The following is a 57,671-nucleotide window of genomic DNA, read 5'->3' on the forward strand; positions in this document are numbered from 1 at the left end:
GTAAAGGTGGTACCGACACCATCACCGTGAATATCAAAGTTAATCCAATCAATGATGCGCCAGTATTGGTTGATGACAACAATAATCCACTGGGCAGTGACATTACCGTTACGACCGATGAAGAAGTCGCAGTGAGCGGTCAACTGTCTGCGGCAGATGCAGATGGTGATAGCTTAACCTTCACTTCATCGACGAATCCAACGAACGGTACAGTTACCGTCAACACTGATGGCACATGGACTTACACACCTAAGACTAATTTCCACGGTGATGATAGCTTTAAGGTTGAAGTCAGTGATGGTAAAGGTGGTACCGACACCATCACCGTGAATATCAAAGTTAATCCAATCAATGATGCGCCAGTATTGGTTGATGACAACAATAATCCACTGGGCAGTGACATTACCGTTACGACCGATGAAGAAGTGGCAGTGAGCGGCAAACTGACCGCGACCGATGTTGATGGTGATAGCTTAACCTTCACGCAAAGTTCTAATCCAACCAATGGCACAGTGACCGTCAATACGGATGGCACATGGACTTACACACCAAACAGTGACTTTAATGGTGATGATAGCTTTAAGGTTGAAGTCAGTGACGGCAACGGCGGCACTGACACCATCACAGTTAATGTGACCGTGAAGCCAATCAATGATGCGCCAGTACTGGTTGATGATAACAATGATCCACTGGGCAGTGACATTACTGTCACGACCGATGAAGAAGTCGCAGTGAGCGGTCAACTGTCTGCGACAGATGCGGATGGTGATAACTTAACGTTTACTTCATCGACGAATCCAACGAACGGTACAGTGACCGTCAACACTGATGGCACATGGACTTACACACCAAACAGTGACTTTAATGGTAGCGACAAATTTGATGTTATCGTCAGTGACGGCAACGGCGGCACCGACACCATCACTGTTAATGTGACCGTGAATCCAATCAATGATGCACCAGTATTGGTTGATTATAACAATGATCCATTAGGTAGTGATATTACCGTTACGACCGATGAAGAAGTGGCAGTGAGCGGTCAACTGTCCGCGACAGATGTTGATGGCGATAGCTTAACCTTCACGCAAAGTTCTAATCCGACCAATGGTCAAGTGACGGTCAACACTGATGGATCGTGGACTTACACTCCTAAAACTAATTTCCACGGTGAAGATAGCTTTAACGTTGAAGTCAGTGACGGCAACGGCGGCACCGACACCATCACCGTGAATATAAAAGTTAATCCAATCAATGATGCACCAGTATTGGTTGATGACAACAATGATCCATTAGGCAATGACATTACCGTTACGACTGATGAAGAAGTCGCAGTGAGCGGTCAACTGTCTGCGACAGATGTTGATGGTGATAGCTTAGCCTTCACGCAAAGTTCTAACCCGACCAATGGTCAAGTGACGGTTAACACTGACGGCACATGGACTTACACACCAAACAGCGACTTTAATGGTAAAGATAGCTTTAACGTTGAAGTCAGTGACGGCAAAGGTGGTACAGATACTATTACTGTTAATGTGACCGTGAATCCAATCAATGATGCACCAGTATTGGTTGATGATAACAATGATCCACTGGGCAGTGACATTACCGTTACGACAGATGAAGAAGTCGCCGTGAGCGGTCAACTGTCCGCGACCGATGCGGATGGTGATAGCTTAACCTTCACGCAAAGTTCTAACCCGACCAATGGTCAAGTGACGGTTAACACTGACGGTACGTGGACTTACACACCAAACAGTGACTTTAATGGTAGCGACAAATTTGATGTTATCGTCAGTGACGGCAACGGTGGTACCGACACCATCACTGTTAATGTGACCGTGAATCCAATCAATGATGCGCCAGTATTGGTTGACGGTAACAATGATCCATTAGGCAGTGACATTACCGTTACGACAGATGAAGAAGTCGCCGTGAGCGGTCAACTGTCTGCGACAGATGTTGACGGTGATAACTTAACCTTCACGCAAAGTTCTAACCCGACCAATGGTCAAGTGACGGTTAACACTGATGGATCGTGGACTTACACTCCTAAAACTAATTTCCACGGTGAAGATAGCTTTAACGTTGAAGTCAGTGACGGCAACGGCGGTACAGATACTATTACTGTTAATGTGACTGTGAATCCAGTCAATGATGCACCAGTATTGGTTGACGATAACAATGATCCTCTGGGTAGTGACATTACTGTCACGACTGATGAAGAAGTCGCCGTGAGCGGCAAACTGTCCGCGACCGATGCGGATGGTGATAGCTTAACCTTCACGCAAAGTTCTAACCCGACCAATGGTCAAGTGACGGTTAACACTGACGGTACGTGGACTTACACACCAAACAATGACTTTAACGGTGATGATAGCTTTAAGGTTGAAGTCAGTGACGGTAAAGGTGGTACTGACACCATCACCGTTAATGTCAAAGTTAATCCAATCAATGATGCACCAGTATTGGTTGACAGTAACAATAATCCACTGGGCAGTGACATTACCGTTACGACCGATGAAGAAGTATCTGTAAGCGGTAAACTGTCCGCGACAGATGTTGATGGTGATAGCTTAACCTTCACGCAAAGTTCTAACCCGACAAATGGTCAAGTGACGGTTAACACTGATGGCACGTGGACTTACACACCAAACAATGATTTTAATGGTAGCGACAAATTTGATGTTATCGTCAGTGATGGCAAAGGTGGCACCGATACGATCACTGTTAATGTGACCGTGAAGCCAATCAATGATGCACCAGTGATTGTTGATGATAACAATAATCCATTGGGCACAGATATTACCGTCACGACCGATGAAGAAGTAGCAGTGAGTGGTCAACTGTCAGCAACCGATGTTGATGGCGATAGCTTTACCTTCACGCAAAGTTCTAACCCGACCAATGGTCAAGTGACGGTTAACACTGATGGCACATGGACTTACACACCAAACAATGATTTTAATGGTAGCGACAAATTTGATGTTATCGTCAGTGACGGTAACGGTGGTACAGATACTATTACTGTAAATGTAACCGTGAATCCAGTCAATGATGCACCAGTATTGGTTGATGACAACAATGATCCATTAGGCAGTGACATTACCGTCACGACCGATGAAGAAGTCGCAGTGAGCGGTCAACTGTCAGCAACAGATGTTGATGGTGATAGCTTAACGTTCACTTCATCGACGAATCCAACGAACGGTACAGTTACCGTCAATACGGATGGTACGTGGACTTACACACCAAACAATGATTTTAACGGTGATGATAGCTTTAACGTTGAAGTCAGTGACGGCCAAGGTGGCACCGATACCATAACCGTGATTATCAAAGTTAATCCAATCAATGATGCGCCAGTATTGGTTGACGATAACAATGATCCTCTGGGCAGTGACATTACCGTCACTACCGATGAAGAAGTGGCAGTGAGCGGTCAACTGTCTGCGACAGATGCTGATGGTGATAGTTTAACGTTCACATCACTGACAAATCCAACGAACGGCACAGTTACCGTCAATACGGATGGTTCATGGGAATACACACCTAATACTAATTTTCATGGTGAAGATAGCTTTGACGTTGAAGTCAGTGACGGCAAAGGTGGCACTGATACCATCACTGTTAAACTAGACGTTGTTGCTATTGCAGATCCAATTCTTGTCACCGTGAATTTATTAGGTACTCCTGTTTACAATACTGGCGGTAAATATGAAGGTGGAAAGAACTATGTCGATTGGGAAACAGTTGTTAAAGAGTACGGTGATAAAGCAAGAACGTTAACACAGAAGGTTGATACTCCATATGAAAATACATTATCGACTGAAAGTTTAGCTTATAGAGGAATGGAGCTCAGCGATCATATTGTTATTCAATCAACTGGCGATAACATTTTGGTCGGTGAAGATGGGATTATAGGTAATTCAACGATTGATGGTAGCCCAATAACAGGTCTAGTTAACGACACATTAACTGCTGGTGCCGGTAATGATATTTTAATGGGTGAGCAAGGGGATGATTCACTATATGGTGCCGCAGGAGTTGATACAGCAGTATATGCTGGAAATTTCTCTGATTACGATATTACTAAACCTGTCGAAACCTCAGGATCATCGATATTTTTTGAAGTAACAGATAAACGAGTAACAAGTGGCGAAAATGTATATGCACGAGAAGGCTCAGATGATCTCTACGACATTGAACGCCTTCAATTTGCTGATGGCACATACTACTGGGATGGTGATAGCTGGATCAAAGAGCAACCAACTTACACGTATACGTTAGATATTAACGTTATGCTAACGGATACAGATGGTAGCGAGTCAATTAGCCAAATATTATTGTCAGGATTACCTAAAGATACCAAAGTAATTAGCGCGGATGGTACAACCGTTCTCGGTATTGCCAATGCTGCTGGTGAGATTGAACTAACGGGATTATGGCAAAACACGGATACGCAAGTTTCACTTCCTGGTTTACAAATTACCGTACCAGCAGAATCAGCAGATTCAATTGAGTTAACGGTAACGGCTACTGGTAAAGAAAATAGTAGTAGCAGTGAAAATTCTGGCTCTGATAGCGTGTTATTTGATAATAACATTGTCAATGGCTCGGATGTTGATAATGACCTTGTCGGTAGTACCGGTATCGATATTCTTAATGGCTTGCTAGGTAATGATAAACTTTCGAGTGGTGAGGGTAACGATACATTAAATGGCGGTGAGGGCGATGATCTTCTAATTGGTGGTCAAGGCAATGATCTTCTTAATGGCGGGATCGGTGCTGATACATTTACTTGGAGTAAAAGTGAGTCTATTAGCGATATAGATACCATTCGAGATTTTGATTTAGCGGAAGATAAATTAAACCTCAGCGATTTATTAAAAGATGCAACCGCAGAAACGTTAGATGACTTCTTATCGATTAGTCAAAATAATGATGATAGCGTTATTACTATCAAAACTGGGAATGATAAGTCAGTAAACATTATTCTTGAAGATATCGATTCAAACAGCTTGAAAGATAAGCTTGGTGTTATCACCAATAACTTATTAAGTAATGATAATGGTGAAATCATTTTAAATACTCAGATGCTTGATAGTATTTCGATTGATAAGCCAATGACATTACCACCACAGCAAGATGATAATTAAATATGAATAGAGAAAATGGATATTCCTGTTCGTAGTAATAAAAAGTAACAAGGACGTATAATTCATGATATCCACAGCTGAAAATAAGCAGGAATATTGGAGTATTCCTGCTTCATTAAAAACAACGGATGATCCATTATTGGATAGTCTTGTTATTTTGTCTGAATATTATGGAAACCCTTGTTCTGGAGATGCGTTAATTGCAGGGCTTCCTCTTGAAAGTGCTTTAGTCACGCCTGATATATTTCCTCAGGCAGCAGCAAGAGCAGGTTTAACCGCAAAATTATTACGTAAATTGTTGTCAGATATAACGCCGCTTGTTTTGCCTTGTGTTTTACTTTTAAAAGATAAGCAAGCATGTATTTTAAGGGAAATAGATCAAGTAAATAACCTTGCTGTGATTCAGTTTTCTGATAATGGCGGTGAATCTGAAATTTCATTAGAAGAGTTAGAAAGTTGCTATACGGGGTATTGCTTCTTTATTAAGAAGCAATACCGAGGTGACCAGAGTGTTGATGTTCATCAACATGTTAGTTACGGTCACTGGTTATGGAATATGATTAAAGAAGCCAGTCCTATTTATCGAGACGTATTAATTGCTTCGATATTAGTGAATGTTTTTGCTTTAATCTCTCCCTTATTTATGATGAATGTGTACGATAAAATTGTACCTAATTTAGCATTTGAATCATTATGGGTTTTAGCCAGCGGTGCTGTCGTTGCTTTTATATTTGATTTTTTAATGCGTCATATTAGAGGGTATTTAATCGATTTAGCTGGGAAGAAAATTGATATTGTTGTTTCATCTCGTTTATTTGAAAAAGTGATTGGAATTCCATTATCAAAACGTCCATCTTCAGTTGGTGGAATGGCAAAACAATTAGGTGAATTTGATAATATTCGTGACATGTTGACGTCAGCAACGATAACGACATTAATTGATTTACCTTTTGCTTTATTATTTTTATTAGTTATTTATTTTGTTGCTGGCGACCTTGCTGTTATTCCATTAATTGCAGGCTTATTAATTATTGGTTATACATTACTGGTTCAACCTAAATTAAAAATAGCCGTTGAGGAGTCTAATAAGTTTTCAGCGTTAAAACATGGACATTTAATTGAAAGTTTAACGGCGATAGAGGCGATTAAATCAAATAGTGCAGAAGGGATGATACAACGGCACTGGCAACAGATGATCGCACATACTGCTAATTGGCAGTTAAAAGTTAAAAAAATCTCTAACTCTGTTTCGTATTTTGCCACCTTTATTACTCAGTTAACGGCTATTGGTGTTGTGGTTTTAGGCGTTTATCGTGTATCAACGGTCAATATATCCATGGGTGGGATTATCGCTGCTGTCATGCTATCAAGCCGTGTTGTTTCTCCTATGGCTCAGTTAGCAAATTTATTAACAAGAGCCAATCAAACGTCAAGTTCTCTGCGTCAATTAGATCAACTGATGCAAGAAGAAAGTGAATTTGAAGACAAAGCACATTTGATCAGTCGCCATAGAATGAAAGGAGCTATTAAGGCAGAAAATGTCCAATTTTCGTATCCGAATCAGAAAAAATGCACGATTGACTCTGCGAACTTTTCAATTAAACCGGGTGAGAAAATCGCGATTCTTGGTAAAAATGGTTCAGGTAAAACGTCATTAGCGAAGTTATTAGCGGGGCTATATTGCCCAACAGAAGGAAGTTTACGCTTTGATGGCATTGATCGTGAACAAATTCACCCCGCAGATTTGCGAAGAAATATTGGTTACATGCCACAAGATATCACGCTTATTCATGGCACTATTCGTGACAATATTATGTTTGGAACGAGACAAGTCACTGAACATCAGTTGTTGCGTGCAATTCAACTCTCAGGTGTTAGCAGCTTTACGGATAGCGATTCAGAAGGTTTAGATAAACAAGTTGGAGAGTTAGGAAACGCATTATCGAGAGGGCAGCGTCAAGCAGTCGCACTAGCTCAGGCGATATTAAATGATCCTCCAATTTTATTAATGGATGAGCCAACAGCAAGTATGGATGCACATGCAGAGAAGCGTTTTATGCATTCAATGAAGCATGTTGCCATAAATCGAACCTTGCTAATTATCACCCATAAAATGTCATTACTACCGCTTGTGGATCGCATTATCGTCGTTGATAACGGTAAGATCGTTTTAGATGATCAACGTGAAAAAGTATTGAAACAGTTACAGCAAGGTGTATCGGGAGGCCGGAATGAATAAGCCTTTTTCCGACCAAGATCAAGAGATGATGGATGATGTCTACAACGCGATGATGATTGATTCGCCAAGGAAGCATCGCTATATGGTATGGGCACTGTTTTTTATGTTGATATGTTTCTTTATTTGGGCTTTTTTTGCTCAATTGGAACTTGTCACTAGAGGCTCTGGTAAGGTTATTCCATCATCACAAGTACAAGTAATTCAAAGCTACGATGGCGGTCTGTTGCAAGCGCTATACGTGGAAGAAGGAATGACAGTTAAAAAAGGTCAACCCCTTGTACGTATTGATGATACTCGTTTTCGTTCTGATTTAGCTCAGCAAGAAGACGAAGAAGATAGCTTAAACACGAATATTGCCCGTTTTCGGCAAGAACTGAAAAGCATTGTAATTGATGACGATATTAAAGACTGGAAAGAACGGATTAAGATCAATATCGAGCCGCTTGTTTTCTCTCAAGAACTAGCACAAAAAGAGCCTGAACTCATCGCTCGCCAGCAGGATGAATATCAAGGGCGGTTAGAAGAACTTCAAAATCAATTAGCGATCCTTGCTCGTCAAATTGTTCAACAGCAACAGGAAAGTTACGCATTATCATCTCGAATTCGTACCCTGAAAAGTAGCTTAAAACTGATTAATAAAGAATTAGTAATGACAAAGCCTTTAGCGAAAAAGGGCATTGTCTCGGAAGTTGAACTGTTACAGTTAGAGCGCAAAGTCAATGAAACCAAAGGTGAACTTTCGGCACTTTATGCTGAACAACCGAAGGTAAAAGCCGCTTTAGATGAATCTATTTTAAAGCGACGTGAAGCCGTGTTGAATTATCAAAAAGATGTACGAGCTCAACTTAATGAAATGACAGCCAAACTTTCACGTTTAACCGAAGCGCAGGTTGGCTCGCAGGATAAAGTAGATAAAGCGATATTACATTCACCCGTAAATGGCACAATTAAAAGTATCAATATAACAACCATTGGTGGCGTGGTTAAACCTGGTGAAGCCATATTAGATATCGTACCAACGGAAGATAACTTATTAATTGAAGCAAAGATCCAGCCTAAAGATATTGCATTTTTACATCCTGGGTTACCGGCTGTTGTAAAAGTAACAGCGTATGACTTTACTCGTTATGGCGGGCTTGAAGGCTCTGTTGTGAATATTAGTGCAGATACCTCGCAAGATGAAGAGGGCAATAGTTATTACTTAGTAAAGGTTCGCACAACACACTCACATTTAATGAAATCAGATCAGACACCTTTGCCAATTATTCCCGGTATGTTGACATCTGTTGATGTAATTACAGGAAAAAGAACAGTTTTAGAATACATACTTAACCCGATTTTAAGAGCTAAGGAAATGGCGCTTAGAGAGCGCTAAACCATAAAAATAAGAGAAGGATATTCATTTATGCGTTATGGAATACGCGATTGTATTAAGAAGAGTTTGATTACAACAGCCATTGTTTCATCGTTATATCCAGTGTCAGCCATGAGCCAAACATTAGAGCAAGCTGTTGCGGTTACTTTAGATACTAACCCTCAGTTACAGCAGGCTTTAAGTCAATTTAAAGCACGAGAGGAGCAAGGTAATCAAGTGTTTGGTGACTATTTACCGACTGTTGATTTGACGGCGAGTTATGGTTTTAAGCAAAGCTCAACTCCTCAGAGTCGATTACAAACAGAAGATATGGTTGATTCAGAATCACCAGAAGTTGGAATTAGTATCCGACAAGTATTATTTAATGGCTTTTTAACAGGACATGAATTATCACGTTTAGATTTTGAAGCTAAAGCGGATCAACTAAAACTTTTTGCTACAGCGGAAGATATCGCGCTTTCGGTGGTAAAAGTCTACATCAATTACTTAGTAGAAGAGCAGATTGTTAAGTTAGCAGAAAACAATGTTGAAAAGCATCAGCTTTTGTTTGACCAAATAAAAGAGAAAACAGAATCTGGCTTAGGTTCAAGCGCTGATTTATCTCAAAGTAAAGGGCGTTTAGCACGTGCTAATTCTAATTTAATGTCAGCACAAAATAATCTCGCTGATGCACGAAGTGAATTTATTCGAGTGGTTAATGAATCGCCAGAGAATGTAATTGTGCCAATGGCCGATCAAGACAAACTTCCGTCATCATTAGAACAAGCGATTGAAATAGCACAAAAAAATAATCCTATATTGAAATCATCTAACAGTGATATTAATGCCGCGCGTTCAGAGAGAGAGGCTTTAAAATCTAACTATTATCCTGAAGTCACTTTGGAGCTTGGTGGTAAATGGTCAGATGAAAAGTTTGATTATGAAAATGCGCTTGAAGGGGAAGATAAAGAGTTACAGGCAGGGATTCAGTTACGTTATAACCTCTTTAATGGTGGCAAAGACACGTATCGAGTTCGTGAAGCCGCATATAGAATTGATGAAGCAAAAAGTGTTCATCAAAATACATCACGCGATGTAAGAGATGGAACAACACTCGCTTGGAATGCTAATACCTTTTTGGCTAAGCAACGAGACTTTATCCGTACACATGTTGAGGCTTCGAAAGAAACCCAATCAGCGTATGAGCAGCAATTTAAATTAGGCCAACGTTCATTATTAGACTTGTTAGATTCTGAAAACGAATTGTTTGAAGCGCGAAAAAGTTATTTACGTGCTGAGTTTGATGAGCTTGTTTCACAATACCGCATATTACATGCAACAGGGCAGCTAATCTCATCACTACGTGTAACAACGCCTGAGAACTGGAACAGTGAAGCAACTCGTCAAGGAGAGAGTGAATAATGAAAAAAAACATACTATTAAGTTCGTTAGTCATTATGTCTACAATGATTAGCGGTTGTGCTTCATCCGACGGTTCTGAATCACAAACAACGACACAGCAATACGATCTACGTGACTTAGATGGTGATGGCGTGATTGAAGCACGCGATCAATGCCCAAACAGTGTGCCAGGCTCATTTGTTAATAATGTTGGCTGTGGAAAAGAGAAAGAAATTTCTGAGCGTGTAGAGCTTAAATTAAATTTTGCTAATAATTCAGCCGTTATTAAACCCGTGTATCAGCGTGAAATAGAGGCCATTGCTAATTTTATGCATCAGTACCCTGACTCGTCTGTGACGATTGAAGGGCATTGTAGCAAGAGCGGTAGCTATGAGTTGAATATGGCACTGTCTCAGGCTCGTGCTGAAGCTGTGGTTGATATGTTGAAAGATACATTCTTTATTGACCCTAATCGTCTACAAGCAATAGGTTATGGTTACACCAAGCCTATTGATGATAGTGAAACAGAGATTGCTGCAGAGCGAAATAGACGTGTTATCGCAGCGGTATCAGGCACAGATAAAACAATTGATATGAAGTGGAATATTTATTCGGTAGATGATGAATAAGTGCCACAGATAAACAATTAACGAGCTACAGTAAAAGCCGACAGTGTGAAAGCACTGTCGGCTTTTTTATATTCATCACTTACGAATAGATTTACTCGAAGAGCTTAGTAATATCTGAGTTCGCACGAAGATACCAGTCCGTATTAGTACTACCGCCAGATACAGAGAAACTTTGAAGATCAGGGTAGGCTTCAAGTATGTTTATCCCTTCGCTAGGGTGATCCCATGTTCCATCAACTACGATAGCCCATGGAATACCGTTTGAAGTATGATAGGTATCACAGTTAATACCAGGGCAGTCGCTATCAACATAGGCAGAATCATCATGTTCAGTTGCAAAATAAGCAGTATTTGCCTTACTTGAAACGTCTGTATTTTTCAGATGAATCTCAATTGCACGGCCATCAGTTGCACGCGTACCTTCGCCATGATCAATACCTGGCGTACCAAATAGAAATGGGTTCAAAGGCATGCTGGGAACAGTCGATGATGCTAATGGCGTGATGAAAGGAATGCTTGCTTCAAATTGGAATAAATCAGCGGCATCGGAATTACACCCCGTCCATACTCTGTAAAAAGTTCCTAAGAATCCTGAACAGGTTGGGGTCGGTATTTCTGTAAGGAGATTATTTGAAATAATCGCAACCGCATCAGTTGTGCCCGATTCTAATATCTGTTTAGGGTGTAAGGTTGATCCATTAATCACTAACTTAGTTCTGTCCGCATCTACGGCAGAAACGGGAATACCATCAAATTTCACAGCGAAACCATTCGCAAAGTCTGCACCGTATGCTCTTAAATTTCCATATATATCATAGCGGAGAACATCACCCGCAGAGTTCGTTACTTTATCAACGCGGTAATATATAACGACATCATTAAAGTCGAAATCGCCTTCTTGCGGCCAGTCATCCTCATATGCCAATGTTACCCAAGAGCCTGAGGATGGGTACCAGTTATGGGTAACGGGTTGGGAATCAATCGTTACTTGGTGATCTTCTACTTCACCGTAAGAGGTCCCCCCATAAGATAATAAACCTGCATTTTTGGAAATACGAAAACGAGCCCATATTTGTCCAGTGGCTGCATCGTCAGGCACTCTAATTTTCAGAACATGACTTGCTGGTGTTGTTCCATCTCCAGCGGTTAATAACTCATCATCAATCGCATGTTCTGTTGCCTCATCAAATACACCATTATTATTCCAATCAAACCATGCATTGATAAAACCATTTGCTGAGCCACCAACAGTCACGTTAACTAAACCGTCAGAACCTTGTCTAAAGTTTGCCGGAAACGAAATACCGTCTTCATCAGCAACACTATTGGCATCATCTGAATTCGGTGAAACAAAAGCATCGCCTTCTGTATCAATGTTGGAACCAAAATAATAATTGACGCCTGAAATATTGTAGTGACGAGCGCCGTTAGTAGAAAGGGATGTTTTGTATGTATCAGGAGCATCACCAAAATCTGTATTTTCAGCCACTATGGCAGACGTTGAACACCTAGCGCCATCGTTCAACGTTGAAGTCGGACCATCAGAATAAAAAACGGCATTTGATGTAAAACTCGATAAATCACTTAAATCAATTCTATAAATGGCGCCATCATCGTTACGGCTTAGGTAGAGGAAACCATTTGAATCGAAATACTGCGCACCAAAACCACCGTTTTCTGGAACATTGATCCCACCAATTTCAACAAACGATGCACTATTGGGTGTAGTAAAGTTAGTTATTTCATAAAGCTTTTTATTGTCGCTATCAACAGTAAATAGTCGTCCAGAAGAATCGGGATGAAAAGCCATATCATGAAGGTTTAATGTGGCACTACTGGGTGTCATGACGAGAGTAACAGACAAAGTCGTTAGATCTATCTCGTACATACCTACACCCTGTCTGTAGATGTAATATTTATTGTTATAAACGTCACCAGTTGGATAGGGCATGGTGGTATCAATACCTGTGACAGGAATAGTTTCGAAGTCAAAAAGCTGATTTATACGGACAATTTCTTCATTATTTACGTCGTATCCATAAATATAACTGTCTGTGGCGTTAAATCCAACAGCATTGACTTGAGATGCCATCGTTTTCGATGGGCGATAAAAACCAGAAGATAAATCCATTTGGTACACTACAGTTGGATTACCTTGAAACAAAAAAGCATTACTAGGGCAGCCACCATTGTCAGTGAATGCATGCGGTATGATGCTGTAGGCCGAGGTTGAAACTAAGGCTAACGAGCATGCTAGTAAAGAGTGTTTTAAACACTTCATATCTTTGCCTCACTCAGTTAAAAATATTAATGGAAGTAATTGAGCCTTTCATCATTGAAAAATTTACAAGTATCAAGCCAATAAATATTTAAAAAAGCAGTCGGGTAATTATATGATTTATCTGTTAATTAAATTTTCGAATAATCTAGTTATGATCTAATAGGGTAAAGAAATCATAATGATTCTAATATTGAAAATATAAATTAGACATTAATGTATTCATATATATACTTCTAAGTACAAATGAAATATAAGAATTGTTTCATATTTAAATCATGTTCTCTATCATAAACGATTGCTTTGTTTGTCTAGTAAAAATACAGGAATGCACATTTAATAATTATATGATTTAAATTGCACTCTAATATAAAGTTTAGAATTGGTTAATAGAAGTATCAAGAAAGTAAGATAAAAAGAACGTAGAAAATTGTCGTATAACAGCTTCTTTTTCTAAACAATAACATCATCATCGTATGTGACTTTCAACTAATTGAAAGCATTCAGACTGTTCTGAAGAAAAAACGTTGTTGTAACATCATAAAAAGAAACTAAATATTATTTTTCTGTTGCGCGATCATTCATAGGCTTTCATCATTTATTAAATGGTTTCAATTGGTTGATTGGTTGATTGGTTGATTGGTTGATTGGTCGATTGATTGGTGTTTTTTATTTTTCCTCTCTTATTTATGTTGAACGAGCGCAATGTAAATAACAAACAAGCTATGGCGAGCTAAAGTTTAGGCATATCTACGCATCATCAATATTGGAATTGGCAAAGTTTTTAAAATAGTATTCGTAATTAATTTAAATTATTACCCCTAATATTTTGTTATCTCGGTTATAAAGGCTAAGTTTTTTATTAAATAAAACATTAAAATATAACTTTGATTACCAGTAGTAAAAAAGTTATATAAAATGTTAAAAAATTAGAAAATTTTTCATATGAAAGCACTGGTTAATATATTACTACTTAAAGTGATTAAATACAGGAAAGAAAAATCACCTGTGTTTATCTAGTTAAAGACGTTTTCTTAATTTTAAATAAAATAACGTGAAGTTCTATTAATTTTTCTACTGTCGGAACGCCATATCCAGTGTCTGATAAGCGTATATGTAATGCGATTTATAAGGGTTTATTAGCATTTATTAAAAATAGATGAAAGCAAATAGTATTGAAGCACTATTAAAATGCTTTCTTTGCCGCAAGCTTACTAGAAACCGAAGTGTTTGTATTAACAACATCGTTTACGACTTATTTAACTCGATTGATTTCAGAAGGGACAATGCGGTCAGTGGGGAAGCTGGTAAACCAAAATAAATCTCAGTTGATTGTTGAAGCGGCGGTTTATGATGCCGAAAATAGAGAAATAGGGCGAGGTAGTGGCGTCTTTGTGCATAGTAAACAGCAACTTGTTGATGTCAATGGTTATGGTCTATACGTGGCAAGCCGTTCCTAATGGTTAGGAACGGCTTGTTGTAATTAAAAAATTAATTACGACGTCTGAAGAGCAATAGTGCAAGGCCAAATAGACTCAATAGACCTGTGCTACCGCCGCCACCGCCGTCATTTCCATTATCTGGTGCTGGTGTCGGTGTTGGTTCTGGCTCTTTGTCTTTCGCACAACTAGCTAGCGTGTCTTCAGGCGTTTTAACGGTTAAATCGAGTTGGTTAGATGAGCCAAGTTTCTCTCCCCATCGTGTACCAAGTTTTAACGTTCTTTCACCATCATCACAAATCGCATCAGTAGGTGCTGGATTGACAAGTTGTAGAGATACCGTTTTTGTGGTTTCGTTCGGTGCAAACTCAACACGTTTTGCCAGCTCTTGATAATCGGTTGCTGGCACAGCGGTGACCGCATCGGAGTAAACTTCAATCGAAGCAGCTTGAGACAAGTCACCATCACGTGTCACCGTGATAACTTTCTCAAATTCTGACGATTGGTTTTCATCCAGAGCAATAGTGACGTTACCAATTTTTTCTAAAGGTGGTACTTGCGCCCATCTTGCGTATTCAATATCACTAATTGTTTCGAGTAATACTTTCGCATTGTTCGCGGTTACTGTACCACACGCTTCGCCACCTCTTGTTACGTTGGGGTCCGAATAGAACTCATTCAAATCAAACTGATTGTAATTGAGGTCGGCACTCATGATGGTCGGTTTTCCGCTACAGAGCCATGCGTAGTTGTCATCTTCAAAATGTGATTGTGTGTGCTCGTACTCATGACCTAGACGGTCAACGTGTCCCCATTCGTGCGCTAGCAACGTTGGTAGTGAGCAGGCTTCGTTAAATACGCTGACGGTGTGGTAACTGGTTTGCACACCACACTGACGGTCAGCAAGGTTACTGTTGATTACAAGTGAGACGACTGAAGCACCGTATTTGCGGCGTATCTCATCAAAATCACCAAATGAAAAACTATCCGCAACTTCTGCCACATTATCGCCTTCCAATTTCATAGGAATGGCGGCAACAATGTTACGGCGGTATTCGATGTTGTTGATGTCGTGAGCTTTATTCGCAATGGCGGTTTGCTGCATCAAATATCGATTTAACTGCTCAGGTTTGATGCTTGGATCGTAAATAACAAGAATGTTACTCAGTGGGCCGTCGTAACCATTTTCAACTTGGGCGTTGTAATTTTGGATTTCATAATTCGGCCAATTTTCAGGAAGATTGTTTGCTGAGAATGGTTGCATTCCTGCGAATGTGGGGGCACTTAATAAAGCCGATAACGACACGATTAATATTTTATTCATTGTTTTCCTTAACAATATAGACTGCAACTTTATAAAGTAATCGAAAAATTCAAGCCTAATTAACAAAATATTAACTTTCAATGAAGTGGCAAAATTTTGCGATGCACTTATCACATTGAGTTAAATACAAATAACAAAAAAGGAGCTAATTAGCCCCTTTTTTAAACTATTACAAATTGGAATTAACGTTCCCAGTATGCTTCTTCTAAACAGTCTTCACGCTCTGGTAGGCCATGAGATAGGCGAGGTGCGTGTTGGATCAATACTTCATAACTAACACGGTTAGAGTACTGGCAAATCTGAGAGAAAGACGAATACGACAAGAAATTCGCAGTGTGTTTCGCAGAATTAGGTACATTAACCTTATGGAAACGGTTAGCAGACATATCGTGTAGAAGTGCAGAAAGCGCAGCATCACCCGCACCGTTTGTGTTTTTGATCTCAACAGGGCCACCAAGGTAAGGGGCAATGTGAGAGTAAACACGAATTGGGTTTTCACATGCACTTTTTGCCATTGGGCGGCTGAATTCGTATTTATTGAATTCTGGGATCTTACCCGGCAGAAGCGGCAGTGATGATTCACGCTTTAATGAATCTTCGGTGTAACCCGCCATGTATAAACCCGCAGGACCGGCAGTACACAAAACCATATCAACCCAATCAAGTGCTTTATCGGCAGCCGTCAGTGGATCTGTTTCACCGGTTAGTGCTTCAGCTTCTTCTTCGTTCATCGCAACACAGGTGACGTGCTCTTTTAGAAACTCAATCCACCATTCGCGCTTATCTTCGATAACGTATTTAGTCCCCATCGTCAGTACGACTGGCACATTATACTTTTTCGCGTATTCGATAGCTTTCAGTGCCGCATCTTTCATTGGATCTGTTGGCTTACCACGAACAAGGTAAGTTGATAGCACCAATGCAGAGGCTTTTTTGAATGCAGATTCAGGAATACTCTCTGGACGAAGTTGGTTCATTTGACCTTCGTTAATCGCGAAAGTACGTTCACCATCTTCACTAATAAGCGTGTAACAACGACCGATAGGGCCATTTACAGGCTGCAGGTAATCTAAATCCATACGGCTAGAGGTGTTACATAAATAGCGGTAGGCGTATGAACCGATTTTTAGATCTTGGCTCATTACACCAAGCAGAATTGACTTATCATCAGCTAATACAGAGTAGTTGTGCAATGTATTACCAATGGTATCGCCAGGGTATTCGTGGCTGATAAGCTTACGATCTTTTAATTCTTTATAAAGCAGTTCAGCTTTATCTTCATCAAGAACGACAGATTGTCCCTTAGTAAGAGCATGTCTGGCTAAGAAGTCATCGTCAACGCGAGCTTCAATATCAACTATGGTTTGACCAACACCAATTAGATGTGATTTTGCTAATGGATTGTCTTGTTGAATTTGAACAATTAATGGATCGCGGGCATTGACAGGAAAGTAATGTTTTGACTTGCGTTGACCAGGAAATTTCATGTCTTGATGGCTATGGAATTAAGGGATTTTGATTTATTCTAACATAAAAACGCGACTGGAATCTCATTTCTTTGAAATATCGTGTTTATAGTTGTTCTTTTGCTGTTTTTTTAAACGAGTCAAATAAAGTTAGATAAAAAGAGGCTAATAACTATGCTTTTAAGCTATTTATCAGCGATGTACATCGATTTGTGATAGGCGTGAAATGGTAGCTATATTAGCGATTATGGTAATTTATAAATTAAAAAGTTATAAAAAAAGCCACATTAGCAGCTTTTTTACGAGAAAAGGATAGAATCAGTTAAGTCTTTTTAATTCTTCTTGTGCTGATTTACCACCGACAGGGCGGCTAACCGAAATGGAACGGCCTTTTTTCATCCCTTTTTCATAATCATCGGTGAGTGCTTTCATTGCTTCCTGTAGCTGTTTTTTAAACGTTTCACGATCAAGGTTTTCAAATTGTTTATCAATGTAGTTCGCCATACGTTGATCATGGTCATCGTCTGTCGTTAACTCCGGCAGTTTTTCCAATGCACCTTCAAGCCAACCTGCTAGGAAAGAGTTTACACGTCGTGTGACTTCCTGTGTGCTAGTGCCAGAACCGGCAAAACTATTTCTAAATTGTCCCGTTTGTTGGTTCATTTCACGATATACAACATCAAAAGCAAAAGCGGCGAAAATTGCGCGCTCAGCCATACCGATGAATTCCGCTTTTTTTAAACCTTTATAATTAGTTAGTACACATTCCACGCCAAATCGACGGTTAATACCACGGATTATTTTTAATATCTGTGCGCTTATATCAGTTGGGAGTAAGGTTTGAGATTTTGTTTTGCCCATTTTGATGAATTCAATATCGTCTTTCTCAAGACCATATTTGAGCATGAGGCGATGGGCCATACGAATAGCTTGCGCGGCTTCATTAACGTTAGCCGAGTTACCTAACTCAAGGCATTTTGCTATTTTCTTTAGCGCCTTTCGCTTTTGTTCAGACATTCAACATACTCACGATTTAAAACAGGGCACGTATTTTACCGCTTTAGTTGCTATTACATCAAGCGTAACGGCTATTAATAACGACAATTAATACTAAGAACCTAATCTTTATCATAACAACATACTGTAACGATAATTTCTGTTGATATATTTTTCTTATTATCTGATTACACGAAACGAAAGATTATCGTGTAATCAGATAGTTGATAAGGGTATCAGTGAAGGTATCTATTTTAATGCCGCCCGTTTAGCACGGCGTTTAATATTTCCTGTTTTGGTCATAAAATCGAACAGTGGCGCAAACAAGTTGGCAAATAAAATAGCGAGCATGATACCTTCGGGATAAGCAGGATTTAGCACGCGAATGAATATGGTCATCACACCAATTAAAATGCCGTATGCCCATTTCCCTTTATTGGTAAATGCGGCAGAAACTGGATCGGTTGCCATAAAGAAAGTACCAAAAGCGACACCTCCAATAACAAAGTGCCAATAGAAGGGCATTGAGAACATGTAATTAGTATTTGAACCAATGGTGTTAAGTAGTAAGGAACTCCCTGCGAGGCCGATGAAAACACCTAGTACAATTCGCCACGATGCGATTCGCATAAAGATTAAGATGACGCCTGTTAGCGCGATAAATAGGGTTGAGACTTCCCCCATTGAACCGGGAATATTACCAATGAAAGCATCAAACCATGAGATAGGTTGCCCCGTCATATTATTCGTCAGTGCATTTTGTCCACCTTCATACCACTGACTGAGTGGTGTCGCCCCTGAATAACCATCTGCTGCAACCCAAACAGCGCCTCCAGACATATTTGCAGGGTAGGCGAAGTATAAAAAAGCACGACCAGCGAGTGCTGGATTTAAGAAGTTTCGACCCGTACCACCAAAGATCTCTTTTGCGACAACAATACCAAAGGTAATACCTAGCGCCGCTTGCCAAAGTGGAATAGTCGGAGGAAGAATAAGCGCAAATAAAATTGAGGTGACGAAGAAGCCTTCATTCACTTCATGCCGCCGAATAATGGCAAACAATACTTCCCAGAATCCACCAACAATAAATACAGTCAGGTAAACAGGGAAAAAGTAGCTAGCACCAACTAAGAGATCGCTGATCCAACTTGAATGCTGAACGGCGTCAAGAGAACCCCATATCCAGCTAAGTCGCCATGAGGAATCCAATGCTTGTTGCGCCGCTGTCGCATCAAGTCCATATAATAACGCATGACTAGATTGTTGCCCTATGTTGTACATACCCCAAATCATGGCGGGAAAAACAGCTAACCAAACCATGATCATAATGCGTTTTAAATCAATGCTATCTCTAACATGAGTAATACCTTTGTTGACCTGTCCAGGGGTATAGAAAATAGTTTCAACCGCCTCAAACAAGGGATAAAAGGTTTGGTATTGTCCACCAGGTTTGAACTTTGGTGATAGCTTATCTAAATAACGTTTAAGACTCATAACACACCCTCCTATGATGTATTACGAGCGATCGCTAAAATAGATCGCTTTTTGAGCAAGTAAACGCCTTTCTTTATATCTAACACCTCTATATCTAATGAAAGATAAAATCAGATTAGCCATAAACAGCGACTTTAAGTATAAATAGCCATACAAGGTTGAGATCATGTCAACTTCAACGATTACCACAACAATGAGTACTCCCATATGACGACCGATTATGTGTCGATTGATGTGCCTTTTGAGTTTCGTCATACCTGTTGGTTTTGTGGCGAACCTTATTATGAAAGCCATGCGTTTATGGCAAAGCCTAATTATGATGGCCAATCTGCACCTATCATGGTGCCTTGTTGCCAAGAGTGCTTTGGTTTTACGAAAGAAATTAAAGCAAGTGGCCTTGATATTTTACGCGATAAAGTAAAAGAGAAACTGCATAAGAAGTATCAAAAGCATTTACAGATTGGTGTTAATTGGACTAAGCAAGAGCTTGAAGAGTGTGAATTTGAAGGCAAAGCACTTGAAGGTTTTCGTGAAAGCGCATGGGCAATGTTTGAAATTGCCAAAGAGCGAGTCAATTACCGTGGATGGGCGGTAAGTATTGATGGTATTCCTGTTGAAGGGCTAACAACAGCGTTCCAGTTTGAATTTGATGGCATTGTATATACAAGTTTAAATCATGCCGTGATCCAGCTGGCGACGGCATATGCGATCCCACAACCCTATTTGGAACAGGTCATTGAGTTAGTCGGACGCGATAAAATGGCGTATGCCTTACGTTTTTGTAAAACAAGCTACGGTTATTCAAGTGCTGAAATTGCGGCAAGTTTAGCGAGTTTACGAGCATTGTTAGCGGAAGAAAAAGCCAACAAGCAGATTGAATCTAGCAGTACTTGTTGTAAAAACAAAAAAGTCGCTATTTCGGAGATCAAAGAGCTGATCTTACATCGAACGATGATTTCACCTTATGCCATTCAATGGGCGCTAGAGCATGGTGCAACCACCTTGCAATTATTAGCAGAACAAGAAGAGGCGTTTTTTGAGCATTTTAATAAAGAATCTGAATTAACAGCCTTTACGTATTTTAATGGCTTACAGATTTACCTTGAGCAGCGAGAGATTGATCCTGAGTGGGTCGTTAATTCTGATCCAAATAAGCAGCTATTTGAATCTTAACTGAGTAAATGATTTCCCATCAAAGTGCTGTAATGGTGAGAGGGCATTGTTGCGCTCTTAAACCTATCTGAACAACGGTGTATAGCATGTAAAAAAACTATACACCGTTTATATTTGAGGTAATCTTTAGCACTCGATATAAACACAAGAGTGCAATTAAAATAACCTAATCAACTAGCTTTGTGTTATTTCGTGCATTAAATTGTCGATTTGGAGAACTACTTTTTTACTTGCTTCTTCCATAGCGTTTATTGCCGTTACTACTTCTGACATATTGCCCGATTTCGCTTGGCTCATCGCTTCACGCCCCATTTCATGAACCGCTTTATGAGGCTCTTCCATTAATGCATAGCTTCTTAAATGGCTAAATGCTTTACCTTCACCATGGTAATACCATTGACCTAAACGACACTCCGAGTGGCTATTAATAACTTCATTAAATGCACCACGCTGCAGGAAGCTGTAAATATTATTTTTCCAGATGGCATGATCAAGTTTTACCGTATCTAAAAAAGCACGCGTTGATGCAATATGAATAACACGCTGCATATGTTCAGATTGGCCAACCACTTCATTAACAATGGTACCGATTTGAGCAGAAGAAGCTGATACTTCTTCAGCACAGGACTGGTTTTCATCAATCGATGATTTTATCTCATTCACTTGCGTAAGTACTTGGCTAACAAGAGTGTCAATCTGCTCGCTGGCTTCGCTTGCTTTGCCTGCTAAATTTCTAACTTCATCGGCTACAACCGCAAAACCACGCCCAGCTTCACCCGCACGAGCAGCTTCAATAGCGGCATTGAGCGCTAACAAATTCGTTTGGTCAGAAATTTCTTTAATCGTTGATACAAGGTGAGAAATAGAAGTGGCGGTGGTATCGAGTATTTTTACAGAGTCTGTACTTTGAGTGGCCTGAGAGCTGATGTTAACCGCACGAGTATCAAGGCGTGAAAGTGCCTGATGGGTTTGTGCAAACATTTCGTCTAGTTGTTGTAGCTGATGGTTTTCGTGTTCCATAGATTGAGCACTTTCAACCATCTCATTACGGATCGTTGTAAGCATGTCGCCACCTTTTAAACTGCACGACAATAACTCATCACTTTTATGGTTATCCTGCTTAGCCGATTGAACTAATTGTTGAGTTTGTTGAAGTTTTTCTTCTAAGGCGGTGATATCAGCTTGATACTTTTCTTTAAGGTCTGCTAACTCTTGCTTTAGCGCTTTATTTTCTGTTTCTATTCGTTTTCGTCCAAACATTGTTATCAAACCTTTATTTATACAGCCGTGAAATACAATCGATCTTCCATAGTGAAAGTAATACTGAGTATTAATAATATTATCTGAGAAATACGGCTCTTATACCGTGACTTATTACAAATATTTAAAGATTGTGAATAAAAAACGAAATGATAAGTTGTTAACCCGTTAATAATCAAATAAGTGGTTGTAAAGGCTTTATAAGTAGAACAAGTGAAACATCTTCATAAACCATTTAGCGAAGACTGGCTAATAAAATCCCTATATTATTATGTGTTAGTGAGTTTTATTTAAAATTAAGAAATTCAATACTCTGAACTTTCAAGACGAAAGGGAGTGGCGTTTTATCAGCAATTAAAAAGCCAATTTGTTTGATATCTTGTGCGACAAGTTCGGGCGCGCCACTCAGTAACCTTCCTCTAAACACAGCTTTAAAGTCATTAAAGTTAAAAGTTTTGCTTTGTTGTTGCCCTTTAATCGTTTCGAATTCATGTTTGTAGTTAATAGGGTAACCATCTTTCCTCGTCGTAAACCGTAATTGATATGTTCTACCATCACCAATATAAGTCAGATTCACAGCGTTAATGTTATTAGTTAATGGTTCTACTGTTCTATTTACCGAGCTAAATCCGCCATTGTTAGCTAATGATAGCTCACCAGTAAATTGACTTACGCTGCCATCATAGGTGAATTGCCCAGTAGAAATACCACCCATCACGTTGTCGTTTACGGCAGACCAACGTTCGTATTCTTTCGGACTGGTAAAATCCATCATTTTTAATTCTGAACTCCATGCTTTACAAGAAATAATCGTGGCGATAGTGATGATAATAGATAATAAATTCATACTAACACCTATTTGACCGTTTGCGTGTTATTGGCAATCAGTGATAAACAACGCTTAGTGAAGTCTACATAGTTTGCATGTTTCTCGTATTCAACTTTTAGCGAACCATGAAACATCAATGTGACCGTTACATCTCGATAATTTAGCCAGCAGGTGTAACCGTCATAGTCATGCCATGCGTATATATCTTCCAACAAGTATTTGCTATCTAGGGGGGTACCGATTGAGCGAATATGATCAAATACTCTAAGAAATTCTTTAATAGTAAGTTGACTTTCCATTTATCACTCCAACAATGTAGATATTAACTGAGTGTAGTTATCTTATTAAAAGAGTTACGATTTAATCATATGCATTGATCACCTAATGCATCATTACCATTTTAATAACATATGAGTGAGGGTGTTATTGTGATAGGTTCTCATTTATCACTGTTTCTAACGCAACGGCAGAGGCCATATGATTTACACAACAACGGAAACAATATCTGGACGTGAAATAGAGTCCTTGCTGGGCGTGGTCACTGGAAGTGTTGTTCAGTCAAAACATGTCGGCAGAGATATTATGGCAAGCTTAAAGAGCATTGTGGGTGGCGAATTGAAAGGGTATACAGAAATGCTAATGGAAGCACGCGCGCTTGCGACAGAGCGTCTAATTGCAGAAGCTGATAAACTTGGTGCTGATGCTATTGTTGGCGTGAGATATACCACTAGCTCTGTCACTGATGCCGCATCTGAAATTATGGCTTTTGGTACAGCCGTTAAATTAAAATAGTGTTATCTGTTGTGATGCAGTAATTCATTTGAATCTTACGGTAAGAATGTATAGTTTCTGTATGCGATACATTAAAAAGCCCGTCACAAGTACGGGCTTTTCATGCATCGCTAAAATCGATTACTGGTTGTGGCGTGACCAAACCATGGTGTTGCCATCCTTATCAAATGCTAACACGTCATAGGCGTCTTTTTGATCGCCATATTCCATACCAGGTGAACCCATTGGCATACCACCTACAGCAAGGCCAATCATACGCTCAGGCTTACTTTCTAAGAAACGCTTAATTTCAGTTGCTGGAATATGTCCTTCAAAAGTGTAACCTTCAATTTGTGCAGTGTGGCATGACGCATATTCAGGACGTAAACCTAATTTAATTTTAATAGGCGTTAAGTTTTCTTCGTACACCATATCTAATTTAAAGCCATTGTCTTCCATGTGCTTAACCCATTCTTTACAACAACCACAGTAAGGTGACTGGTAGTTAGTGCCAGTAATAGGTGTACTTGCTTGAGCCAATGAGGTAACAAATAAGCATGTAGCAGCAAAGATATGTGAAATTTTCATCTGTAAGTCCTTCAAGTTGCGCGAATATTGTCGCGCTAAATAACAAAATAAAGTGGTGGCAAATGCCGATTAGTTATTTCGTTAAACGAGAGGAGGCCTTAGTTGTGCTTCACTAAAATAAATAGGTGCGTGTGTTTGACTTGCATATAATTGCACGTCATTAACAACTGCAGAAAACGCAAACAAAGTTAACAGTGCTGCTTGTGTTTGTTTGCTCTTGCAATCATCGTCATTACAGCATGATGATTTTTCTTTAACAGTATCGTTGTGAGCCAGTGATATATCATCGATATCGCTCATTCCACAAGAGGAAAGCGTCGTGATGTTCGTTGACAACATAGGCATATCTTCATCGCAGCATTGATCTGGATGGACTGCTTCTTTTAATGGTGTTGTCATTTGAAGGCAGTGTGTTTGAGGTATTTGATCAAAGCTAATGGTGCGTGCAATCACAGCGTTAGTAAAAACACTGAAAATGATAAAGAGTGTGAGGATTGAATGACGACACAACGTGATCATATAAAAGCAGCATTCCTTACATAACATTAGCTTATAAATATTAATTATTAACAAGTATATATGAACATCATGTAAGTACAATAACGAGGTTGTAACGAGCTGTGTTATCGAAGCAGAGCTTAACGCGGTTTTGACATTAATACCTAGTAATTAGGCGTAAACTATTCTAACTAGAGGAAATGACTCTATTTTAAAATAAAAATGCGCTGTTAGGGCTAATTATGTTGTATACAGAAAAAGATCGTCAAATTTTGCATGACACATGGATGAGTTACAAAGCAAAAATGCGTATAACTCAGATTGAAATGGCTAAAAAGCTAGGCTTAACCCAGTTGGAGTTTTCAGATATTTTACGGGGATCTAAACCGATTGAGCAACAGTTCGTCAATGAGTTTTGTCGTCTATTAAATGTTGACCCTATCTTGATTTTACCGTCACTGCGAGAGCAAATGGCTTCAGGACAAAGCGCTAATTCATCTATTAAAAATACGTTTATTTTTGATGGTGAAATTACTAACGTAACGTATTCGGGCAATCAATTGATTGTTGAATACGAACACAAAGCGACACCTGTACAGTAAATTAATATTGTGTGGATGTAAAAGAGGGCTCTTGCGAGCCCTTTTTATTATTTCTCAGAATCTACTCGCCATTCGGGTATAAATAAATATAACACTGCTGCAGATAAGATGGAGCCCATTACGTCTGATGGGAAATGCATACCTAGCCATAAACGGCTAATACCCACACCCACGGCCCATATTACAAGTCCACCAGCTAATAAATAGTGGCGAGTACGTAGTAAAAAGCCTCCCCAAAACAGAACGCAAATTGCAGCAAAGATTGTGTGTCCTGATGGAAATGAATAGTTTGTTTCAGCTTCCCAACTACGAATGCGCCATTTACTAATATAGGTAGATGCTTTTTTAACAACGTTTTTTCTTTCGCTTTTATTCAGCTGATAAAAGTTTTCAGGTGATGTGACTAAGTTTAAACGCTGTAGTTCATAGGTATAAGGACGAGGGATCGCGGTTTCATGCTTTAAGATTGTTTTCGCGCCAAAACTTAGTACCAACAAAATAGCAAATTGAATCCACAACTTAATGATTTGTTTTTTAGGTAAACGGAAAAATACCGGTAATAAACACAGCAATACGGTTGTGATAAGGAAGAAGGGTTTACCTGCCGTATCCGTTAATAAAGAAAATGATAAGCCAGCCGCATTATTAATGGGATCGCTTAACAGAGGTACTGGGAATATAGAGATAGCAATGAAAAGTGCTAATGCAAAAAAAGCTAATGCTAGATAGTTAACAAGTTTTTGAGAGATAAAAGACATCATGGTTAAAGTCAATCAGTAATAGGGTATGAGTAGGTTGACATCAAATTCTAAAGAAAGTGCCATAGAAATGATATTTTATTTTCACAAAGACGGCCAAATTTTGCGTCAAAGAGAATGTGTAATGCTATATAGCCATGATTATTTGCTGTTGGTTCTTTCCATGTTAAACGTGAAAAATTGGAGAATTTATAAAACTGTGATGTCTATCACTCATAATTGTGCTTTTAGAAGCAAACATTAAGAATCCTTAATCTTTTGCTTAATTCCAATTAAGAATCAATGCGTATCATTAAGTTATTAAAACAATTTACTTTAATTTTAACTTTTAACTTTTAACTTTTAACTTTTAACGTGGAGAAGAGGATGAGCATTCTCGGACATTTCCAAAAGCTAGGAAACGCAATTATGTTTCCTATTGCAGTTTTACCGATTGCTGGTATTTTGCTGCGTATTGGACAACCTGATCTATTAAATATTCCTTTTATTGCAGCGGGTGGTCAGGCTGTATTTACCAATCTTGCATTACTTTTCGCAATGGGTGTGGGGGCCGGATTTTCGAAAGATAATTCAGCAGCAGCAGCGATTGCATCTGCCGTAGGTTATTTCATCCTGATGGCGGCACTTAAAACGTTAAACCCAGATGTTGATCCAGGTGTTGCTGGCGGTATCATTATTGGTGTTTGCGCCGGTCTTCTATATAACCGCTTCCATGCAATCAAATTACCTGAGTTCTTAGGCTTCTTTGGCGGAAAGCGTTTTGTGCCTATAGTAACGGGTTTAGTTGCTTTAGTACTTGCTTACGCATTCAGCATTATTTGGCCTCCAATTCAAGATGGTATTAACCATCTTGGTCAATGGATCCTAACAAGTGGCGTACCTGGTGAGTTCGTTTACGGTGTTGCTAACCGTCTATTAATTCCACTTGGTTTACACCATATCTTAAACAGCATGGTTTGGTTTGTATTCGGTAGCTACACAGCTGCGGATGGCCATGTAGTAACAGGTGAAATCTCTCGCTTCTTTGCTGGTGACCCAACAGCAGGACGCATCCTAAGTGGTTTCTTCCCAGTTGTTATGTTTGGTTTGCCAAGTGCTGCGCTTGCATTCTATGTAACAGCGAAGAAAGAAAACAAGAAAGTGGTTGGTGGTATGTTGTTAAGTGTTGCGCTAACTGCATTCTTAACTGGTATCACAGAGCCAATCGAATTCATGTTCATGTTCCTAGCTCCAGCATTATACCTAGTACACGCTATTTTAATGGGTGTGAGTATTGTTGTGGCGTCTTACCTGAATATCCACATGGCATTTAGCTTCTCTTCAGGCTTAATTGATTACATCTTGAACTACAACGCACCTGCTGCGCACAACTCATGGGAAATTATCCCAATGGGTCTTGTGGTAGGCGCAATCTACTTCGTAATCTTCGTTACTGTAATTAAGATGTTTAATCTTAAAACACCAGGTCGTGAAGATACGCCGGCTGAAAACTCTAACCCAGAAGACGATGCTGCAAGCAAAGCAGATTTAGCAAAAGCTTACCTAGCAGCATTAGGTGGTAAAGATAACTTAACTGATATTTCAGCTTGTATCACACGCTTACGCTTAGGTATTGTTGATCGTTCAGTTATCGATGACACAAAACTTAAACAACTTGGTGCTAAAGGTGTAGTAAATGTAGGTTCTAATAACCTTCAAGTCATCCTTGGCCCTCAAGCTGAAATTATTGCTAACCAGATGAAGTCACTTTAAGACGTTAGCATTAAGAAATTCGTGATTTCATAATTCCCCCTATGATCACGTTAAGCGGCCTACCTTTTGGTAGGCCGTTTTTTTGTCTTTAAAAAGTAAAGCCATGATCCTGTTACCTGAAAATTATATCTCTTATGTATATAATGCGAAAATAAGCGGTGAGAAGAAATGATTAGGTATTAAATGAAAGTTCTCGTTATTGAAGATGATGTCACTACGCGTGAATTTATTGCGCAAGGATTGCGAGAGCATGGCTTTGTGGTTGATGAAGCAGAGGATGGTCATCAAGGATTAATGATGGCAACAAGTTGTGAGTATCAACTGATTATTTTAGATCGAATGTTACCGATACTTGATGGTTTAAAAGTACTTGCAGCATTACGAGCAACAGAAAATGAAACCCCCATCTTAATCTTAAGTGCCATGGATAGTGTAGAAGACCGTGTAGCTGGTTTAACGGCAGGCAGTGATGATTACTTAACGAAACCTTTTGCTTTAGCTGAGCTCATTGCTCGTGCCAATATATTAGTGAAGCGCCATCAGTCTAGTGTGAATATTTCATCTGAATATAGCTATGACGATTTACGACTTGATATTAAATCTCATCGGGTATGGCGCGGATCTCGCGTATTAAATTTGCAGCAAAAAGAGTTCTTACTTCTGCAATATTTAATGGAGCATGCTGAAAGTGTGGTTTCGCGTATGAGCTTATTTGAGTCGGTATGGAGCTACCACTTCGATCCTAAAACTAATGTTATCGATGTACATATCGCAAACTTACGAAAAAAATTAGAAGAAGGTGGTGAGCCCAGTTTGATCCATACCGTACGAGGTGCAGGTTATGTCTTACGCAGGCTCTGATCGGTTATCGCGTTCGAGTATTCTTAAAGTTCTACTCTATTTTATTTGTTGTGTTGCTATTATATTTATACTGTTTATTAACCAAGTTTATGTTAATTCAGAAACTATTTACAATAAACAGTTAACAAAAGAGTTAAATATTGAAATGACATTGTTTGAGCGTATGGTTCAAAAAGGTCATATTAATGCGATTCCTGATCTTGTTAAAGAGCATCAGCAAATCCAAAATGAGCTTGAATATAGGATTATCAACAGACCAGAGATGAATACTACGCTATCGTATCCAGCAGTATTATCAGATACCGAGCTTAGTGTTAATCACCTTCAAAAGACATTAAATTTACCTAATAATAAAATGCTTATTATTAGTGTTAATCCTGAAATAATGCGCTCATACCGAGAAAACATGACACCAATGTTAGTTTCAGGCATTGTGGTTCCCGTGATTTTGATGCTTGCGGGCGCTCTATTATTTGCAATTTCTATTTTAAGGAAATTAGAGCGTGTTAACCATGGTATGAACCGAGTTAGCCTTGGCGAAAAAGGGGTGAAACTCCCAGTCAGTAAAAATGATGATGAATTTGATGTACTGACTATCCACCTTAATTTTCTTATTGAACAAGTCGAGAAAAAAGAAGAGTCATTAAAGGAACTCTCGGTTGGTATGGCGCACGATTTGCGTACACCAATTGCAAGAATGAAACTTCGGCTTGAAAGCTTACTCGAAAAAGATACGACACCGTTTACCAAAGACTTAGAAGCTTGCCATGATGATTTGGAAGTACTCCTTAGCATGTTCAATGGGATGTTGGAAATTTCTCATATCAACACGGGGAAACATAAAATTGATAAGCAATGGGTAAGTCTATCTCAAGTTTGCCAAGATGTTGTTGATTTTCTATTGCCTATTTCGGATGAAAAGAAACAAGTTTTATCATTTCGTGAGGACGAGCCATACCATGTAAAAGGTGAACCTAGTTTACTCTTTCGTGCCATTTATAATGTGGTTGAAAACGCGATTAAATATACACCTGATGAAGGAAGTATTGATGTTGTCGTCGATCATTTTGGTGTGGTAGTGATTGATAATGGAATTGGCGTATCGGATGAAGATAAAGGACGCATTAAAGAGCCGATGTACCGTGCTGATAAAAGCAGGACGCATCAAGGTTTTGGTTTAGGATTATCGCTTGTTGAAGCAGTGATGAAACGTCATGGTGGCGATTTGGTGTTTAGTGATAATAATCCTGGTTTACGAGCACGATTATATTTTCCTTTAAAACATGATCATAGAATAAATGATCATTAAGAAAAAGCCCGCTAATGGCGGGCTTTTTGAAATACAAAATATGATTTCTTCTGTTTAAACTTTTTCTGTTTGAAGATTATTGTAGTGTTCTTTTTTTGCGTTGAAACGAGAAACCAAATCATCGATACCATCTTGGCAATAAGGCTTTAAGCCACTCATCAGCATACGCTTACGCCCAGTACCCACAATCTCTCCATTTTCTTTAAAACAGAAATTCAGCGTTACGCTGCCACGTTTGCCATCAACATCAATATTTGAACTTGTTAGCTCTACATGGGGTGCTGTTAAATCTAGTCGGCAGAACTCAAGTTCCATGCTTTCGTAAATAACTAATGGTCGAGCAGGGTTGATCATCATGTCTTTAGATTTCATCAAAGGCACCATGATATGAGGAAAATTCATTCCTGAAAATTGAACGTAACTTTTAGTTATTTGAGCAATTAAATCTTGGTTATGGGTAATTTCACCAGAACGTGCAAGATGAAGAAATTCCTTACCTTTGCTATCGATTAATGATAAATCGGTATCGGATTCGGCTAAAATACTCAGTTCTGTACTCTCATTTATCATACCTGCAAACGTCACACGCATTTTTTGGCTGATACCAACATTGGCAAGTAAGACAGAAAAAAGTAGATCACCAGGAACACAAAAGCGCTTATTATCTGGATCGTGAATAGGGTTGAAGTCACCCGCAATTCGTTTTGCAAAATCACTTGCTTGTTCACGAGTAAAAGAAAACTGACCACTTTTATCTGAATAGTATGTATCTAAAAACATGTTACGTATGAATACCTAAAATAGAGACTGCGCCTATTCTACAACATAAAATGTTGTGTAATGGTCTAGCCAGATGAAAAACGAGTTGTTCTTAACTTATGTGTAAATGCAAGTGCTTCTATTCACCATTGATATTCAATGATTGTGAATAGTATACAATGCCATATTTGTTCTAGTTTAATTATATAGAAATGTTTACAGTATTTTATGAAAATTTCAATAAAATATATAATCTTGATTGCATAATATGCTTAACCGCTATTTTTTTAATGTTTTACCCAGTAAATCTATGATTGTCGTGTATATCGATAAATTATTCGGTATTATCATTTATCTAGAGAATAAAGAAACCTTTTGTTACAACTTAACATATAACGAAAGGTTTGTGTCGACTTCTAACGTGTAGAAGATGGGAAATAAAAAGGTAGCATGGAAGCTACATATAAAAATAAAAAAGCCAAGATACTTTAAGTAGCTTGGCTTTTTTATCATGGAGAGCTGAAACGTTACATGCGTATATCTAATGGAATGATGGTAACCTTATCACCGATTTCTGCATTTACTTGCTCTGGTGCTATTTCAATTAAGCAATTTGCTTCGCTCATCGAACGAAGTATGCCAGAACCTTGCGAGCCTGTACTTTTCACCACTAAACGGCCATTAGCATCAAAACTCGAAATACCGCGAGTATACTCAGTACGTCCTGGACGAGAGCGAAGTTTTTCAATCGCGATAGCTTGATGCGTTTTCGGCTGCCAGTTGATGATGCCTTGCTGTTTTCTAATTGCTGGTTCAACAAATTGTAAGAATGCAACTATTACCGCGACAGGATTACCCGGTAGGCCAAAGAATGGCACGTTACCAATGGTTCCAAAAGCAAGCGGACGACCTGGACGCATATTAATACGCCAAAAGTTAATTCGACCTAACTTCTCTAACACGCTTTTTATATAGTCCGCATCGCCGACAGATACACCACCAGAAGATAAGATCAAATCAGCTTTCGTGCTCGCTTGTATTAACGTTTTTTCAAGCGATGCTTCGTTATCATCAATAATACCGAGATCAACGACCTCACAGCCTAAGTGAGTGAGTAGGGCATACAATGTATAGCGGTTTGAGTCATAGATGCAGTTTTGTTTCTGTGCGTCACCCGGTTGCTGAACTTCATCACCGGTAGAAAAAATTGCAACCCGGATAGGTTTGTTGATTATGATTTTATCAATACCCAGTGACGCTACCACACCAAGCTCTGGCGCTGTGATGGTTGTTCCTGCAGCAACGGCAATTTGACCTAATGCGAGATCTTCACCTGCTTGACGTACGTTTTGACCAGCTTTAATGTTACCCATTGCTTTATCAAACGTGACCGTGTCACCTTGTTGGGTTGCTTGTTCACGCATAATGACGGTATCCGCACCTTGCGGAATAGGTGCGCCTGTCATGATACGAACAGCTTCACCATGATGTAGTGGCTCATCGTAACTATGACCAGCAAGTACTTGACCAACAACCTGATAGCTGTCACGCCCTATATCATCACCAGCAATGGCATAACCATCCATTGCAGAATTAGTATGTTGGGGGACATTGACTGGCGATAAAATATCTTGTGCGACAATTTGCCCTAGTGCTTGATGTAGACTAACAGATTCGCTGATATGTAATGGCTTAATCTGCTCAAGAATTTTTTCTCGACCTTGAGCAACCGATAACATGCCTGCTGGATTGATATCGCTACAGCTTAATGTTTGCGCTTCAGTGAACGCACTGTTTTTCACGTAACCAATAACAAAGTCAGTAATTTGATCAAGATTATTGATATCCATTTGTGGCAATGTACTTTCAGCAGAGATGTTCGCAGCGATAGCAATAATGTTGTTATCTTCTGGGTGTAGCCAAGGTTTACCGACTTCTTTGCGGTGTAATTCAATTTTAGGAAAATCGAGCTTTTTAAAACCTTCCACCAAAATGAGATCGAGTTCGGTTTGATCTAATTGGTTGAGTAAATAGGGAAGTTGGGCTTCTTCTTCCGGTGTTTCTGTCACCAGTGCACGACGGTAACGAGAAGATATTAGCATTTGGCTTGCGCCAGCTTTACGAAGGCGATAGCTGTCTTTACCTTCTTGGTCGATATCAAAATTATGGTGAGCGTGTTTTACCACGGCTACACGAAGTCCTCGCTCTACAAGTTTAGGCAACATTGCTTCAAGTAAAGTGGTTTTACCTGTACCACTAAATGCAGCGAAACCAAGTAGCGGTAAAGAAGCGTTAATTTGACTCATGTAGCACTCCAAATTGAGAGAGTTCTTCAGGGGTATTAAGGTTTACAAAAGCATCTGCTTGATCACTAAAATCAACCGTGATCATATTACATTGGCGGTAAAGCAGAATGATTTTTCTATCACCATTAGCGAGAAAGGCTTCAAGCTTAGGTAAAATGCGACGGTGAACAAGCGTAACTACTGGTTGAATATGCTCACCATTATGAGCAACAGCAATATCGGTTTCTTCCGTACAAGCGTTTGCCATTCTTGCGACTAAATCATGCGGAAGCTGTGGGCAATCACAAGGCACAAAACCGATCCAGTCGTTATCGATATGAGAAAGTGCGGCATGCATCCCCCCCAAAGGGCCGGGGTAGTCTTTAATGGTATCACCAAAGACTTCACCAAATTCAGCGTAACGTTCATGGTTGCGGTTTGCATTGATGGTGATATGTGATGTTTGTGGGCTCAGCGTATCGATAACATGTTGAATTAATGGCTTATCAGCCAATTTAATTAAACCTTTATCATTGCCTCCCATACGGCTGGCTTGTCCGCCAGCCAAAATAACCCACTGAGTTTGCTCAGGCGTAGGCATAGTTATCCTTATCTTTTTTAACAAGCTGCAAATCTGCACGCTCAATTAATTTTGTGTCGTTGATTGTCCACTGGCGACGACATAAGTCGGTGAGTTCATTATGCTGGTGGCTAGTGATGACAAGGCTAGAGCCTCGTTCTAATAAATCTTTTGCCAATATAACTTGGCGGCTGATGGATTCTTTATCCATACTTGCACTTGATTCGTCCATCAGTAATACACTTGGCTTTAATACCCATGCTCGTGCCATTGCTACACGTTGGCGCTCACCGCCAGACAACACAGAGACATGTTCATCGGCAAGGGTTTCTAACCCAACCATTCTTAAGGCATTGATGGCTTCATTGCGACGTTGTTGACGATCTCTAATAATATATTTTAAGCCATAGCAAACATTATCAAACACTGTGGCATCAAACATATAAGGAGTTTGATGCATGTAGATTATGCCATTGTGATAGCATCCACCAAATAGTCTATTCAACCAATGGTGCTGAGTATTGATTTTTCCAGTGGTCGGCTTTTGTAATCCCGCAAGTACTTTTAATAGCGTTGTTTTTCCCACACCGTTATCACCAGTAAGATAAATCGCATCTTGCGGCTCTAACTTTAACTGAGGAATATGGAAAAGTAGACGATGTTTAAAGCGAACAGAAAGATCTGTTGCCTCAATTGAAATATGCATCATATCAATACCCTCAGCTTAGTTCGTACGCAAGTGGGCTTTGCCACGAGAGAACGATAAAATAAAGTTTAGTCCGAGAGCGAGAAGTAATAAGACCATTCCCAAGGCGACACCTTGTGCAAAAGCACCTTTAGAGCTTTCCAATGCAATGGCTGTCGGAATATTTCTGGTTGAATTTAAGATGTTACCACCCACCATCATTGAGCAACCCACCTCAGTGATGATGCGACTAAAAGACGCAACAATGGCAGCTAATAGTGGAAAACGGCTTTCCCACATAAGGCTCATTAGCGCGCGAGGGTAGCTTGCACCTAATGAAATAGCGGTTTCCCATGCGCGACGGTCACTATTTTGGAAGGCGGCATGCATCATAGATATCAAGATTGGAAAACAAATTAATATTTGCCCAAGAATCATCGCTCGCTGTGTAAACAGCATTTGCCAGTCACCTAAAGGCCCTGAACGCGATAGCAACATATACAACAATAAGCCAATAACAACAGTAGGAACGGATTGCAGTGTATTAACAAAAGAAAGGATTAGCCATCGACCTGGAAATTTGCCATAAGCAAGGGCGAAAGCAACCAATAAAGAGGGAATTAATACAATAGCAATGGCTAACAGAGAAACTGAAAAAGAAACACCAACAATGCCCCATAGCGAACTATCTCCACTGAACAAAAGTTGGATTGCTTGTTGCGTTGTTTGCCAAATATTCATTGTTATTTTATTTCTAATATTTAATTGGTTACGCCGAACATGGCCTTATTTCATTATAACAGAAGTGTTAATTAGATAAGAGCAAGTGTTCGGCGCAAAATGCTATAAAATCAAATAAAGTTGATTGTTTATTGCGTAATCGCATCTGCAACAAATAGTTGTTCACCATGACGTTGGTAATCGTTAATCATTTTTTGTGCTTTAGCGTTAACTAACCAATCGCTGAATGTTTTTGCACCTTGGTAGTTAATGTCAGGGTAACGGCTAGGGTTCACTAAGATCACTTGGTATGGGTTAAATAGACGTTTGTCACCCTGAACCATGATTTCTAGGTGCAGTTTATTTTGGTAAGCAAGCCATGTACCACGGTCAGTTAAAGTATACGCTTGTAATTCAGACGCCATGTTTAATGTAGGCCCCATACCTTGACCAACCGCTTTGTAACCACCGAAGTTTGGTTCCATTTTTGTCTGTGCCCAAAGGTTAAGTTCTTTTTTATTGGTACCAGAATCATCACCACGAGAAACAAACACAGCCTCTGTTTCGGCAATGTTAACCAGCGCATTAGCAACGTCTTTATCACCTTTGATCTTTGCAGGATCTGCCTTTGGACCAACAAGTACGAAGTCGTTGTGCATTAGCTTGCGAGGAAGGATACCGAAACCACCATCAACAAATTTGGCCTCTGCTTTAGGGGCGTGAGTCATGACTAAATCAACATCACCATTTTCGCCCATGCGCAATGCTTTGCCTGTACCCGCAGCTAGAACTTCAACAGTGTAGCCCGTGTCTTTTTTAAACGCTGGTAAAAGGTAGTCAAGAAGCCCTGAGTGGTAAGTACTGGTTGTCGTTGCTAAACGAATTGTTTTGTTTTCCTTGTTATCGGTTGCAGCATGGCTAAGGCTTGCTGCGGCTAAGCTTAAAACAACTAAACTCGTTTTAAAAAAATTCATAAGGTTCCTTGATTTACAGATTCAACGTCAAATAAAAAGAGACAATTTGAGACCTTTCGTCCCAATAAATAGCTTATGCGCCTATAAGCAAATAAAATGCCAGAAGCGATAGGATTTAAAATATGTGAATATTTATTTCATAATACTTTGATTATAAACTGCTATTTTTTGTTTTTTGCGCTGCGTCATTATTCTGCTTCAAATCTATTTTGACTTTTATCTTCATGGTGAGACAAAATGTCGCATCTTTTTTATGGGTAATAATGTCCCTTTATGTCTGATCTTGAATTAAATACACCTTGGACTGCTGTTTCTGTATTGGTTGTCGATGATGAGCCGGGAATGCGTGCCATCTTAAAAAAAGCATTAAGTAAAAAGTTTGCTCAGGTTGATACTGCAGGCAGTATTGAAGAAGCGGAAGAAATAAGAAAACGCTGCCACTTTGATTTATTAATAGTAGATATAAATCTACCAGGGCGTTCAGGCATTGAATGGCATGAAGCGTTTGATCCAAATACACGCCGTAGCGATGTTATCTTTATGACAGGCTATGCAGATTTAGACATGGCGATTCAAGCACTACGCGCGGGGGCGTCAGATTTCATCTTAAAGCCGTTCAATTTAGAACAAATGATGCAGTCAGTAAGCCGTTGTATTGAACGTCGATTAGTCGAACGTCAAAACTTTGCACTCCAACGCGATGTAGAGCGCAGTTATCCCGTTGATATTATCGGGGATGCAGCAAGCACGCAAAAAATGAAAAAACTGATCACTCAATTAGCACCATCAATTGCCGCGGTATTGGTTGAAGGGGAATCTGGAACCGGTAAAGAGCTGGTGGCGCGTGCCCTTCATCAGTTAAGTAAACGTACCGGACCATTTGTACCTCTTAACTGTGGTGCGATTGCACCTGATTTATTGGAAAGTGAACTGTTTGGTCATGTTTCTGGTGCATTCACAGGTGCTAAAAAAGGGCGTGATGGTCTATTTCGGGTAGCAAATAACGGCACACTGTTTTTAGATGAAATTGGTGAAATGCCGTTATCCATGCAATCTTCGTTATTACGCGCGCTTGAGCAAAAAGCAATACGACCTGTAGGCGCTGAGCGAGAAGTGAATGTTGATGTGCGTATTGTGGCAGCAACGAATAGGAATTTGAAAAAAGAAGTAGAAGAAGGGCGCTTTCGTCAAGATTTGTACTATCGCTTAAATGTGCTCACCATTGAATTGCCCGCATTACGTGAACGTATAGAAGATATTCCAGCGTTAGCTCACCACTTTACACAGCAGCTTTCGAAAGATTTAGGAATGAAGCCAATTAATTGGGCACATGAAGATATTCTAGCAATGCAAGCTTATCAATGGCCGGGTAATATTCGTGAATTACGTAATATGATGGAACGTTGTATTTTATTGGGTAAATCACCTTTTGAATATTGGCAGGAATTAAATGGGGATGTACCTGTAATACCATCGCCCGAGAAAACGTCGATCGTATTGAAGAGTGATGAGAAGCGACCATGTCAGTGTCACGATGGTGAACAAGAGCAATATTGTTACCCAGTAGATTGGACGTTAAAAGATGTCGAAAAAGCACATATTATGCAGGTAGTAGATTCAAACGAGGGTAATAAGTCTGCGGCAGCTCGTCAGCTTGGTGTAGCGCGTAAAACGTTAGAGCGTAAATATAAAGAATGGGCTGAAGAGTCGGCATCATGCGAATAACCAAAGCATTAATGCATCCTAAAGCTTTTATATTGTTATGGCTAAGGCGGTTTCGAACCATGGTTCGTTATCGTCTATTAGTCCTAACGTCTGTACCTATTATCATCACATTAATTGCGTTAATTGCCTTAACTTTTTATTGGACAGTCACTTACACTTGGCAAAATGCGTTAATGAACGTAAGAGCGGATTTAGCTGTTGCTCATCATAGTATGGAATTATTACAAAAAGAGCAGCGTATGAAATTGCAGTCAATGGCTGACTCTTACGATTTCCAATATCGTTTACGTTTTGATGAATCCTCTTTAAGTCACTGGGTACGCACTGAAAACCAGCAATATAATCTGGATTTTATCGTGCTTCATCCTGCATCAGCATTAGGCGAGTTCTCTAAGCAAGAGCGCCGTTTTTTACTCGAAGGAAAAGTGCAAACATTTTTTCAGGTACTAGATCGTAGAGCACTAGCAGCATTGAATAGTGATTTACCTGCTCGTGCGCAAGTGCCACTGCTCAAAGAACATAAGATAGAGCAGAAGGGGTTAGTGAGTCGAAGTTTGATCCCTATTTTTAATGATAAAGGGCATCTTCAATGGATTCTTGATGGCGGTATATTACTCAATAATAGTACGGAACTGGTTGATCGAATTCGTGATTTAGTTTTTGCGTCTGATACGTTACCGACGGGCAGTATTGGCACTGTTACTATTTTTATGAATGATGTTCGTATTAGTACGAATGTACCATTAGATAGTAAAAATCTGGTTGGGCGAGCGGTTGGTACTCGGGTATCAGATGAAGTGAGCCGTGAAGTAATTACGTTTGGAAAAACCTGGGTTGATAGAGCTTATGTCTATGACAGTTGGTATGTTTCTGCTTATGAACCGTTACGCGATATAAACGGTAAAGTGATTGGTATGCTTTATGCGGGCTATTTACAATGGCCACTGATCAGAACCTTTTTAACGAATATTATTGAGCTTGGCATTGGTATTATTTTGGTGCTGATTATCTCTGGTTTTGTCGTTTATCGGGGCTCTCGTGATCTGTTTTTACCGATTGAAAAAATTTATCAGGTAGCCAAATTAGTACAGATGGGATTTGAGCGTCGAGTAGGTAAATTAGATGTTTACCCTGATCACGAACTGCAAATTTTGGGGAATCAGTTTGATACCATGCTGGATCAGCTTGAACAGCGTAATCAAGTGATAAAGCAGGCTGCAGTGGAATTAGAAGAAAAGGTCGAGCAACGTACGCATAGTTTACATCATAAAACTGAAGAACTAGAGCAACATATTAAATTGCTGAATCAAGCAAGATCTAAGCTGGTGGTGAGTGAAAAATTAGCCGCCTTGGGTGAACTGACTGCTGGTATCGCCCATGAAATTAATAATCCATTAGGGGTTATCTTGGGTAATGTGGAATTGATCCAATTTGAGTTAGGGGATAATACGCTTCAAGTTCAAGAAGAGTTAGATGCAATCCATGCACAAATTGACCGTATACGTAATATTACTCGAAGTTTGTTGCAATACAGTCGTCAAGGTGGCGTACAAAATGAAGTGACATGGCATCACCTGAACCAGATTGTTGAAGAGAGTTTAACCTTAGTACGTTCAGGCACAAAAAAACTATCCGTTACTTTTGTTGTTGAACTAAATGCGAAATGCAGCGTGGAAGTTAATCGCCACCAATTATTGCAAGTGCTAGTGAACCTTCAAATGAATGGTATTCATGCCATGGACGATAAGGGGCAATTAATCATTAGAACTGAAGATTGGATTAATGAGCAGGGGCAATCTATTGGTGCAATTGTTCGTATAACTGATCATGGCTGTGGTATTGCGAAAGAAAACTTAGAGCGAATATTTGATCCATTCTTTACTACTCGTCGTTCAGGTACGGGACTTGGTCTCTCTGTTAGCCAAAGTTTAATTGAAGATATTGGTGGAGAGATAACGGTTGAATCTGAAGTGGGTCATGGTACAACATTCTCTGTCTATTTAAGGCAAAAAGCGTCAACAAACAATGCTCCAGATTTATTGATGATGTCTTAGTTTCATTACAACAAAGCCCCTTGGTATTTTTTCATTTAAGTGAGAGAAAATACCAAGGGGCTTTTTGTTATATGTCTATTTAGAAATTACATCAACGACAAACCAATAAGTAGAATGGCTAGAGAGGTAAGAGATATACGAGTTATTAAACTAAGGTGGGTGGGATTAATCATTTCTTGATGCTGCATAGGCACTCCTTTTATTTACTCTAACTTAAGCATAGTTGAAGAGTGTCGTAGGCGTACGTTTTTTGTTAAAAAATAAAAGGCTAGGTAAGGAAAATTCTTATTACGGGCTTAAAAAGCAGTATCCCCACATGCATCGAAGGTTTTTAAAAGCTATGTTCATGATAGTTCTAAAAGCAAAAAGCCAGCAATAGATGCTGGCTTTTACTTATCTCAATTAACCGTAATGATTATTTCGTTAATTCTTTTAGTTTCTGTTGTTGGTAGTATTTTGCATCAGCAGTAATTGGTTTGCTCTTACCTGTTTGTAGCCATTGCTTAATACGGCCAGCATCACCAATCGGTGTTAATTTGCCTTGAGAATCTAACATAACCATCAGGATTCTCTTACCATCAATTGTTGTTACCATACCTAAGCAACGACCAGCTTCATCAAGGTAACCTGTTTTGGTTAGGTTAACCGTCCACTTCTTACCACGCGCTAGGGCATTTGTATTGGTGTAGCCAAGTTTGTAATTAGGTTTACCAAAGTAAGCAGTATGCACAGGTGTTGTACTGTACTTACGAATTTCAGGATATTTGTAAGCAGCGCGTACCATCTTAGCGACATCTGATGCTGTCGAGTGGTTATGAGGGTCAAGGCCTGAGCTATCAACAAAATGCGTATTGGTCATCCCCAAAGATTTAGCTTTTCGGTTCATCGCTTTAATGAATGCCTTGTAGCCGCCAGGGTAGTTTCCTGCAAGTGTTGCTGCTGCTAGGTTTTCAGATGACATTAAAGCAATATGAATTGTCTCACCACGGCTTAGGGTAGAGCCCATACGAATACGTGTATATGTATTGTACATGTGCTCTTTATCAGTAGGAGTAAACGTAAGTTTTTCGTTAAGTGGGAGTTTTGCATCCAGTGTTACCATCGCTGTCATTAACTTAGTTAATGAAGCAATTGGCATTTTTACATTTGAATTTTTTTTGTACAGTGTCTTTCCTGTACTGAGGTCTATCACATAATTACTGACTGATGCCGTTTGTAACTTATTAGGATCCAGCTTACTGGTGTTGATGCTAGCCACGGAAGAGAAGCTTATACTAGCAAGAGTAAAAAACAGAATAAAAGCGTTACGCACAACGGCTCCTTGAAAATGCAAAGGGAAATAATAACAGTATTGTTAATGTCGCTATTGTCGACTTAACCTGTACTGTTAGGCAAGTCATGTTTATGTAAATAGGCCATTTATTCGCACCAAAAATTATCAATGAGTGAATATTTGTAATGAAACATTATTCAATAAAATAAAAAGTGACTGAGTAATACAGGGGATCGTTGTAAACAAGGCAATGGCTATCAGTTTTGAGTGAGCAAATCTTAATTTATGATTGCATACTATTGTTGCTGCTCATTGATTTTTATCATTTTAATGGTTTAATTCCGAGGGCGTATTCCGTGGGCTTTGGTGTTTTGATTGCATTTTTGTGACTATTTAAAAAGTAGATACGAATTAAACATAGGATAATTATGATTAAGTCATTAAGTAGATTGTCTGAAGTGTAAGTTTGAACAATCGTGTGAAGGACTTAAAGAAACACAGATATTTCTAGACTAGATAAAGAGTCGATATAATGTGATCTATTACGAATATAAATATCTATTGACATAAAATTAACAAACGAAAGGTGAGAAATAGTGGTCAATTAGTTAGGGTCTTTCAATTAAATTCTATTCATTGGACTTACTATGCTTGCTCGTTGTTTACTTATCGCTTCTGTATCACTGATGTCGTTATCATCTAACGCATCAATTGACGATTCAGATTTAAATGATATTAAAAACAGTATTGAAAAGTCACAAGATACAATGCATTACGTTCGGACGGTATCGGGCTCGATCCCTGTACCTATGCCTAAACATAATGAAGATAAACCAGCTTATAGTTACTATGAAATCGTCTCTTATGACATTTATAGTAGTCAAGGTGGAAAGCGTATGATCCAAGCGGTAATTACAAACCATTCCGGCGGCGGTATTGCACTTAAACCTAAGCAGGTCAAAGCGTATTTCAGCAATAATACCTATGTTGAACCGACACGAATTGAGCAAAAGGGAAAATTTGCACAAGGTGAAACAAAGTCAGTGACCTTGTATTTTGGTGAAACAGACGCTTCTATTATTGGTTTGCTTACTCGTTCTTATTAATTCTTTTTAACTAATAGTGATGCGGTTTTAAACTGAATGGAAAAAGCCCTGATAATCATCATGCATTATCAGGGCTTTTTATTATCCAGCGACTTTCAGGGTATGTTGTTAGCTATTAGCTGACTTAGTTAGCACTCCATACCTGTTTACCTGTACGTGCAAAGTTATAACCACCGAGTGCTTTACCGTGAGCTTGAACATCTTCCTCTGAAATCGCTTGCAGCAATTGTTGCTGTAGTGTTCTAAAGTAAATGTTCTTTGGGATCACCAATTCAAACGCTTCGGTACATAGTGGAATAAAGCCTAAGCCAAATTCACCCGCCGTACTTTGGCTAGCGCAGCCCACATCAGCCTTACCACGAGCAACAGACGAGGCAAGTTCACGTTCACTGTTACACACATCTGATTGATTAAGCATAGAAAGATTATAAGCGTGACCGTGTAACCATTCATCTAACGCACGCATGCTACCTGCACCTTCTTGACGTAGTGCCCAGCGCCAGCGAGAAGATAGTAATTCAGGCAGTTGGATAGATTTTGAATTTACCGCTTCTGCTAACTCTTTACTGACCACTAAGCCTTGTTCACGTTCAAAGGCATGGACTAATACCCAGTTTTTATGCCCTTGGTATTGTTGTAATAGCGCCGGGTGACGCAGGCTAGCTTCTTCTGCATTTCCCCAGTGAATGGCGCACATATCAACGTGGCCTTTACTTAACATGGCTAAACCTTGTCGTGTACCCGTTGAGGTATAACCAACTAATGCGGTACTGCCTAATTGGTTAGCCATCTTACCTACCACCATTTGTAATAGTGGATCGTCTGAGCCGGCAATTAATAATCGATCGGTTAACACACCGTTATGGCAAGACTCTAATAGCCATTTATCCAACATTGCTTTAGGAAATAACCATTTCCCTGTCACTTTTGTTGCTGGAAGTAAGCCATCGTTAGCAAGGGCATAGACTTTCTTCTCATTAAGATCTAAATATTCTGCGACAAGTTTCGCGTTCATGAATTCAGGAAAGTCAGCCATTAATTTTGCTCTTTATTAGAAGAAGGTTGCTCTGTTTTCTTCGATTGCTGAGAGGTATCAGCACCTTTCACATCAAGAATAAGATTCTGACCGCCATTATAAACTTGGAAGCGATGACCTTTAGCGCGGGCTATCATAGTAATACCGAGCTTCTGCGCTAACTCATAGCCCATTTGTGTTGCACCAGAGCGGGATAGAAGTACGGGAATACCCATCTGTGCGACTTTAATTACCATCTCTGAGGTTAAGCGGCCTGTGGTGTAGAAAATCTTATCTTCGCTCGTTTCGCCTTTTAGCCACATTTCACCGGCTAGGGTATCAACAGCGTTATGGCGACCTACATCTTCGACAAACGATAAGATTTCTGTATTACGGCAAACGGCACAACCATGAACGGCACCTGCAGCCTTGTACGTTTCATTGTGGTGAGTTAGCGCTTCAAGCAGCCCATACAACATAGATTGTTTTATTTGTACTTGCGGTAGTGTCACGTTTTCTAGCTTTTTCATTACGTTACCAAACATAGTGCCTTGACCACAGCCAGAGGTAACGGTTTTTTTCTCTAATTTCTTTTCTAAGCCATGGGTATTTTCACGGGTGATCACCGCCGCTGAATTGGTATCCCAATCAATAATCACAGATTCAATGGCATCAATATCTTCGATAAAGCCTTGGTTCTTTAGATAACCGAGCACAAGTGCAGAAGGTCGTTCACCTAGGGTCATCAGGGTAACGATCTCAATCCAATTCAAATAAACCGTTAGGGGATGCTCACACGCAATTTCTTTGGTTTGAAGATCACCGTACTCATCCATGATTTCCACAGACATTGTCTGCTTAACGGCGGATTTAGTTTTTATAATTTTAGGGAGTTGGCTCATTAGGATATCCAGTGGTTACAAGAAACGTATCGAGATTTCAAATAAGTCCGTCAAAATACACACAATGATACTAAGCTCAATAAGTAGCATTAAATGGCATGTATTAAGGCAAATAAGTTTATCTCTAACGCATTAAAGCAAATATTGTTCCATAAATTCCATTTACGGATTGAAAGCGGCTACTGGTTGCCATTATTGGCGATATTTTGATTTATATTTCGCACTTGGTCTAAATTTTGCTTATTACGGACGAATATTCTCAACATACCGCGATAAGCGAGTGTGTAAAAAGCAAGATGTAAGGAGTCATTGTGCCAGAACAAGTAAAGCTAGAAATAAAGAAAGATGAAAGTATTTGGCCTATTTATTTTCGACTTCAAGCAGAAGAGAAACAAGTTGGGCGTTGGACGACATACGCATGGACGATTGAAGATCTTTGTTTGAATGGTGAACAAGACTCAAACGTAGCACTTGTAGAAATCGGTGCTGGTAATTACATGCTGCCGTTAGAATTATTTCGTGATGAACGTATGGAGTATCGCTTTAACTTAAACGCACAAGATCCGCATTTATTTTTTGTTTGTGCTGAAGAAGATGAACAACTTAAACCTGTATTAATGACGGCAGCTCAAGGGGTTGCAGCGCGTTATATGGATGGAGATTATGTTGTTCTTCACATTCAAATCCCATTGCCTATTCAAGTCTGGATGGAAGCGTATCTTGGACGACACGGTGAATTAGAAGAGTGTAAACGTCGAGGCGGCGGTAAAGGTAAAAAGCAAAAAGGGCGTTCAAGTGGCAACTGATTTTTTTCAACGTTGGTCTCAAAGAAAATTAACCAAAACAGAAGATAAATCTGTAGGTGAGACATTAACTCTCGAAAGTACTGAAACGGCCCCTGAACAAGATGTGGTTGTTACCGAAAATACGGCTATTCATACAGATATTTCTGAATCTATTGAAACGGACAAAACATTAGATAATCAATTAGATAAAACTGATTTAGTCGCTGATGACACCCCTGATATTGCACTGACGCATGATGATGTATCAACCGTGACTTACGATTCTGGCGTTGCATCATTTATGAAAGAGTCGGTTGAGAAATCAGTTAAGAAAGCAGCATTACGTAAGTTATTTCATTCAGAAGAATTTAATTATATCAGTGACATGGATGATTGCACTGAAGACTTTAGCAACATCCCAACGTTAGATCCTGCCATCGCTTCTCAAATGCGTGGTTGGGTAAATCAAGCGGTAGAGAAAGTAACTGATATGGTTGAAGATTTAAGCAGTGAAACGATGTACAACTCTGAGTTAGATAATAAGGCTGAACAGTCTGAATTAGCGCTAACAGCAACAGAGCAAACATCCTTAACTTCTCAAGATACTCTCCAGTCAACAATATCTTCATCTACGGATAATGGTGCTGAGGATGAAACTAACCCTACAACGGTTTCTCCAGAGAAAAATTCAGCACAAGAGATTTAAATTTATAGAGTGAGACAAAAAGGGAACTAAAACCTTATTAAATGTTGGGACATTTTGGCGCGATGGGTCTTTTGCGCTAGGACAAAATGTCTCAATGCTGGTGGGTGTAATTATCCAGCTCCGACTTTAGTTCCTTTTAAGTCATTTTATTCCGTGAAAAGTTGGATCGGTTATTGCTCTATATAGAGTGGAAGAAGCCAAAAACGAAAGTCAGATTTTATTGTAGAAAAACTTTAAGACATAACTTCGTTACTTCTTCAATCGGCACTGACTAGCGGTGACGGGCAAACAGGAATAAGAATGTTAAAAAGTACACTAGAAGCATTTTCTGATACAAACGGTAAAGCGCGTGCTGCTGCCATTAATGGCACAGTAGAGCTAACAAATTTAATTCCACCTACGGTTACCTATGAGAGCCGTGGGGATTTGTTGATCGTGGGTACTCAGGAAAACATCATTGCACTTGCTGAACAGTTTTCAGAACTTAATAGCGTCACCTTGCTGTCAACGGATGCAACAGGCGAAAAATCAAGCTTGTCTAATCTTTACTTTAGCCATGACGTATCAGCAAAAGGTTATCTTGGCGCGTTTGAAGTAACTTGTCAGGTTGCAGGTCAATTGACCAAAGCGAATTTAGCAAAAGTGGCTATCGGTCGTGATTGCTTTGATTTGATCTTAGATATGACAGAAAACGGCATTATGTCGTTAGAAATTCCTGCGCCGGGTTATTACGCGGTAGGTAGTCGTAAAGATAAACTGGCTCAGCTGGTGGAAGATTTACCGGCTATGATGGGGACTTTTGATAAACCTAAATACTTTCGCCTAAATCCTGATCTTTGTGCGCATTCATCGCGTGGTGTTTCAGGTTGTGATCGTTGTTTAGATGCATGTCCTGCTGGTGCGCTAAGCAGTGATGGGGTAGAAATTGCGATTGATCCTTACCTTTGTCAGGGTGTTGGCACGTGTGCTACAGCTTGTCCAACAGAGGCAATCACATACGCATTACCTGATCCTCAAAATACGCAAAACTTTGTTCATCGTGTTCTTACTCGTTATAAGCAAGAGGGCGGTGAGAAACCAACATTACTTTTGTACGGTAATCGTGATGAAAAAGCGGTGACTGATGCATTAGCAACGTTTCCAAGTTCAGTTATTGCGATTGCATTAGAAGAGCTTGCAACTGTTGGTGTTGATACATGGTTTAGTGCATTGGTTTATGGTGCGCATCAAGTTCTTCTTGCGACTAACACAAAATATATTCCTGCCACGATTGATCGTGTTTTATCGAATGAGCTTGCAATGGCTCAACGTTTCTTAACCGAAATGGGTTATGACGCTGATCGTATTTGTCTGTTTGATTTTAGTGATGTTGAAAACTTTGTTTCTTATGACGATGCACTAGTTTCTCCTGTTACAGAGGCTTTAACTGGCTCTAAACGTGAAAAACTATTTACTTCACTTGAAATGCTTTACACCGAAGCGAGTACAAAACCAGAACAATCTTCCGTTGTAGAAAAAGCGCCTTATGGTTCTGTTTCATGTGACACAACGGATTGTACGTTATGTATGAGTTGTGTGGCAGTTTGTCCAACTCGCGCATTACATGCCATTGGTGATCGTCCAGGACTGCTATTTATTGAAGAGGACTGTGTTCAATGTGGTATGTGTGAAAAAGCATGTCCTGAAAAAGTCATTTCATTAGAACCTCGTTTTAATTGGGATTGGCATGCTCGTAAAGAAGCGCGTCTTGTTCATGAAGAGCCTGCGGCTTGTTGTATCAGTTGTGGAAATGCATTTGCGCCAGCATCTATGGTGAAAATGTTAACTGAAAAACTTCAAGGACATTCTCACTTCCAAGGTGATGCTATTCGTCGTTTATCCATGTGTGAAGATTGTCGTGTTCGCGATATTTTCGAACAAATGGAAAAAGATCCAGAAAGTCAGGCTCGAGTTTAAGGAACGAAGATGGAAACAATTGCTATGAGCCCAGCTCAAACGTCATTGAATGAAGACGCAGTACTTCGTATTGAAATTTATAACATGCTTGCACATTTATTTCGTCAAGCGCCTGATCAAAATGTATTGAATTTTTTGGCTGATATAGATGTTGATACGGCTAATAAACCTCAACAATCTACGATGTCTGCTGCTTGGCCTTTACTGAAACTTGCAGCACAAAAGAGCATGCCACTTGCAGTTGAAGAAGAATATCAAGATGTCTTTATTGGTATTGGTCGCGGTGAAGTTGTGCCTTTTGGATCATGGTATTTAACAGGTTCATTAATGGAAATGCCTCTGGCTTATCTTCGACGAGATCTTAAGCAATTAGGATTTGAACGTGATGAGTCAGTGAAAGAACCGGAAGATCATATTGCGGCTTTGCTTGAAGTGATGGCAATGCTAGTTGAAGGCGGCGATGAGCACCTTCAAAAAACGTTCTTTAATCGTCACTTAGCTGAGTGGTGTGAAAAGTTCTGTACCGATGTTAAAGCTGCTAACAGTGCTGTTTTTTATACCGCTGTTGGTGAGCTCGCTTTGCAGTTCTTAACTGTAGAGAAAACACGCTTTTTAGAATCAAAATAATCCCTATACGTTGCTTGCAACGGTTTGATTCAAAGCAATAAAACTAAGGCAAAAACCCATCGTAACTTATTTTAGTGACGATAAAGGAGCAAACTTTATGAGTGAGCAAAAAACCAATGAAAGCCGTCGTCAATTGTTGAAAAACATTGGCTTAACAGTGGCTGCTGGTGCTGTTGCTGCTGGAACGACAACAGCAGTTCAAGCTGTTGAAAAGTCAGAAGAGAAAAAAACAAAAACAACTAAAGGTTATCACGAGACCCAACACATTCGTGATTACTACAACACTTTGTAAGGCGGAGCTCTAAATGAAACTTACTAAACGTTCCGATAAAGTGAGCAAAGCAGAAAACCAACTGGGTATTTCTCGTCGTTCTTTTATTCGTAATACATCTCTAGCTGCGGCTGGTGGCGTTGCAGGTGCAAGCATGTTTGCACCAGGTCTGATGAAAAAAGCAGAAGCTGCATCAGAAGATGTGTACGACGCGCCTAAAGTGGTTAAACGTACTATTTGCTCACACTGTTCAGTGGGTTGTGGTATTTACGCAGAGACGCAAGATGGTGTCTGGACTCACCAGGAACCCGCTTTTGATCACCCTTTTAATGCTGGTGGACACTGTGCGAAAGGCGCAGCACTTCGTGAACATGGTCACGGTGCACGTCGCGTAAAATACCCAATGAAACTTGTTAATGGCAAGTGGAAGAAACTGAGCTGGGAACAGGCGTTAGATGAAGTTAGCCAGCAAGTGCTTAAGATCCGTGAAGAATCAGGCCCAGATTCTGTTTACTTCCTTGGTTCTGCAAAACATAACAACGAACAAGCTTACATGTTCCGCAAAATGGTTTCTATGTGGGGCTCGAACAACGTTGACCACCAAGCGCGTATTTGTCACTCAACAACAGTGGCAGGTGTAGCGAACACTTGGGGTTACGGTGCAATGACTAACTCGTTAAACGACATGCATAACTGTAAGTCGATGTTATTCATTGGTTCAAACCCAGCTGAAGCTCACCCAGTAGCAATGCAGCACATCCTTATCGCGAAAGAAACGAACAGCTGTAAGATTGTGGTTGTCGATCCACGCCGTACACGAACTGCGGCAAAAGCAGATCACTACGTTTCACTTCGTCCAGGTACTGACGTTGCTTTTGTATGGGGGGTGCTATACCACATCTTCAACAATGGCTGGGAAGATAAAGAATTCATCCGTCAACGTGTATACGGTATGGACGAAGTTCGCGCAGAAGTGGCGAAATGGAATCCAAAAGAAGTTGAGCGTGTATCTGGCGTGCCAGAAGATCAAGTTTATCAAACAGCGAAAATGCTGTCTGAAAACCGTCCTGGCTGTGTTGTTTGGTGTATGGGTGGTACTCAGCATACAACAGGTAACAACAACACACGTGCTTACTGTATCCTTGAACTTGCACTTGGCAATATGGGTAAATCAGGCGGCGGTGCAAACATCTTCCGTGGTCACGATAACGTACAGGGCGCAACAGACTTTGGCGTGCTTTCTGACAACCTGCCTGGTTACTACGGCCTATCTGAAGGAGCTTGGAAACACTGGGCACAAGTGTGGGATGTAGACTACTCATGGCTACAAGGTCGTTTCGACCAAAACACTTACAACGGCAAAAAACCAATGAACAGTGCGGGTATTCCTGTCTCTCGTTGGATCGACGGTGTGTTAGAAAACAAAGATAAGATTGAACAGCGCGATAACATCCGCGCCATGTTCTACTGGGGCCATGCTGTAAACTCACAGACTCGTGGTCCTGAAATGAAAACTGCGATGGAAAAACTGGATATGATGGTCATCGTTGACCCATACCCAGGTGTTGCCGCTGTAATGAATGGTCGTACAGACAATGTATACCTATTCCCAGCGACTACACAGTTTGAAACATACGGCTCAGTAACAGCAACTAACCGTTCTATTCAATGGCGTGATCAAGTTATCGAACCGCTATTTGAATCGAAACCTGATCACGAAATCATGTACTTGCTTTCTAAGCGTCTTGGTTTTGCAGATCAATTATTTAAAAACATTAAAGTTGAAAATAACCGCCCACACATTGAAGACATTACACGTGAATTCAACAAAGGTATGTGGACGATTGGTTACACAGGTCAAAGCCCTGAGCGTCTAAAAGAGCACCAACAAAACTGGCATACATTCAACCGTACTTCTCTTGAAGCGATTGGTGGCCCAGTGAACGGTGAAACTTACGGTCTACCTTGGCCTTGTTGGGGTACGCCTGAGATGAAACACCCAGGTACACACATTCTTTATGATACATCTAAGACGGTGGCACAGGGTGGCGGTAACTTCCGTGCACGTTTTGGTGTTGAGCACAATGGTGTAAGCCTATTGGCTGACGATAGCTACTCATTAGGTTGTGAGCTAGAAGATGGTTACCCAGAGTTTACCGCTAAGATGTTAAAGCAACTTGGTTGGTGGGACGATCTAACAGCAGAAGAGAAAGTGGCTGCTGAAGGCAAAAACTGGAAAACTGATCTTTCTGGCGGTATTCAGCGTGTAGCGATTAAACACGGTTGTATTCCATACGGTAACGCCAAAGCACGTACTGTGGTTTGGACATTCCCAGATGCAGTGCCTATTCACCGTGAGCCACTGTACACACCTCGTCGTGATCTTCTTCCTGAGTACCAAACTTGGGATGATAAAGCACACTTGTTCCGTCTACCAACACTGTACAAGTCAATTCAAGACAAAGATGTATCAAAAGAATACCCAATTATTCTCACATCTGGTCGTTTGGTTGAGTACGAAGGTGGTGGTGAAGAAACGCGTTCAAACCCATGGCTTGCAGAGCTACAAAAAGAAATGTTCGTTGAGCTTAACCTAAAAGATGCAAACGATCGTGGCATTAAAGATGGCGAGATGGTTTGGGTTGAAGGTGCAGAAAAAGGCCGTATTAAAGTGAAAGCGATGGTAACCCCACGTGTTCGTGAAGGCTTAGCATTCTTACCATTCCACTTCGGTGGCGAATTCGAAGGTGAAAGCCTACGTAGTCATTATCCAGAAGGATGTGCGCCTTATGTTTCTGGCGAAGCTGCTAACACAGCAACGACATACGGTTACGATCCAGTAACTCAGATGCAAGAAACAAAAGTCACCCTTTGTAATATCTCTAAAGCGTAAGGAGTCATCAAATGGCACGTATGAAATTTCTTTGTGACTCTAAGCGTTGTATTGAATGCAATGGTTGTGTGACAGCTTGTAAAAATGCTAATTCAGAAGCCGTAGGCTGGGGTATTCAACGTCGTCGCGTTGTGACACTAAACGATGGTCTACCAGGTGAAACCTCTATTTCTGTTGCTTGTATGCACTGTAGTGATGCGCCTTGTATGGCGGTTTGTCCGGCAGATTGTTTTAGTCAAACAGAAGACGGTATCGTTCAGCACGATAAAGATCTTTGTATTGGTTGTGGTTACTGTCTATTTGCTTGTCCATTTGGAGCGCCTCAGTTCCCTAAACAGGAAGCGTTCGCAGAGCGTGGCAAAATGGATAAATGTACTTATTGTTCTGGCGGTCCAAATACTGAACCTGGTTCAGAAAAAGAGCGTGTACTTTACGGCGCAAACCGTATTGCAGAAGGTAAGTTACCAATGTGTGCATCTATGTGTTCGACTAAATCACTACTTGCAGGTGATGCTGAGAAGATTTCTGAAATCTTCAGCAAGCGTGTTGTTGCTCGTGGTGCAAAAGATGCAGGTTGGGCAAGTACTGAAGATCTAGCGTACGACGCAGCAAAAGTTCGTAAAGCGTAATTGTCTTTATTTGGGCTCAACATAAGTGTTGAGCCTAAATATTAGATCTCGGATGTAACAAAATATCTGTTCAAATTGAGCAGGCAGGAGCTTTAATGACTAAGCGAATTCAACGCTGGTTAACGGTATTCGTTACCGCATTAATGGTTGCGTTTTCTGTCCAAGTGATGGCAAACGAAGCCACTTCATCAACCAGTAGCGAGCAACTTGGCGAATCTGTGGTAAAAAAAGAAGTCATAGGTTTTGCAGGTGCTGATTATTGGCGAGCGGTCAAGGATGGCGAAAAAGGGTATACCACATCGGGTTGGCCTGAGCATGATGTGTTGATCAGTGTGCCTGGTCAAACATGGTATATCTTAAAAGAAAAGTGGATGTCACCACTTGGCGCGATGGCTATTTTTGGCAGCCTTGTGATGGTAACACTAGCCTACTTTGTGGTAGGCCCTCTTAAATTAAGTAAGCCTAAAACAGGTCGTAAAATTCAGCGTTGGAGCCGGATGGATCGTGCTTTACACTGGAGTTTGGCATTCACATTTTTAACGTTAGGTTTTAGCGGTTTAGCTCTTGTTTACGGTAAACATTTTATTAAACCTATCGTCCCAACAGAAGTGTGGGGCTGGATCATTTATGCCGCGAAACAATACCATAACTATATGGGGCCATTATTCGCAATCATTCTTCTTTTAGTGGTCGTTAAATGGTGGCGTAAGAGTATCTTCAATAAAGTTGATATTGATTGGTTTAAAAAAATGGGTGGTATGGTGGGCAAACATAAAGGCTCACACCCTAAAGCTGGTTTCTCAAATGGTGGTGAAAAAGCACTGTTCTGGCTACTTGCCTTCTTTGGTGTCTTCATTGTAGTGAGTGGTTTTGTTTTAGATTTTCCAATTTTCGACCAAACGCGTCGACACATGGAATTATCAAATCTCGTACACATGATTTCAGCACTTATTCTGATCTGTGGCTTTATTTTCCACATCTATATTGGTTTGTTCGGTATGGAAGCGGGTCTTGACGGCATGGTAACTGGTGAAGTGGATGAAACGTGGGCGCGTGAACACCACAGCGAATGGTTTGAAGAAGTAAAAGATCTGCCTGAAAACCAACCAGGATACAGTGAATCACAGCAGCATGAAGCGAAGAGTAAACCTTCGTCTAATGCATAATCATAGTTAGTGATTTTTAAAACCGACATTCGTGTCGGTTTTTTTATACCTAAAATTCGAGCTTAATGTTTTTTTTGTTACTTATAGCTATTCATTCATCCTGTTAAGTTTTTGTACAATAAAGTAAAATACTACTGCCAATAATATCAATAATAAAACATTAAAAAGGATTAATTGATGAGGAATAAAGCAGGATTTACCCTGATTGAAGTTGTTATTGTTATCGTCATTCTCGGTATCCTTGCTGTTACTGCGGCTCCTAAATTCCTCAATATTTCTTCAGATACGTATCGCGCCAAGCTACATGAGCTTAAAGGATCTATGACTGAAATATCTCGGATTATCTACGGAAAAGCTGTAATACAAGGCGATGAAAATGATATTACCGGCCGTAAAAAGGTAGAGGGGATCGCTATCTGGAATGGTTACCCGAAAGCAATATACGTCGGTATTGGTTTAACGATTGTGGATTTTAATAAAAACTGGGCATTTAACCAAGATAAGACGGGTTCTAATTCACATAATGGTGGTGAGCGTGTTTTTGTTGCGACTTTTCTCAAAAAACTGGATAGAAAAGACAAAGATGATGTTAATAAAATCAAAGCGACCAATTGTTATTTAAGTTACAAAGAAAATAACACTGGGGGCGAACCTATTATTACAATTATTGATTCAGGTTGCTGATCTAACTGTGATACTGAAAAGTTTATTTACACGGTTTTGTAGGGTGAAATCACGCATAATTAAGAACCTAGATTGTTAGGGTTAAATTCTTTGTATTTCAGTGCTATAAAGGCAGTATAAATACTGAAATAAAGGATGTTCATATGCTTTTTCCCTATAAAAATATCGTTGTACTTACGGGTGCAGGTATCTCGGCTGAATCGGGCATCCGAACTTTCCGTGCCGCTGATGGTTTATGGGAAGAACATCGTGTTGAAGATGTTGCAACACCAGAAGGCTATTTACGTGACCCTGAGCTTGTGCAACGCTTTTATAATGCGCGTCGAGCCCAAATCGAGAATGGCTCTGTAGCGCCTAATGCTGCACATATTGCACTTGCTAAACTTGAACAAGAATTAGATGGTAACGTGACTATTGTTACGCAAAACATTGATAATTTGCATGAGAGAGCAGGAAGTAAAAATGTCATTCATATGCATGGAGAGTTATTAAAAGCACGATGCTGTGAATCAGGACAAACAATTGAATGGCATGGTGACTTAACGACCTGTGATCATTGTCATTGTTGTCAAATTCCTGCACCGATGCGTCCTGATATTGTATGGTTCGGTGAGATGCCAATTGGAATGGATAGAATTCATGATGCCATTGTGAAGGCGGATTTATTCATTTCTATTGGTACTTCTGGCAATGTATATCCAGCAGCTGGATTTGTACATGAAGCTGCTTTACAGGGCGCTCATACGATTGAATTAAATCTTGAACCAAGTAACGTAGAAAATGAATTTGAAGAAAAACGTTATGGTAAAGCTTCTGAATTAGTACCTGCTTATGTAGACGAAATATTATCTGCTTAATAAAAAAGCCTCAAGTTTGAGGCTTTTTTATTATAAGAACAAAAGGTGAGCATGTTTTTCGATTAATTAAGATATATCGTAAACGTGATAACCTTTTTGTAATAAGCATTGGCGAAGAACGGATGACTTTTTATGTTTTTCATCTTTAGATGCTTCATTAGAGCCGGCTACGTATCCGCCAGCTGCACCAACAACAGCACCTAATGCAGTTACAACTCCTGGATGTTTTATCGTATCGTAATTATCCGAATCGTAAGCGCCTGCACCAAACGCTGTAGCACCTGCTAGAGTGCCAATTACTACATCTCTCTTTTTTGTTGCTGACGTCATTTCAGGTGTTGAAACACTATCAGCAAAATGGTTGCAGTAATCATAATCTTTTTGATATTGAGCAGTATCAACACCATTCATGTCAACGACGAGTTCTTTATCGACTGGTGTCATCGGGGCGCTACAAGCCGAAAGGGTTGAAACGAATAAAACGGGGATTAGCGCTTTAAATTTTGTAGACATTATAACCTTATAACTTACATCTAAAATGGTTGTTATAGCTTATATAGAAATTCTGAATCAAAACTGTATGAGTAAATTGTCATAATTATTGAATGGTTATATGATTTTATTAGGTTATAGATAACCGTCTGACTCAAATAAAAAAACCGAGCATTTAGCTCGGTTTTTTTGCATTTAACGATGAGTGGCTATTATTCACCAGCTTTTAGTTTTTGGAAGTATTCTTCGTAAACTTCAGTCATAGGACCAACGCTGTTCTGCCATTCACCTGCATCCATTACAGATTGTGGTGGGTAGATGCTTGGATCGTTAACGAAATCTGCTGGAAGCAGTTTCTTAGCGGCAGCAACTGGTGTTGGGTAACCAATTTGTAGTGCGATCTTCGCAGCGATGTCTGGACGAAGTAGGAAGTTGATCATCTTGTATGCATTGTCGATGTTCTTCGCATTCTTAGGAATAGAGATGTTATCCATCCAGAAGATTGCGCCTTCTTTTGGCCATACGATGTCGATTGGAGCGCCATCTTTACGTGCCATGTAAGCAGAACCATTCCAAAGCATACCGAGTGATGTTTCACCAGCCATGTATGGGTTAGCAGGGTAGTCTGAGTTAAATACTAATACGTTTGGCATTAGTTTCTTCAACTCTTCATATGCTGCTTTGATTTGCTTAGGATCTTCAGTGTTACCAGAGTAACCAAGTTTACGAAGCGCTACGTGGAATACTTCACGTGCATCATCCATCATCATTAGCTGACCTTGCCATTTAGGATCCCATAGGTCTGCCCAGCTAGTGATTTTAGACTTGTCGATCATGTCTGTGTTAACACCGATACCCGTTGCTCCCCAAATGTATGGAATAGAGTAGTCGTTGTTAGGATCAAAAGGTTTATTTAAAAAGTTAGGATCTAGACCTGCGAAGTTTGGAATTTTAGAATGGTCGATTTTTTGAAGCATACCTTCATTACGCATTTTAGCTACATAATAAGTAGAAGGAACAACAAGGTCGTAACCTTTATCGTAGGTCTTTAGCTTGGCGTACATCGTCTCATTCGACTCGTAAGTCGAATAAATAACTTTAATGCCTGTTTCTTTTGTGAACTCTTCTAAAACATCTGATGGGATGTATTCAGACCAGTTGTAAAAGTACAGCTCATTAGATTTATTGCTATCATCGGCAGTCGCAACGTTCGAAAACATTGACATTGCACATGCAGCACCGGCCATTAATAAAGACCATTTTTTCATTGTGTTAGCTCCTAACTAAACAGGATATCGAGAGTGTTCTCTAGCGGTATTGACCGCTTCTCCTAATTGGTTGTCGACGCATGATACATGCAGAAACAGATGTTGATTATAAAACAGAGTTATTATAGCAGAGATTATTCGTCGAGCGCATCACAAAACAAGAGTAATTTGTCTGTTAAATTCCGCTATCATATTGATAAATAACAAACATGATAAGTAAAACCTTAGAAAATAACACAACTAACCATGTTTATTAATAAATAACAAATATAAAAAAAGCTGCCATTGGCAGCTTTTGTTTTACTTATTGATCCGCTTTTAATTCAAGGAAATAATTTTCGTAGCGGATATTCATGTCACCAACTGAATCTTGCCACTCACCACGATCAAGATCTTCTTGTGGTGGGAATAGAGTTGGGTCATCTTTATATTTAGCGTTAGATTTTTCTACTGCTGTGAGGTAGCCGGTTTGCTCTGAAATTTGAGCGGCAATATCTGGGCGTAGTAGGAAGTCGATCATCTTATGTGCTGCTTCTACATTCTTCGCGTTTCTAGCTATTGCTAAACTATCAACCCAGAAAATACCGCCTTCTTTTGGCCAAACAAGTTTAATTGGTAAACCTTCTTTTTGTGCTGCTGCTGCTGAGCCATTCCACAACATACCTAGACCCACATCACCCGCTAGGTAGGGCGCTGCAGGGTTATCTGAGTTAAATACCAGTACGTTTGGCATGAGTTTCTCAAGCTCTGCTTTCGCTTCGTCAATTTCTTTTGGGTTGGTAGTGTTGCCAGAGTAACCTAGCTTACGTAATGCAATATGGAAGACTTCACGGGTGTCGTCCATTAGCATTAATTGACCTTTAAGGTCAGGATTCCATAAGTCTGCCCAGCTGTCGAAATCTTCTGGGTCGTACATATCAGTATTAACCGCAAGACCTGTCATTGCGATTACGTGTGGAATTGAGTAATCGTTATTTGGATCAAAAGGTTTATCTAAGTAGTTCTTATCAAGCTCAGTAAAGTTCGATAGCTTTGATTTATCAATTTTTTGCAACATACCTTCGTCGCGCATTTTCGCAACA

General features: G+C 39.9%; 48 protein-coding genes (1 of these 48 running past the window's edge). 25 read left to right on the forward strand and 23 right to left on the reverse strand.

The window, feature by feature from the left end:
* The 5 genes from C9J38_RS17260 to C9J38_RS17280 form a co-directional block, all read left to right on the forward strand.
* A partial coding sequence (locus tag C9J38_RS17260) for a tandem-95 repeat protein (RefSeq protein WP_146144070.1) occupies positions 1-5,156 on the forward strand: 5,156 nt, incomplete at its 5' end.
* A gap of 64 nt (positions 5,157-5,220) precedes the next feature.
* Positions 5,221-7,395: a type I secretion system permease/ATPase gene (locus C9J38_RS17265; RefSeq protein ID WP_107208168.1), complete on the forward strand. Its 2,175-nt coding sequence runs from the start codon at positions 5,221-5,223 to the stop codon at positions 7,393-7,395.
* Entirely contained in the window at positions 7,388-8,770 is a 1,383-nt protein-coding gene (locus C9J38_RS17270; RefSeq protein WP_107208169.1) for an HlyD family type I secretion periplasmic adaptor subunit, read from the forward strand. The genes C9J38_RS17265 and C9J38_RS17270 overlap by 8 nt, the downstream gene beginning before the upstream one ends.
* A 30-nt stretch (positions 8,771-8,800) precedes the next feature.
* Entirely contained in the window at positions 8,801-10,171 is a 1,371-nt protein-coding gene (locus C9J38_RS17275; RefSeq protein WP_107208170.1) for a TolC family outer membrane protein, read from the forward strand.
* Positions 10,171-10,779, forward strand: a complete 609-nt coding sequence (locus C9J38_RS17280; protein ID WP_107208171.1) for an OmpA family protein — start codon at positions 10,171-10,173, stop codon at positions 10,777-10,779. The genes C9J38_RS17275 and C9J38_RS17280 overlap by 1 nt, the downstream gene beginning before the upstream one ends.
* Before the next feature lie 91 nt (positions 10,780-10,870).
* Here the strand turns inward: C9J38_RS17280 and C9J38_RS17285 are convergent, their stop codons facing one another.
* Positions 10,871-13,060 (reverse strand): LruC domain-containing protein, encoded by a 2,190-nt coding sequence (locus C9J38_RS17285; RefSeq protein WP_107208172.1) that lies wholly within the window; start codon positions 13,058-13,060, stop codon positions 10,871-10,873.
* A gap of 1,283 nt (positions 13,061-14,343) precedes the next feature.
* Between C9J38_RS17285 and C9J38_RS17290 the strand changes: the two genes are divergently transcribed.
* Positions 14,344-14,517 (forward strand): hypothetical protein, encoded by a 174-nt coding sequence (locus tag C9J38_RS17290; RefSeq protein ID WP_233218521.1) that lies wholly within the window; start codon positions 14,344-14,346, stop codon positions 14,515-14,517.
* A 31-nt stretch (positions 14,518-14,548) separates the two neighbouring features.
* Here C9J38_RS17290 and C9J38_RS17295 read toward each other — a convergent pair whose 3' ends face one another.
* From C9J38_RS17295 to C9J38_RS17310, 4 genes are all read right to left on the reverse strand, one after another.
* On the reverse strand, positions 14,549-15,820 hold the full coding sequence (locus C9J38_RS17295; RefSeq protein ID WP_233218522.1) for a GlyGly-CTERM sorting domain-containing protein: 1,272 nt from the start codon (positions 15,818-15,820) through the stop codon (positions 14,549-14,551).
* A 182-nt stretch (positions 15,821-16,002) separates the two neighbouring features.
* Positions 16,003-17,307, reverse strand: a complete 1,305-nt coding sequence (locus C9J38_RS17300; RefSeq protein ID WP_107208173.1) for an inosine/guanosine kinase — start codon at positions 17,305-17,307, stop codon at positions 16,003-16,005.
* Between the two features lie 297 nt (positions 17,308-17,604).
* Complete coding sequence (locus C9J38_RS17305) at positions 17,605-18,303, reverse strand: DUF2786 domain-containing protein (RefSeq protein WP_107208174.1); 699 nt, start codon at positions 18,301-18,303, stop codon at positions 17,605-17,607.
* Positions 18,304-18,531: 228 nt separating this feature from the next.
* Positions 18,532-19,776 (reverse strand): NADH:ubiquinone reductase (Na(+)-transporting) subunit B, encoded by a 1,245-nt coding sequence (locus C9J38_RS17310; RefSeq protein WP_107208175.1) that lies wholly within the window; start codon positions 19,774-19,776, stop codon positions 18,532-18,534.
* Positions 19,777-19,983: 207 nt separating this feature from the next.
* Between C9J38_RS17310 and C9J38_RS17315 the strand changes: the two genes are divergently transcribed.
* Positions 19,984-20,949: a hypothetical protein gene (locus tag C9J38_RS17315; RefSeq protein WP_107208176.1), complete on the forward strand. Its 966-nt coding sequence runs from the start codon at positions 19,984-19,986 to the stop codon at positions 20,947-20,949.
* Positions 20,950-21,123: 174 nt separating this feature from the next.
* Here C9J38_RS17315 and C9J38_RS17320 read toward each other — a convergent pair whose 3' ends face one another.
* From C9J38_RS17320 to C9J38_RS17330, 3 genes are all read right to left on the reverse strand, one after another.
* Entirely contained in the window at positions 21,124-22,209 is a 1,086-nt protein-coding gene (locus C9J38_RS17320) for a methyl-accepting chemotaxis protein (protein ID WP_107208177.1), read from the reverse strand.
* Positions 22,210-22,495: 286 nt separating this feature from the next.
* On the reverse strand, positions 22,496-23,056 hold the full coding sequence (locus C9J38_RS17325) for a CIA30 family protein (protein ID WP_370444647.1): 561 nt from the start codon (positions 23,054-23,056) through the stop codon (positions 22,496-22,498).
* Positions 23,057-23,064: 8 nt separating this feature from the next.
* Entirely contained in the window at positions 23,065-23,337 is a 273-nt protein-coding gene (locus tag C9J38_RS17330; protein ID WP_107208178.1) for a DUF3081 domain-containing protein, read from the reverse strand.
* A 178-nt stretch (positions 23,338-23,515) separates the two neighbouring features.
* On the opposite strand from C9J38_RS17330, the gene C9J38_RS17335 reads away from it, so the two are divergent.
* Positions 23,516-23,830: a heavy metal-binding domain-containing protein gene (locus tag C9J38_RS17335; protein WP_107208179.1), complete on the forward strand. Its 315-nt coding sequence runs from the start codon at positions 23,516-23,518 to the stop codon at positions 23,828-23,830.
* A 120-nt stretch (positions 23,831-23,950) separates the two neighbouring features.
* On the opposite strand, the gene C9J38_RS17340 is transcribed toward C9J38_RS17335, so the two are convergent.
* On the reverse strand, positions 23,951-24,397 hold the full coding sequence (locus tag C9J38_RS17340; RefSeq protein ID WP_107208180.1) for a DUF411 domain-containing protein: 447 nt from the start codon (positions 24,395-24,397) through the stop codon (positions 23,951-23,953).
* An 81-nt stretch (positions 24,398-24,478) separates the two neighbouring features.
* Entirely contained in the window at positions 24,479-24,916 is a 438-nt protein-coding gene (locus C9J38_RS17345) for a hypothetical protein (protein WP_107208181.1), read from the reverse strand.
* 221 nt (positions 24,917-25,137) lie between these two features.
* Between C9J38_RS17345 and C9J38_RS17350 the strand changes: the two genes are divergently transcribed.
* Positions 25,138-25,497 carry a helix-turn-helix transcriptional regulator gene (locus tag C9J38_RS17350; protein ID WP_105060270.1) on the forward strand — a complete coding sequence of 120 codons (360 nt, stop codon included), beginning with the start codon at positions 25,138-25,140 and terminating at the stop codon, positions 25,495-25,497.
* Between the two features lie 47 nt (positions 25,498-25,544).
* Here C9J38_RS17350 and C9J38_RS17355 read toward each other — a convergent pair whose 3' ends face one another.
* Entirely contained in the window at positions 25,545-26,258 is a 714-nt protein-coding gene (locus C9J38_RS17355; protein WP_107208182.1) for a phosphatase PAP2 family protein, read from the reverse strand.
* A gap of 363 nt (positions 26,259-26,621) precedes the next feature.
* Between C9J38_RS17355 and nagE the strand changes: the two genes are divergently transcribed.
* The 3 genes from nagE to C9J38_RS17370 all read left to right on the forward strand — a co-directional run bounded on the left by nagE (position 26,622) and on the right by C9J38_RS17370 (position 30,177).
* On the forward strand, positions 26,622-28,007 hold the full coding sequence (gene nagE, locus C9J38_RS17360) for an N-acetylglucosamine-specific PTS transporter subunit IIBC (RefSeq protein ID WP_107208183.1): 1,386 nt from the start codon (positions 26,622-26,624) through the stop codon (positions 28,005-28,007).
* A gap of 183 nt (positions 28,008-28,190) precedes the next feature.
* Positions 28,191-28,868 (forward strand): response regulator transcription factor, encoded by a 678-nt coding sequence (locus C9J38_RS17365; protein WP_107208184.1) that lies wholly within the window; start codon positions 28,191-28,193, stop codon positions 28,866-28,868.
* The gene (locus C9J38_RS17370; protein WP_107208185.1) at positions 28,849-30,177 is read left to right on the forward strand and encodes a HAMP domain-containing sensor histidine kinase; all 1,329 of its coding nucleotides are present in this window, start codon (positions 28,849-28,851) and stop codon (positions 30,175-30,177) included. The genes C9J38_RS17365 and C9J38_RS17370 overlap by 20 nt, the downstream gene beginning before the upstream one ends.
* 54 nt (positions 30,178-30,231) lie before the next feature.
* Here the strand turns inward: C9J38_RS17370 and C9J38_RS17375 are convergent, their stop codons facing one another.
* The 6 genes from C9J38_RS17375 to C9J38_RS17400 form a co-directional block, all read right to left on the reverse strand.
* Positions 30,232-30,957: a DUF3581 domain-containing protein gene (locus C9J38_RS17375; protein ID WP_107208186.1), complete on the reverse strand. Its 726-nt coding sequence runs from the start codon at positions 30,955-30,957 to the stop codon at positions 30,232-30,234.
* A gap of 506 nt (positions 30,958-31,463) precedes the next feature.
* The gene (locus C9J38_RS17380; RefSeq protein WP_107208187.1) at positions 31,464-33,242 is read right to left on the reverse strand and encodes a bifunctional molybdopterin-guanine dinucleotide biosynthesis adaptor protein MobB/molybdopterin molybdotransferase MoeA; all 1,779 of its coding nucleotides are present in this window, start codon (positions 33,240-33,242) and stop codon (positions 31,464-31,466) included.
* Positions 33,229-33,822, reverse strand: a complete 594-nt coding sequence (mobA, locus tag C9J38_RS17385) for a molybdenum cofactor guanylyltransferase MobA (RefSeq protein WP_107208188.1) — start codon at positions 33,820-33,822, stop codon at positions 33,229-33,231. The genes C9J38_RS17380 and mobA overlap by 14 nt, the downstream gene beginning before the upstream one ends.
* Positions 33,809-34,507 carry an energy-coupling factor ABC transporter ATP-binding protein gene (locus C9J38_RS17390; protein WP_370444648.1) on the reverse strand — a complete coding sequence of 233 codons (699 nt, stop codon included), beginning with the start codon at positions 34,505-34,507 and terminating at the stop codon, positions 33,809-33,811. The genes mobA and C9J38_RS17390 overlap by 14 nt, the downstream gene beginning before the upstream one ends.
* Before the next feature lie 18 nt (positions 34,508-34,525).
* Positions 34,526-35,227: an ABC transporter permease gene (locus tag C9J38_RS17395; protein ID WP_107208190.1), complete on the reverse strand. Its 702-nt coding sequence runs from the start codon at positions 35,225-35,227 to the stop codon at positions 34,526-34,528.
* A 128-nt stretch (positions 35,228-35,355) separates the two neighbouring features.
* Positions 35,356-36,180, reverse strand: coding sequence for a substrate-binding domain-containing protein (locus tag C9J38_RS17400; protein ID WP_107208191.1), 825 nt, complete (start codon positions 36,178-36,180; stop codon positions 35,356-35,358).
* Positions 36,181-36,453: 273 nt separating this feature from the next.
* Between C9J38_RS17400 and C9J38_RS17405 the strand changes: the two genes are divergently transcribed.
* Positions 36,454-37,905 (forward strand): sigma-54 dependent transcriptional regulator, encoded by a 1,452-nt coding sequence (locus tag C9J38_RS17405; protein WP_107208192.1) that lies wholly within the window; start codon positions 36,454-36,456, stop codon positions 37,903-37,905.
* A gap of 59 nt (positions 37,906-37,964) precedes the next feature.
* Positions 37,965-39,959: a cache domain-containing protein gene (locus tag C9J38_RS17410; RefSeq protein WP_107208193.1), complete on the forward strand. Its 1,995-nt coding sequence runs from the start codon at positions 37,965-37,967 to the stop codon at positions 39,957-39,959.
* 415 nt (positions 39,960-40,374) lie between these two features.
* Here the strand turns inward: C9J38_RS17410 and pbpG are convergent, their stop codons facing one another.
* Complete coding sequence (gene pbpG / locus C9J38_RS17415; protein ID WP_107208194.1) at positions 40,375-41,271, reverse strand: D-alanyl-D-alanine endopeptidase; 897 nt, start codon at positions 41,269-41,271, stop codon at positions 40,375-40,377.
* A 608-nt stretch (positions 41,272-41,879) separates the two neighbouring features.
* Between pbpG and C9J38_RS17420 the strand changes: the two genes are divergently transcribed.
* Positions 41,880-42,338 (forward strand): hypothetical protein, encoded by a 459-nt coding sequence (locus C9J38_RS17420; protein ID WP_107208195.1) that lies wholly within the window; start codon positions 41,880-41,882, stop codon positions 42,336-42,338.
* A 124-nt stretch (positions 42,339-42,462) separates the two neighbouring features.
* Here the strand turns inward: C9J38_RS17420 and C9J38_RS17425 are convergent, their stop codons facing one another.
* Positions 42,463-43,374, reverse strand: coding sequence for a helix-turn-helix transcriptional regulator (locus tag C9J38_RS17425; RefSeq protein ID WP_107208196.1), 912 nt, complete (start codon positions 43,372-43,374; stop codon positions 42,463-42,465).
* On the reverse strand, positions 43,374-44,255 hold the full coding sequence (fdhD, locus tag C9J38_RS17430) for a formate dehydrogenase accessory sulfurtransferase FdhD (RefSeq protein ID WP_107208197.1): 882 nt from the start codon (positions 44,253-44,255) through the stop codon (positions 43,374-43,376). Before fdhD ends, C9J38_RS17425 begins: the two co-directional genes overlap by 1 nt.
* 311 nt (positions 44,256-44,566) lie before the next feature.
* On the opposite strand from fdhD, the gene C9J38_RS17435 reads away from it, so the two are divergent.
* The 10 genes from C9J38_RS17435 to cobB all read left to right on the forward strand — a co-directional run bounded on the left by C9J38_RS17435 (position 44,567) and on the right by cobB (position 54,829).
* The gene (locus C9J38_RS17435) at positions 44,567-45,061 is read left to right on the forward strand and encodes a DUF3305 domain-containing protein (RefSeq protein ID WP_107208198.1); all 495 of its coding nucleotides are present in this window, start codon (positions 44,567-44,569) and stop codon (positions 45,059-45,061) included.
* Positions 45,051-45,746 (forward strand): DUF3306 domain-containing protein, encoded by a 696-nt coding sequence (locus C9J38_RS17440; protein ID WP_107208199.1) that lies wholly within the window; start codon positions 45,051-45,053, stop codon positions 45,744-45,746. Before C9J38_RS17435 ends, C9J38_RS17440 begins: the two co-directional genes overlap by 11 nt.
* Positions 45,747-46,046: 300 nt before the next feature.
* Positions 46,047-47,702: a 4Fe-4S binding protein gene (locus tag C9J38_RS17445; protein ID WP_107208200.1), complete on the forward strand. Its 1,656-nt coding sequence runs from the start codon at positions 46,047-46,049 to the stop codon at positions 47,700-47,702.
* 9 nt (positions 47,703-47,711) lie between these two features.
* Positions 47,712-48,329, forward strand: a complete 618-nt coding sequence (locus C9J38_RS17450; RefSeq protein ID WP_005367775.1) for a molecular chaperone — start codon at positions 47,712-47,714, stop codon at positions 48,327-48,329.
* Positions 48,330-48,426: 97 nt separating this feature from the next.
* The gene (locus tag C9J38_RS17455) at positions 48,427-48,621 is read left to right on the forward strand and encodes a twin-arginine translocation signal domain-containing protein (protein WP_107208201.1); all 195 of its coding nucleotides are present in this window, start codon (positions 48,427-48,429) and stop codon (positions 48,619-48,621) included.
* A gap of 13 nt (positions 48,622-48,634) precedes the next feature.
* Positions 48,635-51,493, forward strand: coding sequence for a formate dehydrogenase subunit alpha (locus tag C9J38_RS17460; protein WP_107208202.1), 2,859 nt, complete (start codon positions 48,635-48,637; stop codon positions 51,491-51,493).
* Between the two features lie 11 nt (positions 51,494-51,504).
* Positions 51,505-52,122 carry a formate dehydrogenase FDH3 subunit beta gene (fdh3B, locus tag C9J38_RS17465; RefSeq protein WP_005367779.1) on the forward strand — a complete coding sequence of 206 codons (618 nt, stop codon included), beginning with the start codon at positions 51,505-51,507 and terminating at the stop codon, positions 52,120-52,122.
* A 95-nt stretch (positions 52,123-52,217) separates the two neighbouring features.
* Positions 52,218-53,288: a formate dehydrogenase subunit gamma gene (locus C9J38_RS17470; RefSeq protein WP_107208203.1), complete on the forward strand. Its 1,071-nt coding sequence runs from the start codon at positions 52,218-52,220 to the stop codon at positions 53,286-53,288.
* Between the two features lie 177 nt (positions 53,289-53,465).
* On the forward strand, positions 53,466-53,972 hold the full coding sequence (locus C9J38_RS17475) for a prepilin-type N-terminal cleavage/methylation domain-containing protein (RefSeq protein ID WP_107208204.1): 507 nt from the start codon (positions 53,466-53,468) through the stop codon (positions 53,970-53,972).
* 143 nt (positions 53,973-54,115) lie between these two features.
* Complete coding sequence (cobB, locus tag C9J38_RS17480) at positions 54,116-54,829, forward strand: Sir2 family NAD+-dependent deacetylase (RefSeq protein WP_107208205.1); 714 nt, start codon at positions 54,116-54,118, stop codon at positions 54,827-54,829.
* Positions 54,830-54,895: 66 nt separating this feature from the next.
* On the opposite strand, the gene C9J38_RS17485 is transcribed toward cobB, so the two are convergent.
* From C9J38_RS17485 to C9J38_RS17495, 3 genes are all read right to left on the reverse strand, one after another.
* Positions 54,896-55,342, reverse strand: a complete 447-nt coding sequence (locus C9J38_RS17485; RefSeq protein WP_107208206.1) for a glycine zipper family protein — start codon at positions 55,340-55,342, stop codon at positions 54,896-54,898.
* A 191-nt stretch (positions 55,343-55,533) separates the two neighbouring features.
* Complete coding sequence (gene potD, locus C9J38_RS17490) at positions 55,534-56,589, reverse strand: spermidine/putrescine ABC transporter substrate-binding protein PotD (RefSeq protein WP_107208207.1); 1,056 nt, start codon at positions 56,587-56,589, stop codon at positions 55,534-55,536.
* Positions 56,590-56,893: 304 nt separating this feature from the next.
* Positions 56,894-57,671, reverse strand: partial view of an extracellular solute-binding protein gene (locus C9J38_RS17495; RefSeq protein ID WP_107208208.1) — the 3' portion only. 260 nt of this gene lie beyond the right edge of the window; 778 of the gene's 1,038 nt are visible here — the last part of the coding sequence; its start codon lies off the right edge, out of view; its stop codon occupies positions 56,894-56,896.

The sequence above is a fragment of the Photobacterium sp. GB-210 genome, from assembly GCF_003026075.1.
GTDB lineage: Bacteria > Pseudomonadota > Gammaproteobacteria > Enterobacterales > Vibrionaceae > Photobacterium.

Excerpts from the sequence above, each read along its gene's own strand:
- C9J38_RS17265 (WP_107208168.1), top strand. The coding sequence starts at position 5,221 with ATGATATCCACAGCTGAAAATAAGCAGGAATATTGGAGTATTCCTGCT.
- C9J38_RS17270 (WP_107208169.1), top strand. The coding sequence starts at position 7,388 with ATGAATAAGCCTTTTTCCGACCAAGATCAAGAGATGATGGATGATGTC.
- C9J38_RS17275 (WP_107208170.1), top strand. The coding sequence starts at position 8,801 with ATGCGTTATGGAATACGCGATTGTATTAAGAAGAGTTTGATTACAACA.
- C9J38_RS17280 (WP_107208171.1), top strand. The coding sequence starts at position 10,171 with ATGAAAAAAAACATACTATTAAGTTCGTTAGTCATTATGTCTACAATG.
- C9J38_RS17285 (WP_107208172.1), bottom strand. The coding sequence starts at position 13,060 with ATGAAGTGTTTAAAACACTCTTTACTAGCATGCTCGTTAGCCTTAGTT.
- C9J38_RS17290 (WP_233218521.1), top strand. The coding sequence starts at position 14,344 with ATGCGGTCAGTGGGGAAGCTGGTAAACCAAAATAAATCTCAGTTGATT.
- C9J38_RS17295 (WP_233218522.1), bottom strand. The coding sequence starts at position 15,820 with ATGAATAAAATATTAATCGTGTCGTTATCGGCTTTATTAAGTGCCCCC.
- C9J38_RS17300 (WP_107208173.1), bottom strand. The coding sequence starts at position 17,307 with ATGAAATTTCCTGGTCAACGCAAGTCAAAACATTACTTTCCTGTCAAT.
- C9J38_RS17305 (WP_107208174.1), bottom strand. The coding sequence starts at position 18,303 with ATGTCTGAACAAAAGCGAAAGGCGCTAAAGAAAATAGCAAAATGCCTT.
- C9J38_RS17310 (WP_107208175.1), bottom strand. The coding sequence starts at position 19,776 with ATGAGTCTTAAACGTTATTTAGATAAGCTATCACCAAAGTTCAAACCT.
- C9J38_RS17315 (WP_107208176.1), top strand. The coding sequence starts at position 19,984 with ATGACGACCGATTATGTGTCGATTGATGTGCCTTTTGAGTTTCGTCAT.
- C9J38_RS17320 (WP_107208177.1), bottom strand. The coding sequence starts at position 22,209 with ATGTTTGGACGAAAACGAATAGAAACAGAAAATAAAGCGCTAAAGCAA.
- C9J38_RS17325 (WP_370444647.1), bottom strand. The coding sequence starts at position 23,056 with ATGAATTTATTATCTATTATCATCACTATCGCCACGATTATTTCTTGT.
- C9J38_RS17330 (WP_107208178.1), bottom strand. The coding sequence starts at position 23,337 with ATGGAAAGTCAACTTACTATTAAAGAATTTCTTAGAGTATTTGATCAT.
- C9J38_RS17335 (WP_107208179.1), top strand. The coding sequence starts at position 23,516 with ATGATTTACACAACAACGGAAACAATATCTGGACGTGAAATAGAGTCC.
- C9J38_RS17340 (WP_107208180.1), bottom strand. The coding sequence starts at position 24,397 with ATGAAAATTTCACATATCTTTGCTGCTACATGCTTATTTGTTACCTCA.
- C9J38_RS17345 (WP_107208181.1), bottom strand. The coding sequence starts at position 24,916 with ATGATCACGTTGTGTCGTCATTCAATCCTCACACTCTTTATCATTTTC.
- C9J38_RS17350 (WP_105060270.1), top strand. The coding sequence starts at position 25,138 with ATGTTGTATACAGAAAAAGATCGTCAAATTTTGCATGACACATGGATG.
- C9J38_RS17355 (WP_107208182.1), bottom strand. The coding sequence starts at position 26,258 with ATGATGTCTTTTATCTCTCAAAAACTTGTTAACTATCTAGCATTAGCT.
- nagE (WP_107208183.1), top strand. The coding sequence starts at position 26,622 with ATGAGCATTCTCGGACATTTCCAAAAGCTAGGAAACGCAATTATGTTT.
- C9J38_RS17365 (WP_107208184.1), top strand. The coding sequence starts at position 28,191 with ATGAAAGTTCTCGTTATTGAAGATGATGTCACTACGCGTGAATTTATT.
- C9J38_RS17370 (WP_107208185.1), top strand. The coding sequence starts at position 28,849 with ATGTCTTACGCAGGCTCTGATCGGTTATCGCGTTCGAGTATTCTTAAA.
- C9J38_RS17375 (WP_107208186.1), bottom strand. The coding sequence starts at position 30,957 with ATGTTTTTAGATACATACTATTCAGATAAAAGTGGTCAGTTTTCTTTT.
- C9J38_RS17380 (WP_107208187.1), bottom strand. The coding sequence starts at position 33,242 with ATGAGTCAAATTAACGCTTCTTTACCGCTACTTGGTTTCGCTGCATTT.
- mobA (WP_107208188.1), bottom strand. The coding sequence starts at position 33,822 with ATGCCTACGCCTGAGCAAACTCAGTGGGTTATTTTGGCTGGCGGACAA.
- C9J38_RS17390 (WP_370444648.1), bottom strand. The coding sequence starts at position 34,507 with ATGCATATTTCAATTGAGGCAACAGATCTTTCTGTTCGCTTTAAACAT.
- C9J38_RS17395 (WP_107208190.1), bottom strand. The coding sequence starts at position 35,227 with ATGAATATTTGGCAAACAACGCAACAAGCAATCCAACTTTTGTTCAGT.
- C9J38_RS17400 (WP_107208191.1), bottom strand. The coding sequence starts at position 36,180 with ATGAATTTTTTTAAAACGAGTTTAGTTGTTTTAAGCTTAGCCGCAGCA.
- C9J38_RS17405 (WP_107208192.1), top strand. The coding sequence starts at position 36,454 with ATGTCTGATCTTGAATTAAATACACCTTGGACTGCTGTTTCTGTATTG.
- C9J38_RS17410 (WP_107208193.1), top strand. The coding sequence starts at position 37,965 with ATGGTTCGTTATCGTCTATTAGTCCTAACGTCTGTACCTATTATCATC.
- C9J38_RS17420 (WP_107208195.1), top strand. The coding sequence starts at position 41,880 with ATGCTTGCTCGTTGTTTACTTATCGCTTCTGTATCACTGATGTCGTTA.
- C9J38_RS17425 (WP_107208196.1), bottom strand. The coding sequence starts at position 43,374 with ATGGCTGACTTTCCTGAATTCATGAACGCGAAACTTGTCGCAGAATAT.
- fdhD (WP_107208197.1), bottom strand. The coding sequence starts at position 44,255 with ATGAGCCAACTCCCTAAAATTATAAAAACTAAATCCGCCGTTAAGCAG.
- C9J38_RS17445 (WP_107208200.1), top strand. The coding sequence starts at position 46,047 with ATGTTAAAAAGTACACTAGAAGCATTTTCTGATACAAACGGTAAAGCG.
- C9J38_RS17450 (WP_005367775.1), top strand. The coding sequence starts at position 47,712 with ATGGAAACAATTGCTATGAGCCCAGCTCAAACGTCATTGAATGAAGAC.
- C9J38_RS17455 (WP_107208201.1), top strand. The coding sequence starts at position 48,427 with ATGAGTGAGCAAAAAACCAATGAAAGCCGTCGTCAATTGTTGAAAAAC.
- C9J38_RS17460 (WP_107208202.1), top strand. The coding sequence starts at position 48,635 with ATGAAACTTACTAAACGTTCCGATAAAGTGAGCAAAGCAGAAAACCAA.
- fdh3B (WP_005367779.1), top strand. The coding sequence starts at position 51,505 with ATGGCACGTATGAAATTTCTTTGTGACTCTAAGCGTTGTATTGAATGC.
- C9J38_RS17470 (WP_107208203.1), top strand. The coding sequence starts at position 52,218 with ATGACTAAGCGAATTCAACGCTGGTTAACGGTATTCGTTACCGCATTA.
- C9J38_RS17475 (WP_107208204.1), top strand. The coding sequence starts at position 53,466 with ATGAGGAATAAAGCAGGATTTACCCTGATTGAAGTTGTTATTGTTATC.
- cobB (WP_107208205.1), top strand. The coding sequence starts at position 54,116 with ATGCTTTTTCCCTATAAAAATATCGTTGTACTTACGGGTGCAGGTATC.
- C9J38_RS17485 (WP_107208206.1), bottom strand. The coding sequence starts at position 55,342 with ATGTCTACAAAATTTAAAGCGCTAATCCCCGTTTTATTCGTTTCAACC.
- potD (WP_107208207.1), bottom strand. The coding sequence starts at position 56,589 with ATGAAAAAATGGTCTTTATTAATGGCCGGTGCTGCATGTGCAATGTCA.